Source organism: Oryzisolibacter propanilivorax, from assembly GCF_900103645.1.
Taxonomy (GTDB): domain Bacteria; phylum Pseudomonadota; class Gammaproteobacteria; order Burkholderiales; family Burkholderiaceae_C; genus Melaminivora; species Melaminivora propanilivorax.
The window spans coordinates 1-56,119 of sequence record NZ_FNHP01000012.1; the positions used below are offsets into that span (position 1 = coordinate 1).

A 56,119-nucleotide genomic window follows, 5' to 3' on the forward strand; every position below is an offset into this window, starting at 1 on the left:
TCCTGCTTGAACTCCAGCGTGTAGCGCGCCAGCACTGTCTTCGTCATGTCCGTCTTCCTCGCTTGTATTGAAACACCCAGCAAGGGGTACGTTTTTCGAGGGCAAGGTCAGGCTCGCACAGCACTCCAGCATTAGGTGGCGATAACCAATGGCTACACGTGTGACTGCTTGGTGATCTCCAGCGAGCGCAGGCGCAGCTCTGCGTCGTACACGTCGGACACCAGCATGAACTCGTCGGCCCGGGTGCTGCTGGCCAGCGCGCGCAGGCCGGCGCGCACCGTCTCCGGCCCGCCGACCACGCCCACGGCGAGGAAGTCGGCGATCGCCTGGCGCTCTTGGTAGCCCAGGCCCTCCAGGTAGCCCGGCACGGGCGGCGCCAGCAGGCCGCGCTGGCCGGTCAGGATGCCCAGCACGCGCTGGTAAGTGCTGCTGGCCAGCAGCCGCGCCTCCTCGTCGGTGGGCGCGGCGATGACCGGCACGCCGATCACCACGTAGGGTCGGGCCAGCACCTGGGAGGGGCGAAACAGCCGGCGGTACATCTCGATGGCCGCGTGCAGCATGCGCGGCGCGAAGTGCGAGGCAAACGCATACGGCAGGCCGAGGTGCGCCGCCAGCTGCGCGGAAAACAGGCTGGAGCCGAGCAGCCAGATCGGCACCTCGGTGCCGGCGCCGGGCACGGCGACGAGCTTCTGGCCGGGTTCGGCCGGCGCCAGCAGGCGTTGTAGCTCGGCCACGTCGCGCGGGAAGTCGGCCTCGGTCTCTACCCGGTCGCGGCGCAGCGCACGCATGGTCGCCGGGTCGGTACCGGGGGCGCGGCCCAGCCCCAGGTCGATGCGGCCGGGGTAGAGCGTGGCCAGCGTGCCGAAGGCCTCGGCCACCACCAGCGGCGCATGGTTGGGCAGCATGATGCCGCCCGAGCCGACGCGGATGCGCTGCGTGGCGCCGGCGATGTGCCCGATCAGCACCGCGGTGGCCGAGCTGGCAATGCCCGGCATGTTGTGGTGCTCGGCCAGCCAGTAGCGGGCAAAGCCCAGGCTTTCGGCGCGCTGCGCGGTGCGCACCGACAGCTGCAGCGCCTGGGCGACGCTGCCGCCTTCGCGCACGGCGACCAGGTCGAGAAAGGACAGCAGGGGAAGGGAAGGATGGGCGGTCATGGCGCCGATTGTGGGCGCATCGGCCAAGGAGTGCCTGTCAGGCAGAGGCGATGGTGGACGTTGGTGCTGGACGCTCAGCCCCGGGTAAGGCGGGGTGCGGATAATGCCTCGCCCATCCGGCACAGACCGGGGGAGGGAGGGATGCCATGGGATTTTTCAGCCGACTGTTCGCCCCGGCGGCGGACGCCAGCCCGGCCCCTTCGGGCTGGACCGACCTGCCGGAAGGCGAGGCCAGCGCGCTGGTGCTGCCGGACCCGGAGGCGGCGCATCTGCTGGCGCAGTTCGACATCGAGGCAGCCATCGTCGGCCACAAGCGTTGGCTGCCATGGCTGGGCACGCTGCTGCAGGGCCAGCGCGACGAGCGCCTGCGGGCCGAGGTGGTGGACGATGCCGGCTCATCCGAACTCGGCCACTGGCTGCAGGGCGCCGGTCGCGCCGCGCTGGGCCACTTCCCAGCGTTCGAGATGCTGCTGCGCCGCCACGGCTTCTTTCACCAGCAGGCGGCGGCGTTCATCCGCCACATCGAGGCCGGCGAACGCGCGCAGGCCGAGCAGGCCTACAAGGCCTGCCAGCACGCCTCGCGCCAGGTGGTGCTGCTGCTGCGCGAGCTGCAGAAGGGCCTGAAAACCCCTGTTGTGCTATCAAAAAAATAGCTCCAGGCCGTTGTCTTCAAAGGGCTGATGGCCCAAAACCCTTGAAACCCGTCAGTCGCGCGTCACGCGCAGCACTTCCTCGGCGCTGGTAATGCCGGCCTCGACCAGGCGCTGGCCATCCTGCTTCATCAGCTGCATGCCGCCGGCCAGGGCCTGGGCGCGGATCTCGCCCTCCGGCGCGCCGGCGTGGATCTGCGCGCGGATGGCGTCGTCCACCAGCAGCAGCTCGAACACGCCGGTGCGCCCGGCGTAGCCGGTCTGGCCGCAGGCGTCGCAGCCGGCGCCGGCGCACACGCCGCAGTACTTGCGCACCAGGCGCTGCGCCAGCACGCCCAGCAGCGACGACGACAGCAGGAACGGCTCCACGCCCATGTCGATCAGCCGGGTGACGGCGCTGGCGGCGTCGTTGGTGTGCAGCGTGGCCAGCACCAGGTGGCCGGTCAGGCTGGCCTGGATGGCGATCTGCGCGGTCTCGAAGTCGCGGATCTCGCCGATCATGATCACGTCCGGGTCCTGGCGCAGGATGGCGCGCAGCGCGCGTGCGAAGCTCAGCTCGATGCGGCTGTTGACCTGCGTCTGGCCGACGCCGGGCAGCTCGTACTCGATCGGGTCTTCCACCGTCATGATGTTGCTGCGCGTGGCGTCCAGCCGGGCCAGCGCCGCGTACAGCGTGGTCGTCTTGCCGGATCCGGTCGGGCCGGTGACCAGCACGATGCCGTGCGGCTGGGCGATGAGGCGCTCCATGCGCGCCAGCACCTGGCCCTGCATGCCCACGGCCTCCAGCTGCAGGCGCGACTCGCTCTTGTCCAGCAGGCGCAGCACGGCGCGCTCGCCGTGGGCGTTGGGCAGCGTGGATACGCGCACGTCGATAGCTCTGGTCCCTAAGCGCAGGCTGATGCGCCCGTCCTGCGGCAGGCGCTTTTCCGAAATATCGAGGTCGGCCATGATCTTCAGCCGGCTGATCAGCGCGGCGTGCAGCGCGCGGTTCGGCTGCACCACCTCGCGCAACTGACCGTCCACGCGAAAGCGCACGCTGGAATGGCGCTCGTAGGGCTCGATGTGGATGTCGCTGGCGCCGTCGCGCACCGCCTGGGTCAGCAGCGCGTTGAGCATGCGGATGATGGGCGCGTCGCCGGCGCTCTCCAGCAGGTCTTCCACCGCGGGCAGTTCCTGCATCATGCGTGACAGGTCGGCGCCTTCCTCGACCTCGCTGACCACCATCGCGGCGCTCGACTCGGACTGCGAATAGGCTTGGCTGATGCGCTGGGCCAGCTGCGGCGCGTCCAGCGCCTGCAGCTGCTGCACCGGGTGCTTGCGCAGCACCTCCGACAGCGCCGTGGGCGCGGGCTGCGGGCCGTGCCACAGCAGCAGCTGGTGGCCGTCGTCCTCCAGCAGCAGCTGGTGCGTGCGCGCGAAGGCGTAGGGCAGGGGATGGCGCATGCGCGAAGGTCCTCGCCGCCGTCAGGGCGACTGGTAGGCGGGGTCGGCCACAGGCGCGGGCGCCGGCCGGGGCGCGGGCGCTGCCGGCCGCACCGGCGCCAGTGGCGCGGGGGCGGGCAGACCAGCGCCGGGCGCCGCGGGCAGCGGCGGCAGCACCGGCGCGTCGGGCACGGCGCGCAGCAGGCTGCTCGGTGCGGGCTGGCTGGTCTGCTGCAGCGCGCGGATGGCGTCGTAGCGGTCCATCATCAGCGCGTCGCTGGTGGCGCTGTCGCGGATCACCATCGGGCGCAGGAAGACCATCAGGTTGGTCTTCTCGCGCGTGCGCTTTTCGCTCCTGAACAGCCCGCCGACCACCGGCAGGTCGCCGGCCAGCGGCACCTTGTCCTGGGCCAGACCGTAGCTGTCCTCCAGCAGGCCGCCGATGACGATCACGCTGCCGTCGTCCACCAGCACCGTGGACTCGATCGAGCGCTTGCTGGTGGTGGGCCCATTGACGTTGTTCAGCGTGTTGGCGGCGACCTTGGAGACCTCCTGGTACAGCGTCAGCTTGACGGTGCCGTTCTCGTTGATCTGCGGGCGCACGCGCAGCATCAGGCCTACGTCCTTGCGCTCCACGGTGGTGAAAGGGTTCACCGCGCCGCCGACGCCGCCGGTGTTGGCATAAGAGCCGGTGGGGAAGGGCACGTTGTCGCCGATGACGATCTGCGCCTCCTCGTTGTCCAGCGTCATCAGGTTGGGCGTGGACAGCACGTTGGCGTCGCCGGTGTTTTCCAGGAACGTGGCCAGCGCGCCCAGGTAGTACTTGCCGTTGATGCGCGGCGCCACGGCAAGGTTCATGCCCGGCGCCGGCTTGGCGGCGGCCAGCGCCGACAGGTTGCCGTTGGCGGCATTGGCCGCGGCGATCGCCAGGTCCAGGATGTTGGTGCCAGCCACACCCGAGTTAGTACCCAGCACGCCCAGCGTGCCGCCCATGTGGCCCAGCACCCCCTGCCACTGGATGCCGAACTCGGCCACCTTGCTGGCGCGCACCTCGACGATCAGGCTCTCCACCAGCACCTGCGCGCGGCGCCCGTCCAGCTTGTCGATCACGGCGCGGATCTGCCGGTACAGGGGGTCGGGCGCGGTGATGATCAGCGAGTTGGTGGTCGGGTCAGCCTGGATATAGCCGCCGGTGGAGGGCTGATTGGCGTTGCCGCCGTTGTTGCCCGACAGCGACGGGGCGCCGGCGCCCAGGCCACCGGCGTTCAGCCCGCTCGCGCTCTGGCCCAGGCCGCTGGCCTGGTTGCCCATGCCGCCGGACAGACCACCCACGCCGCGCGCGCCCCCACTAGCGGGGCTGGTGGCGGCGCCCGCGCTGGCGGTGTCGCTGCCGCCCGCGCCCAGGGCCGCGCGCAGCGTGGTCGCCAGCTTCACGGCGTCGGCGTTCTTCAGGTACACCACATGGATGTTGCCCGCCGCGCCACCGGCGCCAGGCGCCGCCGGCTGGTCCAGCCGCGCCACCAGCGAGCGCACCAACGCCACCCGCGCCGGGTTGGCCGCGCGCACGATCAGCGCGTTGCTGCGCGGCTCGGCCAGCAGCGTGGTCCTGAACGAGGTATCGCTCTGGCCCGGCGTGGCCGCGGCCACCGCGCCGCCCGTGGCCCCGCCGCTGCCACCGCCCTCGATCAGCCGCGCCACCAGCGGCGCCAGCTCGCTGGCGATGGCGTGCTGCAGCGGGATGACCTCGACGTCGCTGGCGTTGGACACGTCCATCGCCGCGATGATGCGCGCCAGGCGCTGCAGGTTGTCGGCGTAGTCGGTGATGACCAGGCTGTTGTTGCCCGGGTTGACGTTGATGGTGTTGTTCGGGCTGATGAGCGGGCGCAGCACCGGCACCAGGTTGGCCGCGTTCTCGAAGTTCAGCTTGAAGATCTGCGTGACGATCTGCCCGCCCGTGGGCGCGCGCCCCGACGGGCCCTGCGTCACCGCCACGCTGCCGGTCTGCAGCTTGGCGTCGGCCTCGGGCACGACCTTGTACAGCCCGGCCGACTCGACCACCGTGAAGCCCTGCAGGCGCAGCGCCGCCAGGAACTGGTCGAAGGCGCGCGCCGGCGAAACGGCGCGTTCGGTCACCAGCGTCATCTGGCCCTTGACGCGCGGGTCCACCACCACGTTGCGCCCGGTGATGGTGGCCAGGGTGCGCGCCACGGCCTCGATGTCGGCACCGTTGAAGTTCAGCGTCACCGGCTCGTTGGCGCGCACGCTGCCGGTCTGCGCCTGGGCAGGCAAGGTGCTGCAGGCGCCGGCCAGCAAAGCGCTGGCCGCTATCGAATGCAGAGCGTGGCGCAGGCGGCGGCGGTTCAGGGGGTTCATAAGCATCGCAAGGCGGGGCTGCAACAAGGTCAGCCCAGGGTGATGAGCGAGCGTGCGCCGCTGCGTCGCCCGATGATATTCAACAGATTCGCCAGCGCCCCTTCGCGCCCCGGCGCGGCGCGCGCCTCGCCGGAAAAACGCAGGCGCTGGCCGACCCAGTGACCGCTGCCCGACAGCAGCAGCGCGCCGTCCAGCGTGGACAGCTGCAGCTGCGGCGCCTCGCCGCCGTGCAGCGCCAGCCGGTAGCTGCCCATGGGTCGCAGCGTGGACAGGCGCGAGGACATGGCCAGCGCGTCCAGCCGGGCGCTGCCCGCCAGCTGCAGCCGGCCGTCGGCCCAAGCCAGACGCAGGCCCTTGGTGGCCAGCTGCAGCTGGCCCTGCGGCTGCAGCGTGTTCCACGGCGTGCCCAGGCCGGCCAGCACGGCGGCGGGCCACTGGCTGCGGCCGTCCTCCAGGCGCAACTGCAGCGCGCGCCAGCCGGCGCGCAGGTGCAGCGCGAGCGGTTCGGGCGTGCAGCAGGCGGTCTGCAGGCGCACGCGCGCGCCCAGCCATGCCGGGCGCAGCTGCCAGTGCACGCGCGCGGGCAGCGCGGCGCGGTCCTGGCTGCCGGCGCCGCCGGTCAGCACCAGTTGCGCCGAGCCGTCCCAGACCGTGCCGCGCGCATCGTGCAGCTGCACCTGCGCGCCGCTGGCGCGCGCCACGCCGGCCGCCAGCCAGCGCGCCGGTGCCGCGGCCAGCCCCACGGCCAGCACGCCCAGTGCGGCGCCGGCCAGCGCCCAGCCCCACGGCGCGCGGGCCGGGGCAGCGGAGGCAAGGGCGGGGCGGGGGCGGCGCGGCACGGGCTGCAAGCGAAGGGCAGGAAAAAATCAGCCGGGCGGCAGGGCCAGCACCAGCGTGCCGTCCCAGGCGGGCGCGGCGCCGGGAGCGCTGCTGCGCGTCAGGCGCGCCTGCAGCGGCGTGGCGTGCGCCTGCGCGCGCACCTGCGCCAGCCAGCGCGCCAGCGCCTCGGCCGGTACCTGCTGCAGGGTGACGGTGGCCTGCTCGCCGGCGATCACCAGGCGCGCCCCGTCACCTAGCAGCTGGCCGGTGGCGCCGCGCAGCGCCGCCAGCGCATCGACGGCCGGCGCGCGCGGTGCCTGCTGCAGCTGCTGCGCCTCGGCCTGCAGCTGCAGCATCTGCTGCAGCTGGGCGTCCACCTGGGCGTGGCGCGCGGCCGAGGTCTTCCAGGTCAGCAGCGCCGGCGCCAGCAGCAGCCACCACAGCAGCGCCAGCGCCACCAGCGCGCCGGCCAGCAGCACCAGCGTCTGCTCGCGCGCGGCCAGGCGGCGCCACTGCGCCTGCAGCGGCGCCCAGGCCTGGGCCAGAGCGGGAGGGGTTTTCAGGGCGCGGGGGGTCATGGCGTGCCCCCGGCGGCGGCCAGCAGCACCAGCGTGCCGTCGTCCTGCTGGCGCGCGTCGGCCTGATCCCCGGCCAGGCGCTGGCGCAGCGCGGCCAGTTCCTCCGCGCCCAAGGCAATGCCGCGCAGGCGCAGCTCGCCGTCGCCGTATTCGATGGCGCTGGGCAGGCGGCCGGGCGGCAGGGCCGTTGCAGCGGCGGCCAAAAGCGGCTCCAGGTCGCGCGGCGACAGGCCGCCCGCGCCGGCGCGCAATCGCGCCAGCTCGCGCTGCATCTGCAGCGGCGCGTCCACCACCACCTGCACCTGCGGGAAGGTGCCGGTCAGCACGGCGCGCACCTGCGCCTGTTGGGCGGCCAGCTGCTGGCGGTCCTGCAGCGCCCACAGGTTCAGGCCGATGACGTGCACCGCCAGTGCCAGCCCCAGACCCCAGCGCGCGGCGCGCCACTGCGGTGCGCGCAAGAAGGTGTTGGCGCCGCCCGCGGCGCGGCGCAGCGCGCGCCGGCGGCCGCTGCTGGCCAGGTCGAGCTGGGCCAGGTCCCAGGCGCCGCGCGCGGCGGCCAGGGCGCGCTCGGGCGCGGTCTGCAGTTGCACGGGGCGCGTCAGCAGCCGCTCGGCCAGGGCCACCACCGCAGGCTCGGCGCGCACCGGCGGCGCGCCTTCGGCGGCTGGCCCGGGCAGGCCCAGCGCGGGCGCAGCGGCCAGCGGCAGCACGGCCAGCGCCTGCTCGTCGCCCATGCCAGCCAGCACCAGGCGCGCGTCCTCGGGCGGACCGAGCACGGTGGCCTCTGTCTGCCCGCTGGCCGTGGCGCCGGGCGCGAATTCGGGCACCACCCGGTCGGCCGGGTGGCCGGCGGCCTCCAGGGTTTGCAGCGCCGCGCGCAGCCAGGCGCGGTCGCACACCGCGACCCACGCCGGGCTGCCGGCCTGCGCGCCGGGCGCCAGGGCGAAGTGCAGCGCGGCGGGCTCGTCCAGCAGGTGCTCTTCCAGCAGGCCTTCCAGCACCGCGCGCAGCCGCGCCGGCTGGGCCAGCGAGCCGGGCGGCAGCGTCACGCGCTGCCAGGACAGGGCGCGCACCGGCACCAGCGCCACCGTCTCGCCGGTGCGTCCGGCACCGGGCAGCAGCGCGGCCTCGCTACTAGCGTGGCGCGTCACCGCCTGGCCGTCGGCGGACAGGACGTGGTCGTAGCGGTCGGGGGTGGCCGAGCCGGGCTCGGACAGGGTGATGACGAGGGTGCTCATGGGCGGGTCGGCGCGGCATTGTAGGGGCCGGCCTGCGGCGCCCCGGCCGGGGGCAGTGCCCCGCGCTCGCGCCACAGGGTGCGCGCCTGGCCGCCTTCCTTGAGCACCAGCGAACGCTCCTCCACTGTGCTGCCCTCCAGGCGCAGGCGCCCGCGCACCTCGAAGTAGCGTGAGGAGACGGCGTGCGTGGCGGTGGTGATGCCGTTGCTGCCCGCGCGTGGCGTGCCCAGTAGGCGCATGGCGTCGGCCTCGCTCTTGAAATGCTGCGCCTCGCGCGCCTGCACCAGCTGCTGCGCCTGCGCCATGGACAGGCCGTCGGCACTGGCCCACAACACCACCGCGTCGGCGGTGTTCAGGTTGACTGGTGTGCGCGCCGGCAGCAGCGTGACGTAAGGCGTCAGCCGCGCCGCGCTGGCCGGCGGCAGGCCCCACCAGGTCAGCTGCGCGGCGCTTTGCGGCAGCAGCGGGGCGCTGGCGGGCGCGTCGGGCTGCAGGGCCTGCTGCAGCTGGCGCGCGAGTGCGTCCAGCTCGGCGCCGGACAGGCCGAGGTAGTCGAACAGGCGGGCGAACTGTTGGTAGGCGACGGCGTCCACCGCGTCGTCCTGCACCAGGTTGCGCAGGTTCAGCAGCGCCTGCTGGTCGCTGATCTGGCCGGACAAGAAGGCGTCGGCGGTGTCGGTGCTGGCGTCCTGCACCTGCGCCACGCCGCGCTGCGCGGCCAGGAACGTGGACAGGCGCGCCTCGGCCAGCGGCACCGACCAGGGCTCGGTCAGGTTGTCGGTGCCGTCGCCCGAGCGCGCCAGCGCGTCCTCGCGCAGGATCAGGCGCGACCAGTCCAGCGCGCCGACCAGGATCCACGCCGACTGGATGCGAGCGCGCTCGGCCGCCTCGACCTCGGTGGCGCGCCACTGCTGCCACAGCGCGGCGGCGGCGAAGCTGGCGACCAGGGTCACGGTCAGCATGGCGGCCAGCAGCGCGGCGCCGGCCTGGCGCCACATTGGCCGCCCGGCTCCGCGCACGGCGGGGCGCTGGCACGCGCGCACGCGTAGGCCCCTGGCATGGCAGGGGAAGCAGGGGAGCGCGCCAGCCCGGAAACGACCGTCAGGTATAAAAAGTGCCTCCAGCCCTTTGTTTGTCACGGCGCGCAGCTATCAAAACAGGAGTTCACGACTTGCCCCCACCCAGCAGCGGATTGACCCAGTCACGCGTCAGGCTGCCCGCCAGCGCCCCGCCGGCGGGCAGGGTGAGCTGCAGGCGCACACCCTCGGGCAGGCGCGCGGCGGCGTCGCTGGCGGCGCCGATGGCGCGCGGCAGGCCGGTCGCAGCGCCGCTGGACAGCGCGTTCGCCCAGGCGCCGCCGCGGTAGTAGAACAGCCGCCAGTCGGCCACGGGCAGCAGCACCGTCTCGGCGCGGCGCTCGGCATCGCCCGGCGTGCGCGCCCACAGCGCGGCCTGCTGCCAGGCCTGCGTCCATTCGGCGCGGGTACGTACGGTCGGCGACTGCCAGCGCAGCCACTGCCCGCCGCGCAGCGCCCAGGCCACCACCAGCGCGCCTTCCTCGGGCGTGCGCGTGCTGCGCCGCGTCAGGCGCAGCGCCTGGCCGTCCCAGGCGATGGGCTCGGTGTGCTCGATGGCCTGCAGCGCGTCCAGATCGGCATTCCACTGCGCCAGCACGGTCTGCAGCACCAGCAGCTCGTCGGCGCGCGCGCGCGTCAGCTGCTGCGAGCGCACCATGCCGTCCAGCCCGCGCCAGCTGACCAGCGCCAGCAGCGCCATCACGGACAGCGCGACCAGCAGCTCGACCAGGGTGAAGCCGCGCGCTGTGCGGCTGGTCGGGCGGTTGGACGGTTGATGCCGGCCCGCGCGCGTCACGCCGCGCCACGGGGCGCGTGCACATTCCCATCTTGTTCGTGCGCAACCCGACCGCGTCGTTGCTTCTCCGGTCAACGCAGGTGGCGCCGGCTCGACCTCTCCCCGCCGGCTCTCATTCGAAGGACCGCGGAGCAGGCCATGCCAGCGGACGCCGTGGATCTGGCTTTGCCAGTCCACCAGCGTCGTCCCCCCTCGGGGGGATGGCGCGAAGCGCCTCAGGGGGGGCATCAATACCTCCCGACGATGGTCGACACCCGCAGCACCGGCTGGGCGCGCGCGTCCAGCACCTGCGCGTCGACGCGGCGGAACTGCGGGTTGGGCGTGGGCGTGGTGGCCAGGGTGACCTGATAGCGCCGTCCGGCCTGCTCGCAACTGCTCTGCGCGTCGCCGATGGACGGCATCTGCTGCGCCAGGCGCACGGCAACCAAGGCGTTCTCGGCGCACAGGTGGCCCAGCACCACGTCGGTCTCGCGCTCGGCGTTGCGCACCAGCGCCGAGGTCGCCTGGGCGCCGGCCAGCAGCGCGATGGCGACGATGGCCAGCGCCACCAGCACCTCCACCAGGGTAAAGCCACGCTGCGCAGCGACAGAGGGGCGCCGCCCCCGCCCGCGCGCCGGTCCGCGCGGCGCGTGCGCGTGGCGCACGACCGTCACGGCAGCGCCTGCACGGCAAACGGCCGCAGCCCGTCGCTGGCCACGGCCACGGCGCGCCCGGGTTGGGCGCGGTTGACCAGCACCACCTGCTGCGCGCCGATGATCGGCTCCGGCCCCAGCCACAGGCTGGCCGTGCCGCCGCGCACGCCGGTGGCGGCATCCAGCCAAGGGCGCTGGCCCTGGGGGCCGGGCAGGCCGTCGAAGGCGAAGCCGCCCGACCCGGGCAGCGCGCGCCAGCGCACCGCCACGCCGCTGGCGCGCGACTGGGCGCGCGCCGCCTCCAGCTGGGCGGCCAGGCGCTCGCCCTCGCGCTGCAGCAGCACGGCCCCGCCATCGCGCAATGCCAAGCCGACGCCGGCGGTGGCGATCGCCATGATGGCCAGCACCACTAACAGCTCCAGCAGGGTGAAACCGAGAACACCCCCCCGAGCCGCTGCGCGTCGCCCCCCCTCTCTCGCTGCGCGGGAGGGGGGGCGACGCCAGCGGCCTGGCAAAGCCAGATCCGCGGCGTCAGCTGGCCTGGCGGGTCGGTAGGTCACGACGAGGCTGAAAAGGAATGCGGTAGAACGACAGCACGACATACCCTATGCCCCGTCGGCGGCGGCAGTGCGCGACCGTGGGGGCGCACAGGTTTCGCCGCCGGGCCGCCCCAAGGCGAAACGCGGCCCCCTGGGGGGCAGGAAGCACACGCAGTGCGCGACCGTAGGGGCACCCCTACCCTCACTGCCAGCTGCCGATATCGGCGTCCTTGCCCTCGCCACCCGACTGCCCGTCGGCGCCGAAGGACATGACATCGACCTCGCCCTTGATTCCCGGATTCAGGTACTGGTAGGGGCGGCCCCAGGGGTCGGTGGGCAGCTTTTCCAGGTACGGGCGCCAGTTGCCGGGCACCGGGCCGGCGCTGGGCTTGGTGATCAGCGCCTGCAGGCCCTGCTCGGGCGTGGGGTAGCGCTGGTTGTCCAGGCGATAGAGCTTGAGCGCCTGCATGATGTTGGTCACGTCGGTGCGCGCCGCGGTGCCGCGTGCATCGTCGGCGCGGTCCAGCACGTTGGGCACGATCAGCGCGGCCAGCACGCCGATGATGACCAGCACCACCATCAGCTCGATCAGGGTGAAGCCGGCGGCGAGGCGGCGGCGCAGTGCGCGCGCGGGAAGGCGGACGAAGGTCGAAGAGGGCATCGGGCAATGATAAATAATCGGGCGATGGCCATGACTGCTCCTGCCCCTTCGCGCCGCACCGCGTCCCCGTGGGGCGTGCGCCTGGCCACCCTGGCGCTGTGGGCGCTGGCCGGCGCCGGCGCGCTGTACTGGGCGCTGGCGCTGGCGCGGCCGGCCGCCGGGCCGGTGCCTGCGCCGGCCGCGCCATCGCTGCGCGCCGATCCGCAGGCGGTGGCACGCCTGCTGGGTGCGGGGGCGGCGGCTGAGGCGCCGCTGGTGACCGGCGCGCCCGCGGCACCGGCGCGTTTCGTGCTGCAGGGCATCCTGGCGGGCACCGCCAGCGGCGGCGGCGCGGCGCTGATCGCCGTGGACGGGCTGGCGCCGCGGCCCTATCGCGTGGGCGCGGCGTTGGAGCCGGGGCTGGTGGTGCAGTCGCTGTCGCGCCGTGAGGTGCATCTGGGGCCGTCCTTGGGAGCGGCTTCCACGCTCACTCTGCAGATGCCGCTGCCGAGCCCGTGAGCGCAGGCGGCGGCAGCGCCTGCGTGGTCCAGGCGCCGCAGGCCGGTGCCTCGACGGGCCACTGCGCCGCTGTCGGCACCGCGTCCGGGCCGTGCGTGCACAGCCAGTGCACGCAGCGCGCCACGCCGGCATGGGTGATCCAGACGACGTCGCGCGCCGGCGCGTACGCGCCCGCATCGGCATGCGCCAGCCGGGCGGCCTCTTGCAGCGCCTGGGCCACGCGCGCCAGCATGCGCGCCAGGCTCTCGCCGCCGCCGGGGGCATGCTCGTGCAGCCGGGCCGACCAGGCGTCGATCTCCGCGTGTGGCAGCGCGTCCCAGGCGCGGCCTTCCCAGGTGCCGAAGTCCAGTTCGGCGATGCGCGGCTCTGGAATACTGGTCAAATCCGGCCTCAGTCGTTGCAGATGAACGGCCAGCTGCTCACATCTTCGTAGCGGCGAGTGGCGCACTGCGGCCACCCGCGCGGGCAGCGCATGCGCCAGCGCCATGGCTGCGTTGCGGCTGGCGTCCGGGTCGGCGGATACGTCCAGCCGGCCGTAGCAGAGGCCTGGATCGATCTGCGGCCGCGCATGGCGTACCAGCCACAGGCGCGGCAGGGCGTCCTGCGTGCTTGGCATTAGCTGCGCCACGGGGCCTGGCATCGTTCGTCGACCGGACCGCTCCTGCTGTGGCCAGTGGCCTGTGCGCGGGACAGGTTTCCCTCGGACGAGTTCTGTGGGCGTGCCTCGCCGCTGCCAGCGGACGTCTGAAGTGGCGTGCTGCGGTTCACGCGGCCCGCTGCGCCAATGCCAGCGCCGCGCCCAGGTAAAAGCCCAGCTCGGCCACCTGCTGCGTGGCGCCCAGGCAGTCGCCGGTGAAGCCCTGCAGTCGGCGCGCGTAGCGCCAGTGCATCCACGCCGCGCCGGCGCCGCTGGCCAGCAGCGCGGCGGCCAGCACGCCCGCGCCCAGCAGCCCGCCCAGCAGCAGCGCCGGCGGCACGCACCACAGCGCGGCGCAGGCCAGCGCGCGCCTCGAGATGCGGTCGGCTAGCGGCTTGCTCTTGGACGTGGCGCTGTCGCCGACGTGTGGCAGCAGGCGCACGGTGACCAGCGGCCACAGGCGCGACAGCGGGTGCGCCGCCGCCAGCACGGCCAGCGCAGCGGCCAGCCCGGCGCTGGACAGCTGCGCCAGCAGTGCCACCTTGGTCAGCAGCGCCAGCACCAGCGCCATGGCGCCGAAGGCGCCGATGCGCGAGTCCTTCATGATCTCCAGCGCGCGCTCAGCGGTGTAGGCGCCGCCCAGGCCGTCGGCCACGTCGGCCAGGCCATCCTCGTGAAAGCCGCCGGTGGCCAGCACCGTGGCGGCGGTGGACAGCGCCGCCGCCACCGCGCCGGCCAGCGGCCCGGCCCGCAGGCCGGCAAAGACGGCCGCGTACACCGCCGCCGCCAGCAGCGCCACCAGCCAGCCGACCCCGGGAAAGTGCCCGCTGGCCGCGCGCAGCATGGCCGGGCTGTAGCCGACCCAGGCGGCCAGGCGGCCGGTGACCGGCAGGCGCGTGAAGAACTGCACCGCCAGCAGGTAGTGGCGCACGGCCTGCATGGGGGTTTGCTATCTAAAGAATAGCTCGAAGCCCATGCAATACATGGGCTCAGGGGCGATTTGACTTGAAATCATGCGTCCTGCGCCTGCAGGAACATGCGGTACGCCGGGTTGTCCGTTTCCTCGGCGTAGGGGTAGCCCAGCGTCTGCAGGAAGGCGTCGAATGCCGCTGCGTCGCCCGGCGGCACCTGCATGCCGACCAGGATGCGGCCGTAGTCCGCTCCCTGGTTGCGGTAGTGGAACAGCGAGATGTTCCAGGTCGGCTGCATCAGACTCAGGAACTTGAAGAGCGCGCCCGGCCGCTCGGGGAAGGTGAAGCGCAGCAGCCGCTCGTCGCGCGCCAGCGGCGAGTGCCCGCCGACCAGGTGGCGCAGGTGCTCCTTGGCCAGTTCATCGTGCGTCAGGTCGAGCGCGGCAAAACCCGCCTTCTGAAAGCTGCGCGCGATCTTTTCCGACTCGCCCCGGCCGTGCGTGGACAGGCCGACGAAGACGTGCGCGCGCTGGCCGTGGCTGATGCGGTAGTTGAACTCGGTCACACTGCGCGGCCCGCCGGGCAGCGCGCCGACCACCTCGCAAAAGCGCCGGAAACTGCCGCGCTCCTCGGGGATGGTCACGGCGAACAGCGCCTCGCGCTCCTCACCCATCTCGGCGCGCTCGGCCACGAAGCGCAGCCGGTCGAAGTTCATGTTGGCGCCCGAGAGGATGGCGGCGTAGGTCTCGCCGCGCGTCTTCTTCTCGGCCACGTACTGCTTGATGGCCGCCACCGCCAGCGCGCCGGCCGGCTCGACGATGCTGCGCGTGTCCACGAAGATGTCCTTGATGGCGGCGCAGACGGCGTCGGTGTCGACCAGCACGTATTCGTCCACCAGCTCGTGCGCCACGCGGAAGGTCTCCTCGCCGACCAGCTTCACGGCGGTGCCGTCGGAGAACAGCCCCACGTCGGGCAGCTGCACGCGCTGGTGCGCCTGCGCCGAGCGCGCCATGGCGTCCGAGTCGCGCGTCTGCACGCCGATCACGCGGATCTCCGGGCGCACCGCCTTGATGTAGCTGGCCACGCCGGCGATCATGCCGCCGCCGCCGATGCCGACGAACACCGCGTCCAGCCCGCTGCCCAGCTGCTGCACCTGGCGCAGGATCTCCATGGCGATGGTGCCCTGGCCGGCGATGACCAGCGGATCGTCGAACGGGTGCACGAAGGTCAGCCCGTCGCGCGCCTGCAGGGCGGCGGCGTGCTCATAGGCGTCCGAGTAGCTCTCGCCGTGCAGCAGCACCTCGCCGCCGAGCGTGCGCACGGCATCGACCTTGACCTGCGGCGTGGTCGTCGGCATGACCACCACCGCGCGCGTGCCCAGCTTGGCCGCGCTCATCGCCACGCCCTGTGCGTGGTTGCCGGCCGAGGCGCAGATCACGCCGCGCGCCAGCTGCTCGGGCGACAGGTGCGCCATCTTGTTGTAGGCGCCGCGCAGCTTGAAGCTGAACACCGGCTGCTGGTCCTCGCGCTTGAGCAGCACCTTGTTGTGCAGGCGGCGCGACAGACTGCGCGCGGGCTGCAGGTCGGACTCCACCGCCACGTCATAGACGCGCGCGGTCAGGATCTTCTTCAGGTAGTCGACGGGGGTGAGGGAAGGGGAGGCAGGAGAAGTCATGGCGCTGGCCCGGTCGAGGGCCGATGCTGCGCCGCAACAGCCGCGGCGCGAGGACGCCCATCATAGTGGCCGCCCGCAGGCGAAAAAAAGCCCCGGGCGGTAAGGCCCGGGGCCAATCCATCCTTTGAGGAGATGGAGGAGACAATCGTCGGACGCCAGCGTAGCTGGCGGGCTGCAGGCCCGTGCTGGCCGTCGATGTCCGCCATGGTAGCGCAACCTGTGCTGCATTGCAGCAAAATTCCCTGGATGCGACAGGCCCTCTGTGCCAGTGGTCGATCTGCGTCAACCCTTCTCCTCCAACCAACCCTCAAGGAAATCCTCATGGAATGCACCGTGAGCTGGACCGGTGCCGCAGGCACGCGCTCCGGCATGGGCTTCGTTGCCGAGACCGGCAGCGGCCACGTCCTGGCCATGGACGGCGCCATCGACACCACCCGCCCCGCCAACGGCGGCCAGAACCTGGCGCCGCGGCCCATGGAGACCGTGCTGGCCGGCACCGGCGGCTGCACCGCCTACGACGTGGTGCTGATCCTCAAGCGCGGGCGCCACGATGTGCGCGGCTGCAGCGTGCGCCTGACGGCCGAGCGTGCCGAGGTCGAGCCCAAGGTCTTCACGCGCATCCACATGCACTTCACCGTGACCGGCCGCAACCTGCCGCGCGAGGCGGTGGAACGCGCCGTCGCCCTGAGCCACGAGAAATACTGCTCGGCCAGCATCATGCTGGGCAAGACGGCGCAGATCACTACCGGAGTGGAGGTGGTCGAGGGCTGAGCCAGCCCAGGCTCAGGGTCAGATGCGGTGCGCGACGGTGGTCATCACCTTGGCCGCGGCGCGCATCAGCCAGCGCGCCGGGGCCGGCAGCTCGGCCGCGCCAGCGGCGCGGGCCTGCGCGGCGTGGCGCGCCTCGTCGCCCTGCATGCGCGCCACCACGGCGCGCGAGGCCAGGTCCTGCGCGGGCAGGCGCTGCAGGTGGTCCTGCAGGTGCTTTGATACTTGGCGCTCGGTCTCGGCCACGAAGCCCAGGCTGACGGCATCGCTCACCCGTGCCGCTCCCAACCCGATGGCAAAGGCGCCGCCGAACCACAGCGGGTTGAGCAGGCTGGGGCGGCCGCGCAGCTGGTCCAGCCGCTCGCGCGTCCAGGCCAGGTGGTCGGTCTCCTCGTGCGCGGCCTGCAGCAGGCCTTGGCGCAGCGACTCGTCGCGGGTGACGCAGGCCTGCGCCATGTACAGCGCCTGCGCGCACACTTCGCCGACATGGTTGACGCGCATCAAGGCGGCCGACAGGCGTGCCTGCTCTGCCGTCAACGTCTGGAGGGGCAGGCCGCGCGCTGGCGACGGCTGGCTCGCGCTGGACCGCGCCAGCAGCGTGCGCAGTGCCGTGTCGGCCGCAATCAGCAAGAATTCGCTGCGTGCGGTTGCAGTGAGAAGGCGCCCGTTGGTCATTATTTGATGAATGAAACCTTGTGTTGCAGATGAACTCGTGGCAGGCGATACGTCTTTTCCACAATTCGGCGGGCCTGTTGTGGAACGGCAACGGATTGCCTGATGCGCAGTTCATTGTGCGGGAATTTCTTTGCTTATCACGGCCCGGTCTGTTGCAATAGAAGCAACTTCCCCACCAGGAGGTTGGCCCGGGGAGCCGGCGGGGTCGTGCGCCAGCTTCGCGCCCGTGCCATATGCCCTACCACCCGGGGCCCTCTGTTTAACCTTGGAGTAACACGCAATGAAAAAATCCCTGATTGCTCTGGCAGTGCTGGCCGCTTCCGGCACGGCAATGGCTCAGTCGTCCGTGACCCTGTTCGGTATCGTGGATACCAACTTCACCTACATCGACAATGCCAATACCGCCGGCGACAACAAGTACGGCCTGGGCACCAGCGGTAACGCGACCAGCCGTCTGGGCTTCCGCGGCGTGGAAGACCTGGGTGGCGGCCTGAAGGCCGGCTTCTGGCTGGAAGGCGAGATCTTCGGTGACGACGGCAATGCCGCCGGCTTCAACTTCAAGCGTCGCTCCACGCTGAGCCTGATGGGCGGCTTCGGTGAAGTGCGCCTGGGTCGCGACCTGGTGCCTTCCTACACCAAGGTCAGCTCGTACGACGTGTTCGGCCAGGTCGGTATCGGCCAGTTCATGGGCTGGAGCACCTGGGGCCAGAGCACCAGCACGCCTGACGCCAACGGCTATCGCCAAGACAACATGCTGGCGTACTACACGCCTAACTTCGGTGGCTTCACCGCTGGCCTGGGCTATGGCTTCGATGAAAAGGCTTCCGGCCACGACGGTCGTTACATGGGCGGCTTTGCAGCCTATGACAACGGTCCTCTGAGCGTGACCGTGGCACTGGACCGCCGCGACATCGGCTACAACGTGGCTCCGCTGGTCTATGACGGCAAGAAGGACATGCTGTCCATCGGCGCTTCCTACGACGTCGGCATGGCAAAGATTAGCGCCCTGGCTCAGCAAAGCCGCTTCAAGGACGTGCCCGCTTCCAGCGACCGTAAGGTCAACTCCTACATGATCGGCGCCGCCGCTCCCGTGGGTGCTGGTCAGGTCCGTCTGCAGTACGCCCTGTATGACCAGAAGGCCATCGATTCCAAGGCTCACCAGCTGAGCCTGGGCTATGTGCACAACCTGTCCAAGCGCACTGCTCTGTACGGTACCGTGGCCCACATGAAGAACAAGGATGCTTCCAACCTGGCACTGGCCGCCAAGGGTCTGAGCACCACTGGCGCTGGCGCTGGCGAGAGCCAGACGGGCGTGCAGCTGGGTATCCGCCACTCCTTCTGATGACATTGCTGGCCTTCATGGCCAGCTTGCACGGAAGACAAACGCCACCTTCGGGTGGCGTTTTTTTATGTCGCCCATGTAACAAAAGCCTAGGGTAAATGCCTGTGGCTGGCATGCCATAGCGCCTTGTTCCCATACGGTGCTATCTGAAGAATAGGGTTTCGCCGAGCAACCCATCATTCCTTGGATAGAAAGACCCGGAACATGCAATCGTCGTACAAGAATACGTTGGCGCTGGCAGCCCTGATGGTGACCACCCCGTTGCTGCATGCCCAGGCCCCTGGAACCAGCAAGGTGCAGCTGTGGGGCATCGTGGACGCGGCCGTGCGGCATACCAACAATGAGGGGCCGGGGCAGGACGGCAAGACACAGATGCTGGGTGGCGGCATGTCGCAAAGCCGCTGGGGCATCAACGTAGAGGAAGACCTGGGCGGCGGTAGCAAGGCGCTGGTAGTACTGGAAAACCGCTTTAATGCCGATGACGGCACTGTCTCCACGCCCTTTTTCCAGCTGGCGCACGTGGGGCTGCAGGGCCCATACGGCCGTATCACGGCAGGTCGGCAGTGGAACGTACTGTTCGACGTGGTGACCAGCACCTATGCGTCCTTCCCCTACTCGCCCTACATGGAGGCATACAAGCCAGAGCTCGGCCTGGCCATGGGCGCGCGCACCAGCAATATGCTGAAGTACGCCATCGCCACGCCCGACCGGACCTGGGCGGGTGCTCTGCAGTATTCTTTCGATGAAAACAATTCCACCAGCGCGCTGGAAGGCGGCCTGCCCGGCTCGGCGGCCCAGGTGCCGGACTACGTCCGCAGCACCCTCGGGGGTGGTGCCTGGAAGACCGCGGGTGGCTATCTGCGCTACGCCGCCAACGGATTGGCGGTGGGTGGAGGCTTCATGCGCACCACCCTGCCGGGGGGCACGGACGTGGACGCCTGGACCGTTGGCGGCTCGTACCGCACCGGACCCTGGTATTTCAATATGGGCTATGGCCTGAACAAGGCCAAATACGCCGCGGTGACCAGTCCGCTGGTGGGTTTTCGCAATACTGTGGACCGCGCCATCCTGGGCCAGTTCTGGTCAGGCCAGACCAACGGCGGCTTCCTGCCAGGCGACGCCGACAAGCGCCATCTGATCAAGGTGGGAGTGGGGTACCAGCTCACCCCGCAGCTCAATCTGGGTATGCATTACTTCCGAGGCAAGCAGTCGGGCTCCACCAGCGGAGCCTTCAACGGCAACACGAACTTCTACGTCGCAGTGGCGGACTATGCCTTCAGCAAGCGCACCGATGCCTATTTCGGCGTCGACCACACCAGCATCAGCGGTGGCAGTGCCATCACGCTCGATGCAGTGAGCCAGGCCCGCAGCCGCACCGGCATCACGGTCGGCATTCGCCATCGCTTCTGAGGGGTGGCAGTTCCGGCAGCGCAACCTTTTTCTCGGCACTGCGCTGCCGCACTGTCCAGGCCGGGGCCTCCCATGGGAGGCCCCGGCGCTTTCTGCGGCTCTGAAGCAGCGCGGCCAGCACAGATCAGGGCTGCTGTCTCCGGGGCTTTCCCTTGCCGTACCCAGCGGTTGGCTGCGGCATATTCCCCACTTTCCCCGCCTGAGCCGCCGGCGCTCACAAGGAATCCTCATGCAACTCACAAGGCTGCTGCTTTCCCTCGTCGCCGCATCCGCCTGCGCGGCCGTGCCCGCCGTGCACGCCAAAACCTTCAAGTGGGCCAGCCAGGGCGAGATCGCCACCTGGGACATCCATTCGCAGAACAACGCACTGCAAAACGGCATCCATGCGTATGTCTACGAGAGCCTGGTGTACTACGACAGCAAGACCTTTCAGGTCGAGCCGCAGCTGGCCACCGCCTGGAGCAACGTCAGCCCGACGCAGGTGCGCTTCACCCTGCGCCAGGGCGTGAAGTTCCATGACGGATCGGCCTTCACGGCGGACGACGCGGTGTATTCCATCCAGCGCGCCATGGCCAAGACCTCCAACTACGGCCCCTTCGTGCAGGGCATCGAGCGCGTGGCCAAGGTCGATGCGAACACCATCGACGTGTTCCTGAAAGGCCCCAACCCGGTGCTGCTGCGCCAGATGACCGAGCTGCGCATGATGAGCAAGGCCTGGGCCGAGAAGAACCGTTCGGTCGAGCCCAAGGACATCAAGGGCAGCGACGAGAACTACGCGCACCGCAACGCCGTGGGCACCGGTCCCTTCACGCTGCAATCCTGGCAGCCCGATGTGCGCATGGTCTTCAAGCGCAACCCCGACTGGTGGGGGAAGGCGGACAGCAACGTCACCGAGATCGTCTACACCCCGATCAAGTCGGGCGCCACGCGCATCGCGGCGCTGCTGTCGGGCGAGGTGGACATGGTGCTGGACCCGGCGCCGCAGGACCTGCCGCGCCTGCGCAGCAACGCCGAGCTGAAGGTCATCGACGGGCTGGAAAACCGCACCATCTTCCTCGGCATGGACCAGTTCCGCGACGAGCTGTCGGGATCCAGCGTCAAGGGCAAGAACCCGCTCAAGGACGTGCGCGTGCGCCGCGCGCTGTACCAGGCCATCGACGCCAACACCCTCACGCGCAACATCCTGCGCGGCCTGGGCAAGCCCACCGGCACGCTGGTGGCGCCGCAGGTGGCTGGCTGGACCGAGGGTGTGGGCAAGCGCCTGCCGTACGACGTGGAAGCGTCCAAGAAGCTGCTGGCCGAGGCCGGCTATGCCGATGGCTTCGAGGTCGATTTCGCCTGCCCGAACAACCGCTACATCAACGACGAGGCCATCTGCCAGGCCATCACGGCGATGTGGGCGCGCATCGGCGTCAAGGCCCGGCTGCGCACGCTGCCGCTGGTGACCTATTTCCCGATGATCCAGCGCAGCGAGGCCAGCATCTACATGCTGGGCTGGGGCGTGCCGACCTTCGACGGCCTGTACAGCCTGCAGTCGCTGGTGCGCAGCGTGGGCACGGGCGGCGACGGCAACTACAACGTCGGCAAGTACAGCAACGAGCGCATGGACTACCTGGTGGATCGCATCAAGGTCGAGACCGACGCCCCGGTGCGCGCGCGCATGATGACCGAAGCGCTGCAGCTGTCGAACGACACCGTTTCGCACCTGCCGCTGTACGACCAGGTCATCCCCTGGGCGATGAAGAAGAACGTCGAGCTGGTGCACCGCGCGGACAACCGCGTGGACATCCGCACCGTGAAGATCAACTGAAGGCACGACGAGGGCGCGCGGCGCCTTCGGCCTTTGGTTCACACGCGGCCGGTGCGCCACATGCACCCGTCGCGCACCGCATGCCGTGCCGGGCCCACCCGCCTGCTAGCATGCGTCCACCCCCTTCAGCCAACCCATCTGCATGCTGGCTTTCATCCTTCGGCGCCTCGCCCAGGCCGTGCTCGTCATGGTCGCCGTGGCCTTCATTTCCTTCATGCTGTTCCAGTTCGTGGGCGACCCGGTGGTGTTCCTGCTGGGCCAGGACGCCACGCCCGAGCAGATCACCGAGATGCGCGCCGCGCTCGGGCTGGATCAGCCGTTCATCGTGCAGTTCTGGCACTTCCTGGTGAATGCCGCGCAGGGCGAGTTCGGCCTGTCGCTGCGCCAGGGCGCCAAGGTCTCGCGGCTGATCGCAGAGCGCTTCCCGGCGACGCTGGAACTCGCCCTGGTGGCCGCCGCCATCGCGCTGCTGGTGGGCGTGCCGATGGGCGTGTACGCGGCGCTCAGGCGCGGCACCTTCCTGAGCCAGACGTTCATGACCCTGTCGCTGCTGGGCGTGTCGCTGCCCACCTTCCTGATCGGCATCCTGCTGATCCTGGTGTTTTCGGTGACGCTGGGCTGGTTCCCCAGCTACGGGCGCGGGCCGACGACACAGATCGGCTGGTGGAGCACCGGGCTGTTGAGCCTCAAGGGCTGGCACCACTTGGTGCTGCCGGCGGTGACGCTGGCGATCTTCCAGCTCACGCTGATCATGCGGCTGGTGCGCGCCGAGATGCTGGAGGTACTGCGCACCGACTACATCAAGTTCGCCCGCGCGCGCGGCCTGTCCGACCGCGCGATCCACTTCGGCCATGCGCTGAAGAACACGCTGGTGCCGGTCATGACCATCACCGGGCTGCAGATCGGCGGGCTGATCGCCTTCGCCATCATCACCGAGACGGTGTTCCAGTGGCCCGGCATGGGCCTGCTGTTCATCCAGGCGGTCACCTTCGCGGACATCCCGGTCATGGCCGCCTACCTGTGCCTGATCGCGCTGATCTTCGTGGTCATCAACCTGGTGGTGGACCTGCTGTACTTCGCCGTCGATCCGCGCCTGCGCGTCTCCGGCAAGGGTGGGGGGCATTAATGCACACGACAACCCCACGCTATCAGGCCAGCGGCCGCGCCTTCGCGCAGATCGCGCAGTTCCACCCCGAGCTCACCGCGCTGCGCCGCGACCTGCACGCCCACCCGGAACTCGGCTTCGAGGAGGTCTACACCGTCGCGCGCGTGCGGGAAGCGCTGCGCGCCTGCGGCGTGGACGAGATCCACGAGGGCATCGGCAAGACCGGCCTGGTGGCGCTGATCCACGGCCGCGGACGCGGCAGCAAGGCCATGCTCGGCCTGCGCGCCGACATGGATGCGCTGCCCATGGCCGAGCACAACGAGTTCCCCTGGCGCTCGACCAAGTCCGGACTCATGCACGGCTGCGGCCACGACGGGCACACGGCGATGCTGGTGGGCGCGGCGCGCTACCTGGCCGCCACGCGCGACTTCGACGGCACGGCGGTGCTGATCTTCCAGCCGGGCGAGGAGGGACTGGGCGGCGCGCGGGTGATGATCGAGGACGGCCTGTTCGAGCGCTGGCCCGTGCAGGCGGTGTACGCCATGCACAACTGGCCGGCCATGAAGCCCGGCACGGTAGGCCTGAACGACGGCGCCATGATGGCCGCCGCCGACCGCATCACCATCGACATCACCGGCCGCGGTGGGCATGGCGCGCATCCCTACCAGACGGTGGACGTGGTGCTGGTGGCGGCGCACATCGTCACCGCGCTGCAGAGCATCGTGGCGCGCAACGTGAGGCCGATCGACAGTGCCGTGGTCAGCGTCTGCGCGCTGCAGGCCGGCGACCTGGGCGCGTTCAGCGTGCTGCCGGGCACGGCCACGCTGGTCGGCACGGTGCGCGCGTTCGATCCAGCGGTGCAGAACCTGGTGGCGCAGCGCATCCAGGAGCTCTGCAGCGCCGTGGCGTTGGGCTTTGGCGCGACGGCCAGCGTGCGCTACGAGCGCATCTACCCGGCCACCATCAACACCCCGGCCGAGGCGCGCTTCGCCGGCGATGTGGCCGCCAGCCTGGTGGGCGAGCACCAGGTGGTGCGGGACCTCGAGCCGAGCATGGGCGCGGAGGATTTCTCCTTCATGCTGCAGGCCCGGCCCGGCGCCTACCTGCGCCTGGGCCAGGGCATGGGCGCGGGTCATTGCACGCTGCACAACAGCCGCTACGACTTCAACGATGAAGTGCTGCCGCTGGGCGCGGCGCTGCTGGCCGGGCTGGTGGAACAGGGCATGCCGCTGGCAACCGGGTTGTAGGGTGGGGCGACTCTTTACTCTCATTCCCATAGCTGCAGGCCCTTTATTCAAAAGGGCTGGCGGCCTGTTTCGCATGAAAATCACTCCACGCCGACCATGATGCACACCCTCTCGCGCTGGTGGGACAGCGACGTTTTTCACAGCTTCCGCAGCTCCCCCGTGGCCATGCTGGCGGCGCTGATCGCGCTCATCTGCGCGGTCTGCGCGCTGTTCGCCGGCTGGGTGGCGCCGCACAACCCTTTCGACCTGGCGACGCTGGAGCTGGGCGACGCGCGCCTGCCGCCCGCCTGGCTGGAGGGCGGCACGACGAAATACCCGCTGGGCACCGACGACCAGGGCCGCGACATCCTCTCCGCGCTGATCTACGGCGCGCGCATCTCGCTGGTCGTCGGCCTGGCGTCGGTGGCGATCTCGGTAGTGCTGGGCGTGGGGCTGGGCCTGTGGGCGGGTTTCGCCGGCGGCTGGGTGGACGCGGTGCTGATGCGCCTGTGCGACGTGATGCTGTCCTTCCCCGCCATCCTGATCGCGCTGCTGATCGCCGGCGTGGGCCGGGCGGTGTTCCCGAACGCGCCGGACTCGCTGGCCTTCGGCGTGCTGATCGTGTCGATCTCGCTCACCGGCTGGGTGCAGTACGCGCGCACCGTGCGCGGCAGCACTTTGGTCGAGCGCAGCAAGGAATACGTGCAGGCTGCGCGCGTGACCGGCGTGCCGCCCCTGCGCATCATGCGCCGGCACGTGCTGCCCAACGTGCTCGGCCCGGTCATGGTGCTGGCCACCATCCAGGTGGCCACGGCCATCATCACCGAGGCCACACTGTCATTCCTGGGCGTGGGCGCGCCACCGACCTCGCCGTCGCTGGGCACGCTGATCCGCGTGGGCAACGATTATTTGTTCTCGGGCGAGTGGTGGATCACCGTCTTCCCCGGCGCCATGCTGGTGCTGATCGCGCTGTCGGTGAACCTGCTGGGCGACTGGCTGCGCGATGCGCTCAACCCCAGATTGAGGTGAACAACCCCCTGAGCCGCTGCGCGGCTTCCCCCTTCTCTCGAACGGCTGCGCCCTTCGGGAAGGGGGACGACGCCAGTGGCCTGGCACAGCCAGATCCACGGCGTCCGCTGGCCTGGAACGCGCCTGTTTTCACCGTTTTGGCCCGTATTGACGGGCCGGAATTCCGCCATGTCCTTGCTTGAAGTCCAGAACCTGATCGTCGAATTCCCGAACCGGCGCGGCACGTTGCGCGCGCTGGACGACGTGAGCTTTTCCATCGCGCCGGGCGAGATCCTGGGCGTGGTGGGCGAATCCGGCGCCGGCAAGTCGCTCACCGGCGCGTCCATCATCGGCTTGCTCGAGCCACCCGGGCGCGTGGCCGGCGGGCGTATCGTGCTGGAGGGCCAGCGCATCGACGACCTGCCGCACGCGCAGATGCGCCACATCCGCGGGCGGCGCATCGGCGCCATCTTCCAGGACCCGCTGACCTCGCTTAATCCGCTCTACACGGTGGGCCAGCAGCTCGTCGAGACCATCCACACGCACCTGCCGCTGGACGCGGCGCAGGCACGCGCTCGCGCCATCGAACTGCTGCAGGACACCGGCATCCCGGCCGCCGAGCAGCGCATTGACCACTACCCGCATCAGTTCTCCGGCGGCATGCGCCAGCGCGTGGTCATCGCCCTGGCGCTGGCGGCCGAGCCGCAGCTGATCGTCGCCGACGAGCCGACCACGGCGCTGGACGTGTCGATCCAGGCACAGATCATCCAGCTGCTGAAATCCATCTGCAAAAGCCGCGGCGCCGCGGTCATGCTCATCACCCACGACATGGGCGTGATCGCCGAGACCTGCGACCGCGTGGCCGTGATGTACGCCGGGCGCATCGCCGAGATCGGCCCGGTGCACGAGGTCATCAACCACCCGGCGCACCCCTACACCGCCGGCCTGATGGCCTCCATCCCCGACATGGACAGCGAGCGCGAGCGCCTGGCCCAGATCGACGGCGCCATGCCGCGGCTGAACGCCATTCCGCCGGGCTGCGCCTTCAACCCGCGCTGCCCGCACGCCTTCGAGCGTTGCCGCGTCGAGCGCCCGGACCTGATGCCGGCAGGCGCCACGCGCGCCGCATGCTGGCTGCACGCTGCCGATGCCCAGGAGGCCGCATGAACGATCACGCACCCCACTCTCCCGGCCTTCCCTCCCTCTCCCTCTGGGAGACGGCCGGGGTGAGGGCAGGCCTCGTCGCGGGCGGCAATGGCGGATCGGGTGGCGCAGGCCCTCACCCCGACCCTCTCCCGCCAGCGGGAGAGGGCGCAAAACCGCTGGTGCAGGCGCACGACCTGGCGATGGCCTTCGACGTGTCGGCGCCCTGGCTGAACCGGGTGCTCGAGCGCAAGCCGCGCACCCTGCTGCATGCGGTGGACGGCGTGAGCTTCGACATCGAGCGCGGCACCACGCTGGCGCTGGTGGGCGAATCGGGCTGCGGCAAGAGCACCGTGGCGCGGCTGCTGGTCGGGCTGTACGCGCCCACGCGCGGCAGCTTCGCCTTCGACGGCCAAGACGCGCACGCGGCCTTCAAGGGGCGCGACGCCAAGGCCATGCGCCGGCGCATCCAGATGATCTTCCAGGACCCCTACGCCAGCCTGAACCCGCGCTGGAAGGTCGAGGACATCATCGCCGAGCCGCTGCGCGAGCACGGCATCCTGAGCGACAAGGCACAGCTCAGCGCCCGCGTGGGCGAGCTGCTCACGCGCGTCGGCCTGTCGCCGCAGGACATGGCCAAGTTCCCGCACCAGTTCTCCGGCGGGCAGCGCCAGCGCATCTCGATTGCCCGGGCGCTGGCCACCGAGCCGGAGTTCCTGGTCTGCGACGAGCCGACCAGCGCGCTGGACGTGTCGGTGCAGGCGCAGGTGCTGAACATCATGAAGGACCTGCAGCGCCAGCAGGGCCTGACCTATCTGTTCATCAGCCACAACCTGGCGGTGGTGCGCCACGTCAGCGACCGGGTCGGCGTGATGTACCTGGGCCGGCTGGTCGAACTGGCCGACAAGGTGCAGCTGTTCGCCGCGCCGCGCCACCCCTACACGCGCATGCTGCTGGACGCCATCCCGAAGATGCACGACACCGGTCGGGCGCGCACGCCGGTGCAGGGCGAGGTGCCCAACCCGCTCAACCCGCCCAGCGGCTGCGCCTTCAACCCGCGCTGCCCCTGGGCCAACGAGCGCTGCCGCGCCGAGCGCCCGCAACTGCTGGACGACGGCCACGGCACGCGCGTGGCCTGCCATGCAGTGCAGGAAGGGCGGATCGACATCCCGGCCGTGCCGGTTTGAGCAAAAAATGGCCTCGGCCCTGGTCAGGCAAAGAGAGTTTGCTATGCAATCAGGAGCTCTGACGGGACTGGCGCACCGGCCGCGCGGGCTTTTCTGCCTCTCCCGCTGGCGCGAGAGGGCCAGGGCGAGGGTGCAGGCCCTGGCGCTGGCCCTGCTGCTGTCCGGCTGTGGCGGCTCGCACCCCGTGCAGACGCCGGCCGCCGGCCCAAGCGCCTACCAGCTCACCATCCTGCACTTGAACGACCACCACTCGCACCTGCAGCCGCGCAGCGCCACGCTGCAGCTGGACGACAGCAGCGGACGGCGCGTGCCGGTGGCGGTGCAGGTCGGCGGCTTCGCGCGCGTGGTCGGCGCGCTCGACGCACTGGCCGCCGGCAAGCCCAACGTGCTCAGGCTGCACGCCGGCGACGCGCTCACCGGCACGCTGTACTTCGACCGTGCCGGCGCGCCCGGAGCGGCCGACGCAGCGCTGATGGACGTGGCCTGCTTCGACGCTTTCGCCGTGGGCAACCACGAGTTCGACAAGGGCGACACCGTGCTCAGGGGCTTCCTGGACCAGTTGGCCACGGGACGCTGCCCGACTCCGATCCTGAGCGCCAACGTGCGCTTCGGCGCTTCCTCGGCACTGCACCCCAGCCGTGCGCCGGGCCTGGTGCAGCCCTCGGTGGTGCTGCGCCGCGGCGGGCAGGACATCGGCATTGTCGGCCTGACCGTGGCCTACAAGACCCGGGTGTCGTCCTCGCCCGACCCGGACACGCAGTTTGAGGACGAGGCCGAGGCCGCGCAGCGCGAGATCGACCGGCTCACCGCGCGCGGCATCGACAAGATCGTCGTGCTCAGCCACATCGGCCACGCGGCCGAGCGGCGCTTGGCCGAGCGCCTGCGCGGCGTGGACGTGATCGTCGGCGGCGACTCGCACACCCTGCTGGGTCCGCCGGGGCTGGCGCGGGCCGGCATCGGCACGCCGGTGGCCGACTATCCAGTGCGCACGCGCAACGCCGATGGTCAGCCGGTGTGTCTGGTGCAGGCCGGCGAATACGCCCAGGTGCTGGGCGAACTGCGCGTGGACTTCGACGCGCGCGGCCAGGTGCTGGAGTGCAGCGGCACGCCGCATGTGCTGGTCGGCGACGACATGCAGGTGGACGGCCAGCCGCCCGCGCCGGCGCTGCGGCAGTCGCTGGAGGCCAGCCGCACGGCGCTGGGCTTCCTGCGCGTCACCGAACCGTCCGCCGCCGCCCTGGCGGCGCTGGCGCCGTTCGAGGCGCGCGTGGCCGCGTTCGCCCGCACCCCGGTGGCGCACGCGCCCGAGGAGCTGTGTGCGCGCCGCGTGCCTGGCGGGCCGGGCAGCCGCGACCACGGCCGCTCCAGCGCCGCGTGCAACGCCGAGGGCCGGGTGGACCGGCACGGCGGCGACATCCAGCAACTGGTGGCCCAGGCTTACCTGGACATGGCGCGCCTGCGCTACGGCGGCGCCGACTTGGCCATGCAGCACGGCGGCGGCGTGCGCACCCCGCTGCTGGGCACGGTGACGGGCGAGCAGCTCATCGGCGTGCTGCCGTTCGGCAACACGCTGTGGCGCCTGCAGGTCAGCGGCGCCGAGCTGCGCGGCATGCTGGAGGACGGCATCGAGGCCGTGTGGGGCCCGCGCGGCTCCACCGGGCCGTACCCCTACGTCGCCGGACTGCGTTTCACCGTGGACGTGACGCGCCCGCGCGGCGAGCGCATTGCGCAGCTGCAGTTCCATGACGTGGCCAGGGACGTCTGGGTTCCGCTGGAGCCGCCGCGCACATACCGCCTGTTCGTGCCTGAGTACACCGCGCGCGGCGGCGACCGGCACCTGACCCTGGCCGGCGTGCCGCCCGAGCGCCGGCTGGACATCGGCGTGCTGGACGCCGATCTGCTGCTGGACTGGATCGAGCGCCAGCCGCGCGATACTGCCACCGGCCTGCCGCTGCTGCGCCGCCTGGACGAGGGGCGCTACAGCACCTGGCATTTCACCGATGAAAGGACTTCCCGATGAGCCAACACGGTTTCACCCTGACCAGCCCCGACATCGTCGCGGGCGCCAGCATCGACGCGCGCTTCGAGTTCGACGACTTCGGCTGCGGTGGCGAGAACCGCTCTCCCGTCCTGCGCTGGAGCGGCGCGCCCGAGGGCACGAAGAGCTTCGCCGTCACCTGCTACGACCCGGACGCGCCCACCGGCTCGGGCTTCTGGCACTGGTACGTGATCGACCTGCCGCCCGGCACCGCCGAACTGGCCGCCGACGCCGGCGCCCGCGGCGGCGCCAACCTGCCCCAGGGCGCGCGCCACATCCGCAACGACTACGGCCAGTACGCCTGGGGCGGCATGTGCCCGCCGCCGGGTGACAAGCCGCACCGCTACGTCTTCACCGTGCATGCGCTATCCGTACCGCGCATCGACGTGCCCGACGATGCGCCAGCGGCGCTGGCCGGCTTCAACGTCAACGCGCACACGCTGACCAAGGCCAGCTTCACTGCGACCTACGGCCGTTGATATGAAAAAGTGAGCTGTCCGCGCAGGCTGTGTCTGAGTTTTCGCATGAAAATGCGCTGAAAACCAGTGCTGACAAGCGTAAGCAGATCTCTATTTGATAGCGCCGTCCCCACGGCGCTTCGGCCGCGGCGCCGTGAGGTGCGCGCGTACCGTCGCCAATATCTCGTCCGACAGCGCAGCGTCCGCCGGTGCGGTTGCACGCGCCAGCACCAGCGCGCCCACCAGCGTGGCCAGCGTGACCACCGCATCGGTTCGCTGCGCCGCGCTCGGCTCTTGGCCCGGCGCCAGGCCGTGCGCCAGGGTGGCAAAACGGCTGATGTTGCCCTTCACGCCCTGTGTGAAGGCCTCTGCCACGGCGCCGCCTGCGCGCCCCACATCCACCGCCAGCGCAGCCACCGGGCAGCCTTCCCCCGGCTGGTCGCGGTGTGCGGCAGACAGATAGGCCTGCACGAACGCCGGCCGCGCGTGGTCTGGCGAGGCATGCTGCAGCGCGTCCTGCAGCACGGCCTTGGGCAGCTCGAACGCGCGTGCGCAGGCCTCACGCACCAGCGCATCCTTGGACTCGAAATGCCGATACAGCCCGCCGTGCGTCAACCCCGCGCCGCGCGTCACCTCGGCCACGCCCACGCCAGCCAGCCCGTGCTCACGGTACAGCCGGGCGGCGGCCTCCAGGATGTCCTGCCGGTTCTGCGCGGTCTGCGCCTTGGACACTTTCATGCAGCGACTCCATTGATTGCTTCCATCATCAAAACCTATTTATGATGATGTGCGTCATCATAAACGCCGGAAGCGGCAGGGATTCGCCATGGACAACAGCACGAGCGCAGGCGCCAGCCGCCGCGTGGTCATCACCGGCATGGGACTGGTTTCGCCGCTGGGGCGCGGCGTGGAGCGCTGCTGGCAGCGGCTGCGCGCCGGCGCCTCGGGCCTGGTGCGGCTGCCGCCGGAGCTGGCGCCCGACGTGCCGGGCCAGGTCGCCGGCCTGGTCCCCAGCCTGGCGCAGGACGCCGAGGGCGGCTGGGACGAGGGCGCCGTGGCGCCGCCCAAGGAGCTGCGCAAGATGGACCGCTTCATCCCTCTGGCGCTGGACGCGGCCGCGCAGGCACTGGCCCAGGCCGGCTGGCCGCCCGCGGACGAGCGCGCAAGAGAGCGCACGGCCTGCGTCATCGGCTCAGGCATCGGCGGCTTCGGCGCCATCGTCCAGGCCGTGCGCACCACCGACAGCCGGGGCGCAGGGCGCCTGTCGCCCTTCACCGTGCCGTCGTTCCTGGCCAACCTGGCGGCCGGGCACGTGTCGATCCGCCATGGCCTGAAAGGGCCGCTGGGCGCGCCCGTCACGGCCTGCGCGGCCAGCGTGCAGGCGCTGGGCGATGGGCTGCGGCTGATCCGCTCGGGCGAGGCCGACGTGGCCCTGTGCGGCGGCACCGAGGCGGCCATCGACCGCGTGAGCCTGGGCGCCTTCGCCGCGGCCAAGGCGCTGTCCACCGGCTACAACGACCGCCCGCGCGAGGCCTCGCGCCCGTTCGACGCCGGCCGCGACGGTTTCGTGATGGGCGAGGGCGCGGGCGCGCTGGTGCTCGAATCGCTGCAGCACGCCCTGGCGCGCGGCGCCGTGCCGCTGGCCGAGGTGGCGGGCTACGGCACCTCGGCCGATGCCTTTCACATCACCGCCGGCCCCGAGGACGGCGACGGCGCGCGCCGCAGCATGGCACAGGCGCTGGCCATGGCGGGCGTGCAGCCGCACGAGGTGCAGTACCTGAACGCGCACGCCACCTCCACACCCGTGGGCGACCGGGGCGAGTTGGCCGCCATCCGCCGCCTGTTCGGCACGGGCGGCGCCCTGGCCGTCAGCTCCACCAAGTCCGCCACCGGCCACCTGCTGGGCGCGGCCGGCGCCGTGGCCGCCATCTTCACGGTGTTGGCGCTGCGCGACCAAATAGCGCCGGCCACGCTCAATCTGCTCGACCCCGACCCGCTGGCGGACGGCCTGGACTTGGTGGCCGGCAGCGCGCGGCCCATGGCCATCGAACACGCACTGGTCAACGGCTTTGGCTTTGGCGGCGTGAACGCGTCGCTGCTGCTGCGGCGCTGGCAGGGGTAGGCGCGGGCTGTGCCGCTCAGGTATAGCGCTTGGCGCGCAGGTTGTTCTTCATCTGCTGCAGCACCGGCTGCAAGGGCTCGCCGATGGACAGCGCCACGCGCGTGGCCAGCACGTCGATGATGAGCAGGTGCAGCAGGCGCGAGACCATCGGGCTGTAGCGGTCGTAGCCCTCGGGGTGGTCGGCGGCCAGGTGGATCTGGCAGCTGTGCGCCAGGGGCGAGCCGCTGGCGGTGATGGCGATGGTGGTGGCGCCGCGCTTGCGCGCGATGTCGGCCGCGTCCATCAGGTCGCGCGTGCGGCCCGAATTGCTGATGATCACCGCGCAGTCGCCGGCCGCCAGCAGCGTCGCGCTCATCACCTGCATGTGCCCGTCGCTGGTGGACAGGCTGGTGATGCCCAAGCGAAAGAACTTGTGCTGCGCGTCCTGCGCCACGATGCCGGAGTTGCCCGCGCCGTAGAACTCGATGCGCCGGCCGGTCTGCCAGGTCGCGGCGATGGCCTCGGCGGCGCGGTCCAGCGCCTGCACGCTGGCGGCGTTGCGGTACTGCAAAAAGGCCGCCACGGCGTTGTCCACCACCTTGACCAGCACCTCGGGCGTGCCGTCGTCGGCATCCACGCTGCGGTGGATGAAAGGCACGCCCTCGCTGACGCTGCCGGCCAGCTTGAGCTTGAAGTCGGCCAACCCGTCGTAGCCCATGCTGCGGCAAAAGCGCACCACCGTGGGCTTGCTGACCTGGGCGCGCGCCGCCAGTTCGCGCACCGGCAGGCGGGCAAAGGCGCGCGGGTCCTCCAGCACCAGCCGCGCCACGCGCTGCTCGGCCGGGGCCAGGGAGGGGAGGGAGGCGGTGATGCGTTCCAGCACGTTATGCCTCCATCGCCAGCCACCTGTGACACTGGCGCTCACCAGGCCAGGGCCACCGCGCAAGGGCTGCCCCGCCGCGCTGCGCCTCAGAGGGGTGTTTCAACATTCCTCTACCCAGGTATTGCCGTCGCGCGCCACCAGCGCGCTGGCCGCGCCCGGGCCCCAGGTGCCGGCGGCATACGGGCGCGGGCCCTCGCCGCGCGCGTTCTGCTCGTCCCAGGCCTGCATGATGGGCTCGACCCATTGCCAGGCGGCCTCCTGCTCGTCGGCGCGCACGAACAGGTTCAGCCGCCCGGCGATCACGTCCAGCAACAGTCGCTCGTAGGCGCCCACGCGCTCGGCGCCGAAGCGCTGCTCGAAGTCCAGGTCCAGCTGCACCGGCGTCAGCGCCGGGGCGGCACCGGCGGCGGCGTGCGCCGCCTGGGCGCTGCTGCTGCGCGTTTCGCTGGCCGAGGCGAACAGGTGCAGCGTCAGGCCGTCGCGCGGCTGCAGGTGGATGTCCAGGCGGTTGGTGCCGCACAGCGGCGTGCGGTAGATGGCATGCGGCGCCGCGCGCAGGTGGATGGCGATGTGCGCCTCGTGCGCCGCCAGCCGCTTGCCGGTGCGGATGTAGAACGGCACGCCGGCCCAGCGCCAGTTGGCGATGCTGGCGCGCAGCGCGACAAAGGTCTCGGTGCGGCTGTCCGGTGCCACGCCGTCCTCGTCGCGGTAGCCGCGCACGCGCTGGCCGGCCAGCATGCCGGCGGCGTACTGGCCGCGCACCACGTCCTGCGCCAGCGTGGCCTGGGTCCAGGGCACGAGCGAGCGCAGCACCTTCAGCTTCTCGTCGCGGATGGCGTCGGCATGCGCGTTGATCGGCGGCTCCATGGCGATGGCGCACAGCAGCTGCAGCGCGTGGTTCTGCACCATGTCGCGCAGCGCGCCGGTCTGGTCGTAGAAGGCGCCGCGGCCCTCCACGCCCAGCTGCTCGGCGATGGTGATCTCGATGCTGGCGATGGTCTCGCGCCGCCACAGCGGCTCGAACAGCGCGTTGCCGAAGCGCAGCGCCAGCAGGTTCTGCACCGACGGCTTGCCCAGGTAGTGGTCGATGCGGAACACCTGGCGCTCGCTGAACACGCCGCGCACGGCGGCGTTGATGGCGCGGTTCGACTCCAGGTCGTGGCCCAGGGGCTTTTCCAGCACCACGCGGGTGTTGGGCGTCGCCAGGCCGGCGGCGCCCAGCTGCTCGCAGGCCACGGTGAACAGCTGGGGCGCGGTGGCCAGGTACATCACCACCACGTCGGCGTTGCGCTCGGCCAGGCGGCCCTTCAGCTGCGCGTAGTCCTCGGGGCGGGTCAGGTCCATGCGCTGGTAGTGCAGCAGCTGCGCGAAGCGCTCGAACTCCTCGGCGCTGGGGCGCTTGTCGCTGTCCACGGCGGCCAGGCGCTCGCCGATCAGCGCGCGCCAGGCCGCGTCGGACAGCTCGTCGCGCGCCACGCCGATGATGCGGCCCTGCGGCGGCAGCGTGCCGTGGCGGTGCGCCTGCAGCAGCGCGGGCAGCAGCTTGCGCCAGGCCAGGTCGCCGGTGCCGCCGAAAATCACGAGGTCGAAACTCATGCCAGCCATGTTATCGAGTTTCATACGCGCTACCGGCCGACATCGGCGTGTCCGGCGGGCGCATACACTGCTGGCGCCGTTTCGAACGGGCCGCTTCTACGGCCCAGGCCCCTTTTGTCGAACGAGGTATCGCCTTGAACCAGCTTGAAGCCCTCCGCCAGTACACCACCGTGGTCGCCGATACCGGCGACTTCCGCCAGTTGGCCCAGTTCCAGCCGCAGGACGCGACCACCAACCCCTCGCTGATCCTGAAGGCCGTGCAGAAGGCCGAGTACGCGCCGCTGCTGCAGCAGTGCGTGGCCCAGGGCAGCGGCCAGCACATCGACGCGCTGATGGACCGGCTGATCGTGCGTTTCGGCTGCGAGATCCTGCAACTGATCCCGGGGCGTGTATCCACCGAGGTAGACGCCCGCCTGTCGTTCGACACCGCCGCCAGCGTGGCGCGCGCCGAGCGCCTGGTGGCGCTGTACCGCGCCGAAGGCGTCGATCCGGCGCGGGTGCTGATCAAGGTGGCCGCCACCTGGGAGGGCATCCAGGCGGCACGCCAGCTGGAGGAGAAGGGCATCCGCACCAACCTGACGCTGCTGTTCTCCTTCGCCCAGGCGGTGGCCTGCGGGCAGGCCCGGGTGCAGCTGATCTCGCCCTTCGTCGGGCGCATCTACGACTGGTACAAGAAGCAGGGCGGCAGCAGCTGGGACGAGGCCGCCATGGCCGGCGCCCACGACCCCGGCGTGCAGAGCGTGCGCGCCATTTACCAGTACTACAAGCACTTCGGCATCGCCACCGAAGTCATGGGGGCGAGTTTTCGCAACGTCGGCCAGATCCTGGCGCTGGCCGGCTGCGACCTGCTGACCATCTCGCCCGAGTTGATGGCGCAGCTGCAGGCCAGCGAGGGGGCCGTGGAGCGCGCGCTCGACCCGGCAGCCGCACGCGGCCTGCCAATCGAGCGCGTCGAGTACGACGAGCCGGCGTTCCGCTATGCGCTGAACCAGGACGCCATGGCCACCGACAAGCTGGCCGAGGGCATCCGCGCCTTCGCCGCCGACGCGGCCAAGCTGGAACAGCTGCTGCAGGCAGCCGCGGCAGCATGAGCGCAGCGCCCCCTGCGTACCACGACCCGCGCACGCGCTGCGACCGCACGCCGGCCTGGGGCGCGCTGCAGCAGCACTTCCAGCAGTCCGGGCGGCACTTCGACCTGCGCGCGGCGCTGGAGGGCGGCGGCGGCGCGGCGCGCGTGGCGCATTTCAGCCAGCAGGCGCCGCACGTGTATGCCGACCTGTCGAAGAACCTGATCGACGCGCGCACCGAGGCATTGCTGCTGCAGCTGGCGCGCGAGTGCGGCGTCGAGGCCTACCGCGACGCCATGTTCGCCGGCTGCCCGATCAACCACACCGAGGGGCGGGCGGTGATGCACTGGTTGTTGCGAAATCCGCCGCCAGACCATATGAATCAAGGGGCTGCAGCTATCGAAAACGCAGCAAGCGGATTCGTCGCCGAGGCCGCGCGCGAGGTGCAAGCCACGCTGGAGCAGATGCTGGCGCTGGCCGAGCAGGTGCGCGCCGACGACGCCATCACCGACATCGTGAACATTGGCATCGGCGGCTCCGATCTGGGGCCGTCGATGGCGGTCAAGGCGCTGGACGACCTGCGCCCTGCGCCCAAGCGCCTGCACTTCATCAGCAACGTCGATGGCATGGAGCTGGGCAGCCTGCTGCGCACCCTGCAGCCCGAGCGCACGCTGTTCCTGATCGCCTCCAAGACCTTCACCACCGCTGAAACCATGACCAACGCGCGCGCGGCGCGCGCCTGGTTCCTGGCGCAGGGCGGCAGCGAGCAGCAACTGGCGCGGCACTTCTGGGCGCTGACGACCAACCTGGAGGCGGCGGCGCAGTTCGGCATCCACACCACGCTGGGCTTCTGGGACTGGGTCGGCGGGCGCTACTCGCTGTGGTCGGCCATCGGGCTGCCGATCGCCATCGCCGTCGGCGCCGACGCCTTCCGCCGCCTGCTGGCCGGCGCGCACGCCATGGACCAGCACTTCCGCCGCGCGCCGCTGGAGCAGAACCTGCCGGTGCGCCTGGCGCTGCTGGACGTGTGGTACCGCAACTTCCACGGCTTCGGCAGCCGCTGCGTCGCGCCCTACAGCCACGGCCTGCGCCGGCTGCCGGCGTACCTGCAGCAGCTGGAGATGGAGAGCAACGGCAAGGGCGTGGACGCCGCCGGCGACCCGCTGCCCTACGCCACCTCGCCGGTGGTCTGGGGCGAGCCCGGCACCAACGGCCAGCATGCTTTCTTCCAGATGCTGCACCAGGGCCCGAACGTGATCCCGGTCGAGTTCATCGCCCTGGCGCGCCCAGGGCGCGATCTGCCGGGGCAACATGCACGGCTGGTGGCCAACGCGCTGGCGCAGGCCAAGGCGCTGATGCGCGGCCGCCCGTCGCCGGACAACCCGCACCGGCATTTCGGCGGCAACCGGCCCAGCACCTTTTTCGTGCTGGAGCAGCTGACGCCCGAGGCGCTGGGCGCGCTGATCGCGCTGTACGAGCACCGGGTGTTCGTCGCCGGCGCCGTCTGGGGCATCAACAGCTTCGACCAGTGGGGCGTGGAGCTGGGCAAAGTGCTGGCCCAGGGCCTGGAGCCGCGCCTGGCCAGCGGCGACACCGAGGGGCTGGACGCCTCGACCGCCGCGCTGCTCGGCAGGTTTCAGGTCGAATAGGCCTCCAGCCCTTGTTCTGTATGGGCTTATAGCTATTTTTTCGGAAGCAAAAAGGCCGGTCGCAGGACCGGCCTTTTTTCCATGATGGGCGCGCGGCCCGCGGGGTCAGAACGACACGGTGGCCGAGACCTTGAAGGTGCGCGGCGCGCCGGCCATCGCGAAGCCGTCGCCGAAGGTGCCGATCCAGTACTTCTTGTCGGTCACGTTCTCCACGCTAGCGTTGAAGCGCACCGGCGTGGCGGCGAACTGGGTGCTGTAGCCGGCGTTCAGGTCCAGGCGGTTCCACGACGGCATGCGGATGCGGTTGCCCGAGTCCAGCCACTGCGAGCCGGTATAGATGAAGCGCCCGCCCACCTTCAGGCCCCGCACCGGCGTCTGCCAGTCGGCGCCGATGCGCACGCGCCACTTGGGCGTGCCGTAGGTGTCGCGGCCGGTGTTGCGCTGCTCGGACTTCAGGTAGGTCACGCCGCCCAGCACCGACAGCGTCTGCAGGGCCTGGCCGTACAGGCTCCACTCCAACCCGCGCAGGCGCTGCTCGCCGTCCTCGACCAGCGCGGCCGGGGCGGTGCCGAGGAAGGACGGCCGGCGGATCTGGTAAGTGCTGAAGGTGTGCGTCAGCGCGCCGGTCTGCACCTTGGCGCCCAGTTCGAACTGCTGGGTCACCTTGGGCGCCAGCGCCTCGCCCTCGTTGGCGAAGCCGACGCCGACGATCTGCCCCGGCTCCAGGCCTTCGGTGTAGTTGCCGAACAGCGAGACGTTGTCGCCCCAGGGCCGTACCACGGCGGCGACCATGGGCGAGAAGCGGCTTTCTTCGTAGCCCTGCAGCGGCATCTTCACCGTCTGGTGGCGCCCGCCCAGCGTCAGCAGCACCGCGTCGCCTGCGAACGCCAGGGTGTCGGCCACGGCCAGCGAGCGGTAGTGGTTCTCGGTGTTGTAGCCCTTCCACACAGGCGCCGCCGGGAAGTTGGGCACCACCGGGTCGTACAGGTGGGTGGTGTAGCAGTAGTTGCACGCCGTGTTGGCCGTGCCTTCTTGGTGCTTGAGGATGTTGGCCGACAGCTGCAGGCGGTGGCGCAGCGCTCCGGTGTCGAACTTGCCGATCACACCCGCCTCGGCGGTGCGGCGCTCGGACTCGGTGTGCACGTGGTAGATGGCGCCGCGCGTGGTGCCGTCGGCGCCGGTGACGAAGGCGCGCGTGCCGAACAGCAGGCCCTGGCCCTTGGCCTCGGAGCCGCCCAGCGCCAGGTAACCCTGCCAGTCCTGCGAGAAGTCGAACTCGGCGCGCGCCAGGGCGCCGCTGTTGTCGTACTCGCCATGCGTGCCGCGGAACATGTTGGTGTCGCCCCTGGGCGGCGCCAGCAGGCGGCCCACGCCGGGGATGGCGGCATTGCCCAGGAAGTTGAACATGCCCGGGCTGCCGTTGTCGATCTGGTTGACGCTGCTGTAGAGGTCGAAGGAAACGCGCGCGCGGTCGCCCACGTAGTCCAGTGCCAGCGCGCCGACGCGGCGCTTTTGCTCCTCGTCCCTGGCGCCCATGTCGCCGGCACCGTACACGCCGTTGAAGCGGATGCCCAGGCGCTTTTCCTCGCCAAAGCGCCGGCCCACGTCGGCATGCGCCTGGAAGTAGGACTTGGACGCGTAGGTCAGCGTCAGGTCGGCGATCGGCTGGGGCAGCGCGCGCTTGGTCACCATGTTCACCGTGCCGGCAACGCTGTTGTTCGGCGGCATGCCCGACAGCAGCACATTGGGGCCGCGCAGCACCTCAATGCGCTCGAACATCTCCACCGGCACCGAGTTGGCCGGCGCGATGCCGTACAGGCCGTTGGTGGCGATGTCCATGGCGCCCATGTCCAGGCCGCGCAGGTTGAAGTTCTGCAGCAGGTGGTTCTTGTTGGTCGTGAAGACCACCGCCGAGTCGTTCTCCAGCACGTCCTGCAGCGTCAGCGCCGACCAGTCCTCGGCCAGCTCGCGGGTGTAGGCGTTGACGTGTACAGGCGCTTCCATGATCGAGGTCGCGCCCAGGATACCCAGGCGCGCGCCCGAGGCGGCCTTGTGGCCCGGCGCGCGCACCGGCAGGTCCTCGCGTTCGTACTTGCTGCGCACGGTCACGGTGGGCAGCGCGGCGGTGCCTGCGTCCGGGCCCGGGACAGGCTGCTGCTGGGCGGCGGCGCCCAGGCCGAGCAGCGCCAGGGCGATGGGGGACAGCCGCAGCGCGCGGCGGGTGGTAGTGGACATGGAGTCAGGTTTCGGGGGCAAGGGGTGGAAGGGAAGGGTGAACTTGGCGCTGGCGCCAGCCCAGCCAGGCGAAGAACAGCGCCAGCAGTGCGCAGGTAGCGCCCAGCAGCACGCCGTCGGCGCCGGGCCGCAGCAGGGCGGCCAGCGGCACCAGCGCATTGCCGGCGGCGGCCAGCCACAAGAGCGGCCGCGCCGCGCGCTCGGTGCCGCGCCACAGCGCCCAGGCGACGCAGGCGCCGAACAGGCCGAAGTACGCGCCCTGGTGCAGCGCGTCCAGGTCGGGCAGCCACGGCGCCAGCCAGCGCGCCAGCGCCAGCGTGGCCGGCAGCGCGGCGGCGCAGCCCAGGCACACGCCCAGGGTCAGCGCCGAGACCACGCGCACATGGCGGGGGCGCTGCGCCGGTGCCGTCTCCTGGCCGCGGCGCGCGTGCCGGGTGCGCGATTCGATCCACAGCAGGTTGCCGGTGTAGAACAGCAGCGCGCCCGACAGGCCCAGCAGCACATACACCACGCGCACCGTGTCGCCGCCGAAGCTGCCGAAGTGCAGCGCGAACAGGCTGCTGATCAGGGCCGTGGAGGCGTGGCTGCTGGCGCCGGGCAGGTAGCTGCGGTCGTAGATCTCGCCGCTGCCTGGGTTGACGAAGGCCAAGCCGTAGCGCGAGGCGCGCTGGAAGTGCCGCTCGTCGCTGCCGGTGACCACGGCGATGGCGCCGCCGGGCTGCAGCCGCAGGTCCAGCGCCAGCGGCACGAACTGCGGCGCCTGCTCCTGCACGCGCGCGCGCAGCGCGCTCGGCGTCAGCCAGTCGGCGCGCGCCACCTGGGGGCGCGGGGCGCTGTCGCGCGCCACGGTGGCCCGCAGGCCGTCCTGGTAGATGAAGAGGTCCTGCGCGTCATAGACGAAGTCGTGCAGGCCGAAGACCGCGGCGGTGAAGGCGATGACCAGGTGGAACGGTAGGCTGGCCACGCCCAGCAGGTTGTGCACGTCCAGCCACATGCGCTTGAGGTTGGCGCCCAGGCGCAGGTGGAACAGGTCCTTGACCAGCGACGGCAGCAGCACCACGATGCCCGAGACCAGCGCCAGCCCATAGGCCAGCGACACCATGCCGATCAGCGGTTCGGCCACCTCCAGCGGGATCGGCAGGCCGCCCTTGCGGTGCAGGTGGTCGACGAAGTTGCCGCTTGTGTGCGCCTCGTCGGCGCGGCTGGCGCGGCGCAGCTGGCCGTCGCGGGCGAGCTGCCACCAGGTGGCCGCGGCGCCGCCGGGCGGCTGGTGCAGCAGCGCCGGCTGGGCGTGGTCCGGGCCGGGCCAGAACAGGCGCACGCGCCCCCGGGCCTCCGGATGGGTGGCGAAGAAGGCGGCGGCCAGCGCATCGCCATCGTCGCTGATAGCGCTAGATGCGGGCGCCGGCGGCTGCGTCCAGCGGGTGATGTCGGACTCCAGCATGGAGAACGCGCCGGCGTAGAAGGCCACGAACAGCACCAGCCCGCACAGGATGCCGACCCAGGTATGCACCGCCAGATAGTCCTTGACGGTCTGCGCCTTGAGGCTCATTGCAGCACCTTCCAGGCGGCGCAGGCCGCCGCGTTGGCCAGCAGAAAGACGCCGGCGCACTGCGCACGACTGCGCGCCAGGAAGGCCGCGCACGGCGCCGCCGCCCACAGCAGCGTCGCCAGCCACATGGCGACCTGGTCGCGTACCGGCACGAAGTCCGGCAGCAGCCCGCCGTAGGTCAGCAGCCAGCTGAGCCACAAGGCCAGCGGAAACCCAAGCACGAGGCCGGCGCAGCCCTTGAACAGCAGGTGGCGCGGTGCGGCCGAAGCAGCGTCGCTCACCGCGCTGCCTTCCGGGGCAGGCGATGGACATCAGCCGCCGCGCTGGCGTGGCGTTGGCGCGCGGCATGCGCCCAGCTCAGGCCCGGCACGGCCAGCATGGCCACGCCCAGCGCCAGGGCGACGGACGCGGCCAAGCCCAGGCCGGTGCCGGCCTGCAGGCGGTGCACCGCCAGCGCCGCCGCCAGCAGCCCCAGCGCCGTGCCGCGCCAGCCGCGCAGCGGCCCGTCCACGCGCGGCGTGGCGCACAAAAAAAGCCAGCCGCACAGGGCGGCCAGCAGGATGCCGATCCACATTGAGTGTCCCAGTTGAAAATGAGAATGAATCTCAATTTTACAACCAGACGCGGGCGCATCCGATAAAGGCAGGCCAGAAAAACCGCGTGCCGTCCCGGTGCGAGGGCTTCTGGCTCGCCAAAAGGAAAAAGCCCCGCAGGCGCGATGCCTGCGGGGCTTTCATTTCCGGAGGGCCGGAAGGCTTACATGCCCATGCCGCCCATGCCACCCATGCCGCCCATGTCGGGCATGCCGCCGCCAGCGGCTTCTTCCTTCGGCGCCTCGGCGACCATGGCCTCGGTCGTCAGCAGCAGCGACGCGACGGACGCGGCGTTCTGCAGCGCGGTGCGGGTCACCTTGGTCGGGTCCAGAATGCCCATCTCCAGCATGTCGCCGTAGGTGTCGTTGGAGGCGTTGTAGCCGTAGTTGCCCGTGCCTTCCAGCACCTTGTTCACGACCACCGAAGGCTCGCCGCCGCCGTTGGCAACGATCTCGCGCAGAGGCGACTCGATGGCCTTGAGCACCAGCTTGATGCCGGCTTCCTGTTCGGCGTTGTCGCCCTTCAGGTGGCCGATGGCCTGGCGTGCGCGCAGCAGGGCCACGCCGCCGCCAGCGACGATGCCTTCTTCCACGGCAGCGCGGGTGGCGTGCAGGGCGTCTTCCACGCGCGCCTTCTTTTCCTTCATCTCGACCTCGGTGGCAGCGCCGACCTTGATCACGGCCACGCCGCCGGCCAGCTTGGCCACGCGCTCTTGCAGCTTCTCGCGGTCGTAGTCGCTGGTGGCTTCCTCGATCTGCACGCGGATCTGCTTGACGCGCGCCTGGATGTCATCGGCGTTGCCGGCACCGTCGATGATGATGGTGTTTTCCTTGCCCACCTCGATGGTCTTGGCCTGGCCCAGGTCGGCCAGCGTCACCTTCTCCAGCGACAGGCCCACTTCCTCGGCGATCACCTTGCCGCCCGTCAGGATGGCGATGTCTTCCAGCATGGCCTTGCGGCGGTCACCGAAGCCAGGAGCCTTGACAGCCACCACCTTCAGGATGCCGCGGATGGTGTTCACCACCAGCGTCGCCAGGGCTTCGCCCTCGACTTCCTCGGCGATGATCAAGAGCGGACGGCCGGCCTTGGCGACCTGCTCCAGCGTGGGCAGCAGGTCACGGATGTTGCTGATCTTCTTGTCGAACAGCAGCACGAAGGGGTTGTCCAGCAGCGCAGCCTGCTTCTCGGGGTTGTTGATGAAGTAGGGCGACAGGTAGCCGCGGTCGAACTGCATGCCTTCCACGACGTCCAGCTCGTTGTCCAGGCTCTTGCCGTCCTCGACGGTGATCACGCCTTCCTTGCCGACCTTGTCCATCGCGTCGGCAATGATCTTGCCCACCGACTCGTCGGCGTTGGCGGAGATCGAGCCCACCTGGGCGATTTCCTTAGAGGTCGTGGTGGCCTTGGACTGGGCCTTGAGCTGCTCGACCAGGGCGACGACCGCCTTGTCGATGCCGCGCTTGAGGTCCATCGGGTTCAGGCCGGCGGCCACGTACTTGGTGCCTTCGCGCACGATGGCCTGGGCCAGCACGGTGGCGGTGGTGGTGCCGTCACCGGCGATGTCGTTGGTCTTGGAGGCCACTTCCTTCACGAGCTGGGCGCCCATGTTCTGCAGCTTGTCCTTGAGCTCGATTTCCTTGGCCACGGACACGCCGTCCTTGGTCACGGTGGGGGCGCCGAACGAGCGCTCGAGCACCACGTTGCGGCCCTTGGGGCCCAGGGTGACCTTCACAGCATTGGCCAGGATGTTCACACCCTCGACCATGCGGGCGCGGGCTTCGCCGCCGAAAACTACGTCTTTTGCTGCCATTGCTGACTCCGTATATGTGGTTCAAATATGCCGCAAGCCCATATGGATGAAGGGCTTGCAGCTATGAAAAAGTGAGTATCGGGAAGGGCCGGGTTACTTCTCGACGACCGCGAACAGGTCGTCTTCCTTCATCACCAGTAGCTCCTCGCCGTGGAGCTTGACGGTCTGGCCGCTGTACTTGCCGAACAGCACGCGGTCGCCGACCTTCACGTTCAGGGCGGAGACTTCGCCCTTGTCGTTCTTCTTGCCGGGGCCCACGGCCAGCACTTCACCCTGATCGGGCTTCTCGGCAGCGTTGTCGGGGATCACGATGCCCGAAGCGGTGGTGGTCTCGCTCTCGATACGCTTGACGATCACGCGATCGTGCAGGGGGCGAAGGTTCATGGCTCTCTCTCCTGTGAACTAGGGGTAGTGACGTTCAAACAGCGCGCCCGCTGGTTCAGGGCGGGCGCTCGGGATGTCAGCCGACAGTGTTGTTAGCACTCGTCTGCTTCGAGTGCTAATGATAGGGCCATTTCGCTGCATTTCAAGAGGCAGATGCGGCGCCGTGCGACATGGCGCGCAGCACCGCACCTGTCAGCGCACCAGCCTTCCGGTGCTGCCGATCACGGTGACCTCGACTGCGCGCGAGCCGATGCGGTTGCGTGGCCCGTAGTCCACGCGCAGGCCACCCAGGTCGAAATCCTGCAGCGACTCCAGGGCTTGCAGGACCTTGGCGCGCGTGGGCTGCGGGCCGGCGCGGCGCAGGCCCTCGACCAGCACCTTGGCGCCGAGGAATTCCTCGAAGCTGGTGTAGCTGACCTCCGTATCCGGCGCCTGCGTTTTCAGCAGCCGTTGGTACTCACGCACCACTGGTAGCGCAGAACGAAACGGGTAGGGCACGACCTGGCTGATGCGCACGCCATGGGCGTTCTTGAGCCCGGCCAGCTGCACGATCTCGTTCGGGTCGACCACCGAGATGCTGTACAGCTGTGCACCCCCGCCGAGCTCGCGGTAGCGCCGGATGAAGGCGGATGCCGGTCGGTTGATGGCCACCATGATGACGGCCTGCGCATCCGACTGCCGGATGGCCTGCACTGCGGCCTCGACCTGGTCGGTGTTGCGTTCGTAGCCGGCCTCGGCCACGGGCTGTAGCTTGCGCCGGGCCAATGCCGCGCGCACGCCCGCCAGGCCAGCCTGGCCGAAGCCGTCGTCCTGGTAGAGCACCGCCACGCGCTCCACGCCGATGGTGGTCAGGTGCTGCACCATGTGTTCGGCCTCGTCGGCGTAGCCGGCGCGCACGTGGAAGATCCACGGGTTGAAGGGTGTGCGCAGCGCCTCGCCCCCGGTGTAGGGCGCGACCAGGGCCGCGCCGCCCTCGGCCAGCACGCCGTCCTGCAGCAGCTGCGTGATGTTGGCCGTGCCGGCAAAGCCGAACAACGCCACCACTTCCGGCCGCGCCAGCAGCGCGCGGGTGGCGCGCACCGTGTCTTCCACGCGGTAGCCGTCGTCCACCACCTCGTGGCGGATGGCGGCGCCGTGCACGCCGCCGTTGGCATTGACCCAGTCGAAGTACAGGCGGCCGCCCAGCACCATTTGCCGCCCGGTCGAGGCCAGCACCCCCGACAGCGGCGCGACCTGGCCGATGACGATCTCGCCGGCGCGCGGGGCCGCATGCGCCGCCCATGGCACTAGCGCCGAGGCGAGCGCGCCCTGCAGCCAGCGGCGCCGGCTGGCGCCTGCGGCCCCGTCAGACGGGCCGCAGGCGCCCCGGTGCGCCGGGGGCTTGGCAGGTTGTGTTGCGCCTGCCATCTCAGCGCGGCACGGCGATGGCGTTGCCGGCGAAGCCGATCTGGTCGCCCGCCGCCGGCGCGGCGACGAAGGGCGGCAGCTGCGCGGCGGTGATCGCCGGCGCCGCGCCCGGCATGCCGCCGCGCGGCGTGGTGCGCACGACCTGGCTGGGCGGCAGCGCCGCGCCGGAGGTGAGCGTGGCCCACATCGCGTCCAGCGCCTGGTTGAAGTACGGGTGCAGCGGCACGAAGCGCGTGTCGAAGCCCGCCAGTGGCAGGAAGGCGTCGAAGTGCTGGCCGTTGGTCACCTCGATGTAGCGCAGCCGGCTGCTGCCGCCTTCCACAGCGTGGTTCAGCGCGGTGTAGGCGCGTGCGTTGTCGTTCACCGGGATCAGCGCGTCGCTGCGGCCGGCGACGATGATGGTCGGCTTGCTGCGCAGGTTGCCGTTCAGCAGCACTTCCTGGATGCCGGCGCGCACGGCGTCGCTCTGGGCCTTGGTGGGCGTGCTGGCGGCCGTCAGCGGCGCGCCCGTGACCGGGTCCTGGCCGGTGACCAGCGCGTGCTGGCACAGCGCCTGGTCCAGGCCCAGGTCGGCCTTGCCCGTCGAGGGCGACACCGCGAACTGCCAGGCGCGGGCGCCGCCGACCGAGTCGTTGTAGATGACCGTGGCCGGCACGCCGTTGGAGGTGCCGTTGGCCAGCGCCGCGCTTTGCGCCAGCACCGCGGGCGCGGCGGGGACCACCTCGCCAGTGGCGCTGGCAGCGGCGAAGCTGGTGCCGCAGACATTGGCGTCGGCGGCGAAGCGGCCGTACGACCAAGGGTACATGGCCGACAGAATGGGGCCGTTGCCCAGCGCGTAGTGCGCGTTGTGCATGGTGTCGTTGTCCGCCGTCCAACCCCAGGCGCGCAGGCGTGCCAGCGCATCCGAAGCGCGTTCGGCGGTGGTGGCGCCGCGCACCAGCCCCTTGGCGGCCAGGCCGTCGCAGCGCGCGGTGGCGCGCTCGGTCATGTTGGTCAGGGCGATGTAGTTGTAGGCCGAGGTCTCGGTCAGCTGCGCCTCGGGCGCCAGCGCCGCGCAGGGCTGGTAGAGGTTGCCGAAGGTGGTGTATTCGGCCAGCGTCTTGCCGTAGCCGGCCACCGGGCGGCCGTCGAACTGCACGCCGTAGTTGCCGGCTGTGCCCACATCGGTCTTGGGCTCGGAGGCGACCACGCCGTCGATCAGCCCGCCACTGTCCTGCTCAGCCGCGCGCAGCACCGCCGCGCCGCCGTTGGAGACCGAGGCGGCGATCACCGTGGTGTTGTCGCTGGTGAACGGCACGCGGTTGTCCGGCGAGCCGAACTGCTGGTTCAGCACATACAGTGCATAGCGTGCGGACACCAGGGTGTCACGGCCCCACTCCTTCTCGGGGTTTTGCTGCGACTGCGCCTGCTTGATGGCGATGCGGTTCGGAAACGCCGCGTTGTAGGCGGCGCGCGCCGCGTCGCTCAGGGCGGCGGCGAAGTACGCCATGGAGCCGGCGGCGCTGCGCGTGGCGCGCGTACCGTCGAGCTGGTTCACGGTGTCATCCATCAGGTTGTGCAGGCCCACGCCCTTGCCGGCATCGGTCAGCGCCACGGCGCAGCCCTTTTTCAGGCCCCACTCGCTGGCAGTGCCGATGGCGCCATACACGCCGCGCGAACCCGACGACGGGCCCAGGATGACGCAGGGCCGCGCCGAGTTGAAGCTGTCCGGCACCTGTACGGCCATCACCACCTGCTGGCGGCCGCTGCCTTCGTCGTACACCGCCAGGTATTCCCGCCCGGGGATCAGGCCTTCACCGGTTGTCACCTGGCCGGCGGCAGTCACGTTGGGGCCGTACAGCCGGCCATAGCCGCCATTGGCGCTGGGGTCGAGGATGCCGCGGTAGTTGGAGTACAGAGCGTTGCGCCGCAGCTCGGCCGCCGTGGGTTTGGCCGGGTCGGCGTAGGCCGGCGCGGCGGCGGCGCCCAGGCCAGTCTTGCCGATGCCGCCGGTGAGCAAGTCCTGGCTGGCGGCGGTGCTGCCGCTGCCCACGCTGGTGGCGGAGTACGTGGTGGCGCTGATCTCGCGCACCCCGGCGGGCAGGCTGTTGTCGGGGCCGGACGAGCTGCCGCCACAGGCGGCGAGCACGGCGCTGGCCAGGGCGGTGAAGGTCCACCGCAGCGCGGTGTGGGACTTTGCGGGCATGTTGTCTCCTGGAACGGTGTTGTCGAATGCATGCACACGCCAGCAGCCGCGGGCTGGGGGTGTGCGCTGCTTCGCATCGACCCACCGTCCGACCCGCTGCACTGGCGCGGGCAGTATTGCATCGAAGGCGCGCAAAAGCGCACCGTCAGTGGAACTGCGTAAGCCCGAGGAAATGGTCCAGGATGTGGAAGTGGTCGTCGTGGAAGCGCGCCTCCAGCGCTGGCAGCTGCGCGATGGGCGTCCACTGGGCCTCGCTGGCATCGTCGCCGCCGCGCACCTCGGGCAGGGGCGCATCGCCCAGGTCGAAATGGTGCACGTGGCCGATGATGCGCCCGCGCTGGCTGCGGTCCGGGTGGTCGAACACCGCCACGCCGCGCAGCGCGGCACGCAGCCGGGCCTGGGGCAGGGCGCAGTGAGTTTCCTCGGCCAGCTCGCGCAGGCAGGACTGCCACAGCGTCTCGCGCTGCTCGATGAAGCCGCCGGGCAGCGCCAGCAGGCCCTGTCCCGGCGCGTGCGCGCGGCGGATCAGCAGCACCTGGCCGCGGCACTGCAGCAGCGCATCGACGGTGACGAAAACCGGCGGGTAAGGCGCGCCTGCCCAGGCGGCGCGGTACTCGCGCAGCGCGCGCCACTCGTGCTGCAGCGCCGGGAAGGCGGGCGTGGCGGCCAGCGCCCGCAGCTGTGCCAGCGTGGCCGGCGGGATCTCGTCCGCCAGCGGCGCCAGCGCCGCGTCCAGCGCGCCGGGCGCCGCGCCTAGCCAGGCATCGCGGATGCGCGTGGCGTCCATGCCGCCTTGGCGCGGCAGCTCCAGCAGTTGCCAGCCGGGGAACCAGGTCAGGTACTGGCTGGTGGCGTCCTTGAAGTGGCCGACCAGCGCCACGCGCGCGCCGTCCTGGACATGGGGGGCGACCGCGTACTGCACCGCCGCGACCCAGCGCGCCTCGTCGTAATAGTCGCGCACCGGCAGCACCTGCAGGCGCGCGGCGTCGGCCGGGGGCACGGCGCCCTGCAGCATGGCCGCGCGCTCTTCCCAGGTGAAGGGATTCTTGGGCGTGCGCGCCTGGTAGGCCGAGCCGGCTACCACCAGCACCCGCCGCGCCTGCGCCAGCGCATGCCGCAGCAGCGCCACGTGGCCGGCATGCACGGGCTGGAAGCGACCGATCAGAAGGGCAACGTCATACATGCAAAAATGCTATTGATATGAGAGCTGGAGGCCCATGTATTCATTGGGCTAAAGGCCGATTTGGCTATGAATCGGCGGCGGCGGATGCGTTCACCCCTGGCGCGCGGCGATCGGCAGCTGCCAGCCGCCGCTGCCAAATGGCCGCGGCCGCACGCGCAGCATGGGTGCGGACTGGTGGCGCTTGTACTCGCTGCGCGCCATCAGGCCGCGCACGCGCTGCACCAGCGCGCGGCCGTCGTCGCGGCCGAGCAGCTCCTCGACGAAAGCGCGCGCGGCATCGAACTGCTCCGGCGGCAGCAGCGGTCCCTCGACGAAGAACTTCAGGATTTCGTCGAGCACCGGGTACGGCGGCAGGCTGTCGTCGTCGCGCTGGCCCGGCGCCAGCTCGGCCGACGGCGGCTTGTCGATCACCGCCTGCGGCACCAGCTCGCGCCCGGCCTCGCGGTTCAGGTGGCGCGCCAGCTCGAAGATCTCGGTCTTGTACAGGTCGCCCACCAGGCCCAGGCCGCCGTTGGTGTCGCCGTACAGCGTGCAGTAGCCGACGGCGCTCTCGGACTTGTTGCCGGTGGTCAGCAGCAGGTGGCCGAAGGCGTTGGAGTACTCCATCAGCACCGTGCCGCGCAGGCGTGCCTGCACGTTCTCCAGCGCCAGCCCGGCCAGCGGCTGGCCGAAGCTGGCCTCGAACTGCTGCGCGCAGGCGCCCACCAGATCGACGATGGGGTGGCTGAGCAGCTCGATGCCGAGATTGCGGCACAGCGCCACCGAATCGTCCACGGAGCCGCTGGTGGAAAAGCGCGAGGGCATGGTGATGCCGACGACCTGGTCAGCGCCCAGCGCCTCGGCGGCCAGCGCCAGCGTCAGCGCGCTGTCCAGCCCGCCCGAGCTGCCCACCACCACCTTATCGAAGCCGCAGCGGCGCGCATAGTCGCGCAGGCCCAGCACCAGCTGGCGGCGATAGAACTCCAGGGTCGGCAGGCCGGCCGGGTCGATGGCAGCCAGCGGCTCGCCCTGCCGGCCGCGCAGGCCGCCGTCCTCTGCCAGCACCAGCGTCGGGGTGTCCACCTCGAAGCGCCGCGCCTCGAAGACCACGCCCGCGCCGGGCAGCGCCGCCAGCGAGCCGCCGTCATACACCAGGGCGTCGTGCCCCCCGATCTGGTTCACGCTGACCAGCGCCGCGCCGCAGCGCGTGGCCGCCTGCGCCAGCGCCGCGTGCACCTGGGCGCGCCGGCCCAGGTAGCTGCTGTGCGCGTCGATGTGCAGCACCAGGTCGGGCGCGGCGGCGGCCACGCCGGCCAGGACGGCGTCGTCGGCGCCTGCCTCGGCCAGCGCCTCCGCGCCGATCAGCAAGGCCACGCGCGTGCGGCCCATGCGCAGCAGGCGCGGCGCGGCGGGCGCAGCGTCGAAGTGCCGGTGCTCGTCGAAGTCGCCGCGCGTGGCCAGCAGCTGGCGGCCGCATTGCAGGCGCAGCTCGCCGCCGTGCAGCACCAGCAGGCTGTCGTGCAGCCGGCCCGGCCGGCCTTCGACACGCGTCGGCGCGCCCAGCACCCAGTGCAGGTCGGGCAGCGCGACGCTTTCCTGGCGCAGCTGCTCCAGGGCGGCATCCACCCGGTCCATGAAGCCCGGCAGGTCCAGCAGGTCGCCGGGGTGCCAGCCGGTGACGGCCAGCTGCGGGAACACCACGAGGTCCGCGCCCTGCGCCGCCGCCTGCCGGGCGGTGGCCAGCATGCGCTGGGTGTTGCGTTCGATGTCGCCCAGGGTGGGGTTGAGCTGGGCCAGGGTGATGCGGAGCATGGCGGTTCGGCGTCTGGAAAACGGCAGGCCAGGTGCATCCGGCTGCCGACGGGTTGACAGGGAAGCGCATCGTCGCACAACAGCCGCGCACGGCCGGTCGCGGTGCGCGGGATGACCAGCGGCAAGGCAGGAGCCAGCTGCTTTGTCAACGAACTTCAACACAGTGACAAAGCTGGGGTTGCAGGGGCAATGGCCTACAGAAACCCGATTGACACAAGCTAACAAGCGCCTCTACTATCCGCAGCGTTTCAAACAATCTGTTTCACCTGACTGAGGAGCATAGCTATGAAGCTGCGGAGAGTCTTGATGGGTACGGTCGCGGCAGCCGCGGCCATGGCGGCGCAGGTCCCTGCGCATGCGTGGACACAGAACGCGCATTTCTGGATGAGCGTTGGCGTGTTCAGTCGTTTCAACGTGGTGACGCGTAATGATTTCACTGCCAAGCAGTCCGACATGCAGTGCGGTTTCGCGGCCGGTGGCAATGCCTACCTGAGCAGCGGCTACACCGTGGGCAAGGCCGACATCGTCCATCAGAATGCTCCAGACAAGCCGCAAATCGGCATGCTGGTGTCGGGCAAGCTGGACTGGCAGGACCACCCCAGTGGCACTATCGACGGCGCCGTGATCCTGGGGCAAGGTAGCAACGTCACGCTGGCCCCTGACTCCAGCGTGACCCTGCTGCCCGGTAGTTCGGTGTTCGCGGCCACAGGCAATGACCTGTTCACGGCGATTGCGCCCGAGCTGTGGGTGGGCTGGGGAAACGACACGGACAATTGGGGCTACAACAGTCTGCAACCCAATAACAAGACGCCCGGGGCCCATGGCTGGACTGGCTACTCCCAGATTCCCCTGGGCAGTGCGGTCCAGACCTTCTTCGATTCCTACCTGAGCAACATGTACGGCGGCATTTGGATGACGCCGGCCAATGGCACTACGACGGTGCGCAGCTACAACGCACCACGCACCAACATCACGCTGGACGGCAAGAACCTGGGCCGCTGCGAGATGTCTGGCAACGACGCCAGCAACTGCTCCTCCACGGGCGGCACCAACACCCAGCCGGGCGGCCGCCGCGCGGTCTATCTGTTCGATGTCAATGCCAAGGATCTGTCCAACGCCGATGTCGTGACCCTGACCAATACCCGCTGGACGGATGAGTTCGGCTCGCGTACCTGGACCGTGGTCAAGGTCAAGGCCGATGGCCAAACCTCGGTAAAGATGGAGAACCTGGGCCTGCAGAGTTTCGCGCCGAACAACGATCACACGATCTGGGTGTTCGACGATGCCATCAGCAAGATCGAGCTGGGCGGCGTGGCCATCGAGGGCACGATCTTCGCGCCCCAGGCCGATGTCGTCGCCAACAATGGCCACATCAACGGCACCATCATCGCCAAGAGCTTCAATGGCACGATGGAAGGCCATTGCAAGCCGTTCGTGAACTACATCGACCCATGATGGTCTGCAACGCATGGCGTGCTCCGCGCCTTGCGTAAATGACGAACAAAAAAGGCAGGTGATGCGTCACCTGCCTTTTTTGTTTGGGCACCAGCTTATAAAAGCCAGTATCAAGGAGCAGCCAATTGCTACCTGAGCGCCTTGCGCGCCGCCCCCACGCCCAGCAGCGCCAGCACCACGAACAGCACAGCGAGCGCCACGAAGACGAAGAACAGCAGCTTGGCGATGCCCGCCGAGCCGGCGGCGATGCCGGTGAAGCCAAGTGCACCGGCGATGAGCGAGATGATGGCGAAGATGAGAGCGTATTTCAGCATGGCGAGACTCCTTGCGACGCGGTTGCGGTGGGGACCGGGGAAGGCCCGAAAGCCTGGAGTGCAGCCTAGCAAGTGGGGCCGGGGGTGGTGCGTCGGCGCAGTAAGCGGCGCGGCGTAGGATGCCGCCGGCGCACCGTCCCCGTGGTGCCGCTTCAGCCCGCGGGCGCCAACTCGGCCGGGGGCAGGGTGGCGGGCTTGCGGCGCAGGCGGGAATACGCCACGCCCACCAGCAGCAGCACGCACAGCGCCATGAAGGTGCCGCTGATCGGGCGGGTGACGAACACGTTCATGTTGCCGCGCGACAGCAGCAGGGCGCGGCGGAAGTTCTCCTCGACCATGGGCCCCAGCACGAAGCCCAGCAGCAGCGGGGCGGGCTCGAAGCCCAGCCGCGCGAAGATGAAGCCGGCAATGCCGATGGCCAGCACGGCGCCCACGTCGAAGAAATTGTTGTTGGTGCTGTACACGCCGATGCAGATGAAGAACAGCACGGCGGGGTAGATGATGCGGTAGGGCACGCTCAGCAGTTTGACCCACATGCCAATCAGCGGGATGTTGAGCACCAGCAGCAGCAGGTTGCCGATCCAAAAGCTGGCGATCAGGCCCCAGAAGATGGTCGGGTGCTCGGAGATGATCTGCGGGCCGGGCTGGATGTTGTGGATCATCAGCGCGCCCAGCATCAGCGCCATCACGGCGTCTCCGGGAATGCCCAGGCTCATGGTCGGGATGAAGGCCGTCTGCGCGGCGGCGTTGTTTGATGCCTCGGGGCCGGCGATGCCCTCGATGGCGCCGCGGCCGAAGCGCTCGGGCGTGCGCGAAAGCTTCTTTTCCGTCGCGTAGGACATGAACGAGGCGATCGTCGAGCCGGTGCCCGGCAGGATGCCGAAGAAGGCCCCGATGCCGGTGCCGCGCACGATCGGCAGCCACGAGCGGCGCATGTCGCCCGGCGGCAGGCGCAACGAGCGCATGGTGATGGGCGTGCTGCGCACCGGGTCGCCGGTGCCGATGCGGTTGGCGTGGCGCAGGATGTCGGCGACGCCGAACAGGCCCATGGCCAGCGCCACCAGCGAGATGCCGTCGGTCAGCTCGGGCACGTCGAAGGAAAAGCGCGCCACGCCCGAGTTCACGTCGGTGCCGACCACGCCCAGGATCAGCCCGACGAACACCATCGCCACGCCCTTCAGGGGCGAGCCCTTGGCCAGCGTCGAGGCCGCCAGCAGGCCCAGCAGCATCATCGCGAAGTACTCCGCCGGGCCGAACTTGAAGGCAATGTCCACCAGCAGTGGCGAGAAGAACATCATCACCACGATGCCCACCGTAGCGCCGATGAACGAGGCGAACATGGCCATGAACAGCGCCGCGCCGCCCTGGCCCTTGCGCGCCATGGGGTGGCCGTCCAGGCAGGTCACGGCGTGCGAGGCCACGCCCGGCAGGTTCAGCAAGATGGAGGTGGTGGCGCCGCCGTACTGCGCGCCGTAGTAGATGCCGGCCAGCATCATCAGCGCCCCGGTCGGCTCCAGCGAATAGGTCACGGGCAGCAGCATGGAGATCGCCGCCAGCGGCCCGATGCCCGGCAGCACGCCGATCAAGTTGCCCATGAAGACCCCGATGAAGGAGTAGAGCAGGTTGTGCGGGGTGAGGGCGACGACGAAGCCGCCCAGCAGGTTGTTCAGGACTTCCATGGCGATTACATCCAGGTGAACAGGGGAATCTGGATCTGCAGCAGCAGACGGAACAGCACCACCGCCAGCACCGTCACGCCGACGGCCACCAGCACGCAGGCGCGCTTGCTGTTGCCCCGGTCACCCATGGCGGCCAGCAGCACCAGGAAGAAGGTGCCGGGCACCAAGCCGGTCATCGAACCCAGCACGATGAAGCTGACCACGCCAGCGGTGATGAAAGCCCAGGCGCGGGTGTTGGCCGGCTCGGCCTCGCCGGCCTCCTCGTCCTCGGCGGACACCGGCGTGAACACCATCAGCAACGCCAGCAGCATCAGCGTGCAGCCCAGCGCCACCGGGAAGAAGCCGGGGCCCATGCGGCCCAGGGTGCCGATGGTGTAGTGGGTGCCGCCCCAGGCGGCCGCGGCACCTATGCTCATCAGGAGCGCCGCGCACAGCAGCTCCTGTCTATTGGTCTTGAAATGCATTGCATACCCCGCAAAGGAAGGACATCAAGACCTGGCGGCGCGACGTTCAGCCGCGCGCAGCCAGGGCCCGCCGGCATGGTAGGAAGGGATGGCGCGGCGTGGCATTGCCGGAACATTGCCGTTCGTCCATGTGCGCCGGCGCGGGCGCGCTGCGCCTTCAGGCGGGGATGGCGTGGCCGGGCAGGTCCAGCAGCGCGCACAGCCCTGGCGTGCCAGGCTGCAGCTGCAGCGTGCCGCCGTGCAGCGCGGCGATGGCGCGCACGCTGGCCAGGCCCAGGCCCTGGCCAGGCACGGCGGCGTTCAGGCGGTGAAAGCGCAGGCCCAGGCGCTGCAGCTCGTGCGCGGGCACGCCCGGCCCGTTGTCGCACACAGCCAGCTGCAGGTGCGTGCCGGCCTGCCTGACGGTAAGCTCGACGCGCGCCCCGGGGCCGCTGTGCTTCAGTGCGTTGTCCACCAGGTTGGCCACCGCGCTGGCCAGCAGGTCGGCATCGCCATGCACCAGCGCCGGCTCTGGCGCCGCCTCGGCATGCGTCTGCACCAGGGCCTGCCCGGCATCCTCGGCCACGGCGTCGTACAGCTCGCAGACGTCGCGGGCGATGGCCTGCAGGTCCACGGCCTCGAACGGCATGCGCCGCGTGCCGGCCTCGGCCTCGGCGATGCGCAGCAGCTTCTCGAAGGTGATGGCCAGCTCCTGCAGGTCGGTGGCGCTGTCGTGCAGCACGGTGCGCAGGGTGACGGCGTCGGCATCGGCGCCAGCGGTGCGCTGCAGGCGCAGCAGCACCCGGGTCAGTGGCGTGCGCAGGTTGTGCGCGATGGTGTCGCTGACGTGGCGCACTCCGTCCATCAGCGCCTGGATGCGGTCCAGCATGCGGTTGATGTCCTGGCCGAGCAGCGCGAACTCGTCGGGTTCGCCCAGCACCGGGATGCGCGCCTGCAACTGCCCGGCGGCGATGCGCCCGGCGGTCTCGCGGATGTCGGCGACGGCGCCCTCCAGCCGCTGGCGAAAGACAAAAGTGCCGCCGGCCAGCAGCAGCGCCGACACGCCCAGCGCGGCCAGGCAGGCCTGCAGCACCAGCGATTCCACGCCGTCCTGGTCGCGCATATCGTGGCCCACCAGCAACAGGGCGCCGCCGTCCAGGTGGCGCAACTGCAGATAGGCGTGCACCGTACGGCCGCGACGCTCGATGCTGCGCTGCAGCGTGGCGTCGGCGCGCGGCAGCTCGGCCGTGTCCAGCTGCATGTTGCCGGCCAGCGGTCGGCGGCCGGCGTCCAGCAGCAGCAACAGCTCGTCCCCGCCGTCCAGACCGCGTGCTTGCTCGGCCTGCAGGGTGCGCACCAGCGCGTCGAGACCGTCCTGGGCAAAGCGCTGCATCAGGCGCTGGCTGTCCAGCGCCACCGCGCGCGCCATGCGCTGCTGCATCACCCCCACCGTCTGCAGATACACCACCGCCAGCGTGGCGGCGATGGTGATGCTGACCAGCAGGCCAACATAAGCCGCCAGCCGGAAGCCCGTGGATGCCCACAGGCCGCGCAGCCCGGCCATCACGCCGGGGTGTCGGGCAGCGCCAGGCGGTAGCCCACGCCGCGCACGGTCTGGATCAGCGCCGGCTCGCCGGCGGCGGTGAGCTTGGCGCGCAGCCGGCTGACCTGCACGTCGATGACATTGGTCTGCGGATCGAACCGGTAGTCCCACACTGCCTCCAGCAGCATGGAGCGGGTCAGGTCCTGCTGCGCATGCAGCAGGAAGAACGCCAGCAGTCGGAACTCGCGCGGCTGCAGCGTCAGCGCCCGGGCGCCGCGCTGCGCCTGGCGCCGCGCCAGGTCCAGGCGCAGGTCGGCGAACTCCAGCACGCGGATCTCGGGACCAGGGCGGGCGCGCCGCACCAGCGCCTCGGCGCGTGCTGCCAGCTCGGTGAAGGCGAAGGGCTTGGTCAGGTAGTCG

Annotated in this window: 50 protein-coding genes (1 of these 50 cut by a window edge); 17 read left to right on the plus strand and 33 right to left on the minus strand. The window is 70.4% G+C overall.

All coding sequences use genetic code 11. From position 1 onward, the window contains the following. Positions 1–152 precede the first annotated feature (152 nt). Positions 153–1,154 carry an LLM class flavin-dependent oxidoreductase gene (locus BLQ61_RS15595; RefSeq protein ID WP_091572595.1) on the minus strand — a complete coding sequence of 334 codons (1,002 nt, stop codon included), beginning with the start codon at positions 1,152–1,154 and terminating at the stop codon, positions 153–155. A 146-nt stretch (positions 1,155–1,300) separates the two neighbouring features. Between BLQ61_RS15595 and BLQ61_RS15600 the strand changes: the two genes are divergently transcribed. Next, positions 1,301–1,807, plus strand: coding sequence for a CZB domain-containing protein (locus BLQ61_RS15600; protein ID WP_091572416.1), 507 nt, complete (start codon positions 1,301–1,303; stop codon positions 1,805–1,807). 51 nt (positions 1,808–1,858) lie between these two features. On the opposite strand, the gene BLQ61_RS15605 is transcribed toward BLQ61_RS15600, so the two are convergent. The 10 genes from BLQ61_RS15605 to gspG all read right to left on the minus strand — a co-directional run bounded on the left by BLQ61_RS15605 (position 1,859) and on the right by gspG (position 11,938). After that, positions 1,859–3,247, minus strand: a complete 1,389-nt coding sequence (locus tag BLQ61_RS15605; RefSeq protein WP_091572418.1) for a GspE/PulE family protein — start codon at positions 3,245–3,247, stop codon at positions 1,859–1,861. Between the two features lie 21 nt (positions 3,248–3,268). Continuing rightward, positions 3,269–5,599, minus strand: a complete 2,331-nt coding sequence (gspD, locus tag BLQ61_RS15610) for a type II secretion system secretin GspD (protein ID WP_091572421.1) — start codon at positions 5,597–5,599, stop codon at positions 3,269–3,271. 29 nt (positions 5,600–5,628) lie between these two features. Beyond that, the gene (gspN, locus tag BLQ61_RS15615) at positions 5,629–6,438 is read right to left on the minus strand and encodes a type II secretion system protein N (protein WP_091572598.1); all 810 of its coding nucleotides are present in this window, start codon (positions 6,436–6,438) and stop codon (positions 5,629–5,631) included. A 27-nt stretch (positions 6,439–6,465) separates the two neighbouring features. Beyond that, a complete protein-coding gene (gspM, locus tag BLQ61_RS15620; RefSeq protein WP_091572424.1) occupies positions 6,466–6,996 on the minus strand; it encodes a type II secretion system protein GspM in 531 nt (176 codons plus the stop codon). Continuing rightward, on the minus strand, positions 6,993–8,234 hold the full coding sequence (gene gspL / locus BLQ61_RS15625; protein ID WP_091572426.1) for a type II secretion system protein GspL: 1,242 nt from the start codon (positions 8,232–8,234) through the stop codon (positions 6,993–6,995). The genes gspM and gspL overlap by 4 nt, the downstream gene beginning before the upstream one ends. After that, complete coding sequence (gene gspK, locus BLQ61_RS15630) at positions 8,231–9,232, minus strand: type II secretion system minor pseudopilin GspK (protein ID WP_175488319.1); 1,002 nt, start codon at positions 9,230–9,232, stop codon at positions 8,231–8,233. Before gspK ends, gspL begins: the two co-directional genes overlap by 4 nt. Positions 9,233–9,398: 166 nt before the next feature. Beyond that, entirely contained in the window at positions 9,399–10,106 is a 708-nt protein-coding gene (locus BLQ61_RS15635) for a PulJ/GspJ family protein (protein ID WP_342672247.1), read from the minus strand. A 227-nt stretch (positions 10,107–10,333) separates the two neighbouring features. Continuing rightward, a complete protein-coding gene (gspI, locus tag BLQ61_RS15640) occupies positions 10,334–10,750 on the minus strand; it encodes a type II secretion system minor pseudopilin GspI (RefSeq protein ID WP_091572603.1) in 417 nt (138 codons plus the stop codon). 5 nt (positions 10,751–10,755) lie between these two features. Next, positions 10,756–11,253 carry a pilus assembly FimT family protein gene (locus BLQ61_RS17665; RefSeq protein ID WP_425415628.1) on the minus strand — a complete coding sequence of 166 codons (498 nt, stop codon included), beginning with the start codon at positions 11,251–11,253 and terminating at the stop codon, positions 10,756–10,758. A 226-nt stretch (positions 11,254–11,479) separates the two neighbouring features. After that, positions 11,480–11,938, minus strand: a complete 459-nt coding sequence (gene gspG / locus BLQ61_RS15650) for a type II secretion system major pseudopilin GspG (protein ID WP_091572434.1) — start codon at positions 11,936–11,938, stop codon at positions 11,480–11,482. 30 nt (positions 11,939–11,968) lie between these two features. Between gspG and BLQ61_RS15655 the strand changes: the two genes are divergently transcribed. Beyond that, on the plus strand, positions 11,969–12,436 hold the full coding sequence (locus tag BLQ61_RS15655; protein WP_091572606.1) for a type II secretion system protein N: 468 nt from the start codon (positions 11,969–11,971) through the stop codon (positions 12,434–12,436). Here BLQ61_RS15655 and BLQ61_RS15660 read toward each other — a convergent pair. From BLQ61_RS15660 to ilvA, 3 genes are all read right to left on the minus strand, one after another. Beyond that, positions 12,405–13,052, minus strand: a complete 648-nt coding sequence (locus BLQ61_RS15660) for a histidine phosphatase family protein (protein WP_091572436.1) — start codon at positions 13,050–13,052, stop codon at positions 12,405–12,407. The genes BLQ61_RS15655 and BLQ61_RS15660 overlap by 32 nt on opposite strands. 148 nt (positions 13,053–13,200) lie before the next feature. Then, positions 13,201–14,013 carry an adenosylcobinamide-GDP ribazoletransferase gene (locus tag BLQ61_RS15665; protein ID WP_091572439.1) on the minus strand — a complete coding sequence of 271 codons (813 nt, stop codon included), beginning with the start codon at positions 14,011–14,013 and terminating at the stop codon, positions 13,201–13,203. A 71-nt stretch (positions 14,014–14,084) separates the two neighbouring features. After that, positions 14,085–15,659: a threonine ammonia-lyase, biosynthetic gene (ilvA, locus tag BLQ61_RS15670; RefSeq protein ID WP_091572442.1), complete on the minus strand. Its 1,575-nt coding sequence runs from the start codon at positions 15,657–15,659 to the stop codon at positions 14,085–14,087. Positions 15,660–15,980: 321 nt separating this feature from the next. Here ilvA and BLQ61_RS15675 point away from each other — a divergent pair, with 321 nt between their 5' ends. Next, the gene (locus BLQ61_RS15675) at positions 15,981–16,430 is read left to right on the plus strand and encodes an OsmC family protein (RefSeq protein ID WP_091572445.1); all 450 of its coding nucleotides are present in this window, start codon (positions 15,981–15,983) and stop codon (positions 16,428–16,430) included. 18 nt (positions 16,431–16,448) lie between these two features. On the opposite strand, the gene coq7 is transcribed toward BLQ61_RS15675, so the two are convergent. Next, positions 16,449–17,102 (minus strand): 2-polyprenyl-3-methyl-6-methoxy-1,4-benzoquinone monooxygenase, encoded by a 654-nt coding sequence (gene coq7, locus BLQ61_RS15680; protein WP_091572448.1) that lies wholly within the window; start codon positions 17,100–17,102, stop codon positions 16,449–16,451. 280 nt (positions 17,103–17,382) lie between these two features. Between coq7 and BLQ61_RS15685 the strand changes: the two genes are divergently transcribed. The 10 genes from BLQ61_RS15685 (at position 17,383) to BLQ61_RS15730 (ending at position 29,850) form a co-directional block, all read left to right on the plus strand. Further along, positions 17,383–18,444, plus strand: coding sequence for a porin (locus BLQ61_RS15685; RefSeq protein WP_091572450.1), 1,062 nt, complete (start codon positions 17,383–17,385; stop codon positions 18,442–18,444). A 204-nt stretch (positions 18,445–18,648) separates the two neighbouring features. Next, the gene (locus BLQ61_RS15690; RefSeq protein WP_091572453.1) at positions 18,649–19,854 is read left to right on the plus strand and encodes a porin; all 1,206 of its coding nucleotides are present in this window, start codon (positions 18,649–18,651) and stop codon (positions 19,852–19,854) included. A gap of 229 nt (positions 19,855–20,083) precedes the next feature. After that, positions 20,084–21,664 (plus strand): ABC transporter substrate-binding protein, encoded by a 1,581-nt coding sequence (locus BLQ61_RS15695; protein ID WP_091572456.1) that lies wholly within the window; start codon positions 20,084–20,086, stop codon positions 21,662–21,664. A 142-nt stretch (positions 21,665–21,806) separates the two neighbouring features. After that, positions 21,807–22,790, plus strand: a complete 984-nt coding sequence (locus BLQ61_RS15700; RefSeq protein WP_091572458.1) for an ABC transporter permease — start codon at positions 21,807–21,809, stop codon at positions 22,788–22,790. Further along, positions 22,790–24,016 (plus strand): M20 aminoacylase family protein, encoded by a 1,227-nt coding sequence (locus BLQ61_RS15705; protein ID WP_091572461.1) that lies wholly within the window; start codon positions 22,790–22,792, stop codon positions 24,014–24,016. The genes BLQ61_RS15700 and BLQ61_RS15705 overlap by 1 nt, the downstream gene beginning before the upstream one ends. 96 nt (positions 24,017–24,112) lie before the next feature. Then, positions 24,113–25,024 carry an ABC transporter permease gene (locus tag BLQ61_RS15710; RefSeq protein WP_091572464.1) on the plus strand — a complete coding sequence of 304 codons (912 nt, stop codon included), beginning with the start codon at positions 24,113–24,115 and terminating at the stop codon, positions 25,022–25,024. A gap of 168 nt (positions 25,025–25,192) precedes the next feature. Beyond that, positions 25,193–26,170: an ABC transporter ATP-binding protein gene (locus tag BLQ61_RS15715; RefSeq protein ID WP_091572468.1), complete on the plus strand. Its 978-nt coding sequence runs from the start codon at positions 25,193–25,195 to the stop codon at positions 26,168–26,170. 179 nt (positions 26,171–26,349) lie between these two features. Then, positions 26,350–27,333: an ABC transporter ATP-binding protein gene (locus tag BLQ61_RS15720; protein ID WP_091572608.1), complete on the plus strand. Its 984-nt coding sequence runs from the start codon at positions 26,350–26,352 to the stop codon at positions 27,331–27,333. Positions 27,334–27,376: 43 nt separating this feature from the next. Next, entirely contained in the window at positions 27,377–29,353 is a 1,977-nt protein-coding gene (locus BLQ61_RS15725; RefSeq protein ID WP_091572471.1) for a bifunctional metallophosphatase/5'-nucleotidase, read from the plus strand. Beyond that, positions 29,350–29,850, plus strand: a complete 501-nt coding sequence (locus BLQ61_RS15730) for a YbhB/YbcL family Raf kinase inhibitor-like protein (RefSeq protein WP_091572473.1) — start codon at positions 29,350–29,352, stop codon at positions 29,848–29,850. The genes BLQ61_RS15725 and BLQ61_RS15730 overlap by 4 nt, the downstream gene beginning before the upstream one ends. Positions 29,851–29,940: 90 nt before the next feature. Here the strand turns inward: BLQ61_RS15730 and BLQ61_RS15735 are convergent, their stop codons facing one another. Further along, positions 29,941–30,567, minus strand: a complete 627-nt coding sequence (locus BLQ61_RS15735) for a TetR/AcrR family transcriptional regulator (RefSeq protein WP_091572476.1) — start codon at positions 30,565–30,567, stop codon at positions 29,941–29,943. 88 nt (positions 30,568–30,655) lie between these two features. On the opposite strand from BLQ61_RS15735, the gene fabF reads away from it, so the two are divergent. Further along, complete coding sequence (gene fabF / locus BLQ61_RS15740; RefSeq protein ID WP_091572479.1) at positions 30,656–31,951, plus strand: beta-ketoacyl-ACP synthase II; 1,296 nt, start codon at positions 30,656–30,658, stop codon at positions 31,949–31,951. 16 nt (positions 31,952–31,967) lie between these two features. On the opposite strand, the gene BLQ61_RS15745 is transcribed toward fabF, so the two are convergent. Both BLQ61_RS15745 and zwf read right to left on the minus strand, forming a co-directional pair. Beyond that, positions 31,968–32,813 (minus strand): MurR/RpiR family transcriptional regulator, encoded by an 846-nt coding sequence (locus BLQ61_RS15745; RefSeq protein WP_091572481.1) that lies wholly within the window; start codon positions 32,811–32,813, stop codon positions 31,968–31,970. Positions 32,814–32,912: 99 nt separating this feature from the next. After that, positions 32,913–34,409 (minus strand): glucose-6-phosphate dehydrogenase, encoded by a 1,497-nt coding sequence (gene zwf / locus BLQ61_RS15750; protein ID WP_091572611.1) that lies wholly within the window; start codon positions 34,407–34,409, stop codon positions 32,913–32,915. Positions 34,410–34,543: 134 nt separating this feature from the next. Here zwf and tal point away from each other — a divergent pair, with 134 nt between their 5' ends. After that, on the plus strand, positions 34,544–35,500 hold the full coding sequence (gene tal / locus BLQ61_RS15755) for a transaldolase (RefSeq protein WP_091572484.1): 957 nt from the start codon (positions 34,544–34,546) through the stop codon (positions 35,498–35,500). Next, positions 35,497–37,125, plus strand: coding sequence for a glucose-6-phosphate isomerase (pgi, locus tag BLQ61_RS15760; RefSeq protein WP_091572487.1), 1,629 nt, complete (start codon positions 35,497–35,499; stop codon positions 37,123–37,125). Before tal ends, pgi begins: the two co-directional genes overlap by 4 nt. A 105-nt stretch (positions 37,126–37,230) precedes the next feature. Here pgi and BLQ61_RS15765 read toward each other — a convergent pair whose 3' ends face one another. The 10 genes from BLQ61_RS15765 to nadE form a co-directional block, all read right to left on the minus strand. Continuing rightward, complete coding sequence (locus BLQ61_RS15765; protein ID WP_091572490.1) at positions 37,231–39,360, minus strand: TonB-dependent receptor; 2,130 nt, start codon at positions 39,358–39,360, stop codon at positions 37,231–37,233. Between the two features lie 4 nt (positions 39,361–39,364). Further along, on the minus strand, positions 39,365–40,912 hold the full coding sequence (locus tag BLQ61_RS15770; RefSeq protein WP_175488320.1) for a PepSY-associated TM helix domain-containing protein: 1,548 nt from the start codon (positions 40,910–40,912) through the stop codon (positions 39,365–39,367). Beyond that, positions 40,909–41,193: a hypothetical protein gene (locus tag BLQ61_RS17425; RefSeq protein ID WP_175488321.1), complete on the minus strand. Its 285-nt coding sequence runs from the start codon at positions 41,191–41,193 to the stop codon at positions 40,909–40,911. Before BLQ61_RS17425 ends, BLQ61_RS15770 begins: the two co-directional genes overlap by 4 nt. After that, positions 41,190–41,486 carry a hypothetical protein gene (locus tag BLQ61_RS15775; protein WP_091572496.1) on the minus strand — a complete coding sequence of 99 codons (297 nt, stop codon included), beginning with the start codon at positions 41,484–41,486 and terminating at the stop codon, positions 41,190–41,192. Before BLQ61_RS15775 ends, BLQ61_RS17425 begins: the two co-directional genes overlap by 4 nt. A 182-nt stretch (positions 41,487–41,668) precedes the next feature. Continuing rightward, a complete protein-coding gene (gene groL, locus BLQ61_RS15780; RefSeq protein ID WP_091572499.1) occupies positions 41,669–43,315 on the minus strand; it encodes a chaperonin GroEL in 1,647 nt (548 codons plus the stop codon). A gap of 93 nt (positions 43,316–43,408) precedes the next feature. Next, positions 43,409–43,699, minus strand: a complete 291-nt coding sequence (locus tag BLQ61_RS15785) for a co-chaperone GroES (protein ID WP_091572501.1) — start codon at positions 43,697–43,699, stop codon at positions 43,409–43,411. A 192-nt stretch (positions 43,700–43,891) separates the two neighbouring features. Next, positions 43,892–45,106, minus strand: coding sequence for an ABC transporter substrate-binding protein (locus BLQ61_RS15790; RefSeq protein WP_091572504.1), 1,215 nt, complete (start codon positions 45,104–45,106; stop codon positions 43,892–43,894). A gap of 1 nt (position 45,107) precedes the next feature. Further along, positions 45,108–47,291 (minus strand): 3-hydroxybutyrate oligomer hydrolase family protein, encoded by a 2,184-nt coding sequence (locus BLQ61_RS15795; protein WP_091572507.1) that lies wholly within the window; start codon positions 47,289–47,291, stop codon positions 45,108–45,110. 145 nt (positions 47,292–47,436) lie between these two features. Further along, positions 47,437–48,474: a bifunctional nicotinamide-nucleotide adenylyltransferase/Nudix hydroxylase gene (locus BLQ61_RS15800; protein ID WP_091572510.1), complete on the minus strand. Its 1,038-nt coding sequence runs from the start codon at positions 48,472–48,474 to the stop codon at positions 47,437–47,439. Between the two features lie 90 nt (positions 48,475–48,564). Further along, positions 48,565–50,265 (minus strand): NAD(+) synthase, encoded by a 1,701-nt coding sequence (gene nadE, locus BLQ61_RS15805; protein WP_091572512.1) that lies wholly within the window; start codon positions 50,263–50,265, stop codon positions 48,565–48,567. A gap of 396 nt (positions 50,266–50,661) precedes the next feature. Here nadE and BLQ61_RS15810 point away from each other — a divergent pair, with 396 nt between their 5' ends. Then, entirely contained in the window at positions 50,662–51,720 is a 1,059-nt protein-coding gene (locus BLQ61_RS15810; RefSeq protein ID WP_175488322.1) for a collagen-binding domain-containing protein, read from the plus strand. 128 nt (positions 51,721–51,848) lie between these two features. Here BLQ61_RS15810 and BLQ61_RS15815 read toward each other — a convergent pair whose 3' ends face one another. From BLQ61_RS15815 to BLQ61_RS15835, 5 genes are all read right to left on the minus strand, one after another. After that, on the minus strand, positions 51,849–52,034 hold the full coding sequence (locus BLQ61_RS15815; RefSeq protein ID WP_091572517.1) for a DUF1328 domain-containing protein: 186 nt from the start codon (positions 52,032–52,034) through the stop codon (positions 51,849–51,851). A gap of 152 nt (positions 52,035–52,186) precedes the next feature. Further along, positions 52,187–53,713, minus strand: a complete 1,527-nt coding sequence (locus tag BLQ61_RS15820) for a tripartite tricarboxylate transporter permease (protein WP_091572520.1) — start codon at positions 53,711–53,713, stop codon at positions 52,187–52,189. A gap of 5 nt (positions 53,714–53,718) precedes the next feature. Further along, on the minus strand, positions 53,719–54,177 hold the full coding sequence (locus tag BLQ61_RS15825) for a tripartite tricarboxylate transporter TctB family protein (RefSeq protein WP_091572522.1): 459 nt from the start codon (positions 54,175–54,177) through the stop codon (positions 53,719–53,721). 157 nt (positions 54,178–54,334) lie between these two features. Next, positions 54,335–55,720, minus strand: a complete 1,386-nt coding sequence (locus BLQ61_RS15830; RefSeq protein WP_091572525.1) for a sensor histidine kinase — start codon at positions 55,718–55,720, stop codon at positions 54,335–54,337. Beyond that, on the minus strand, positions 55,720–56,119 hold the 3' portion of the coding sequence (locus BLQ61_RS15835; protein WP_091572614.1) for a response regulator transcription factor. The gene runs 293 nt beyond the window's last position; 400 of the gene's 693 nt are visible here — the last part of the coding sequence; the start codon falls outside the window, past its right edge; it ends in the stop codon at positions 55,720–55,722. The genes BLQ61_RS15830 and BLQ61_RS15835 overlap by 1 nt, the downstream gene beginning before the upstream one ends.

Bases quoted from the DNA above. Each gene is read 5' to 3' on its own strand.
- gspD (WP_091572421.1), bottom strand. From the start codon at position 5,599: ATGAACCCCCTGAACCGCCGCCGCCTGCGCCACGCTCTGCATTCGATA.
- BLQ61_RS15685 (WP_091572450.1), top strand. From the start codon at position 17,383: ATGAAAAAATCCCTGATTGCTCTGGCAGTGCTGGCCGCTTCCGGCACG.
- BLQ61_RS15695 (WP_091572456.1), top strand. From the start codon at position 20,084: ATGCAACTCACAAGGCTGCTGCTTTCCCTCGTCGCCGCATCCGCCTGC.
- coq7 (WP_091572448.1), bottom strand. From the start codon at position 17,102: ATGACCAACGGGCGCCTTCTCACTGCAACCGCACGCAGCGAATTCTTG.
- BLQ61_RS15815 (WP_091572517.1), bottom strand. From the start codon at position 52,034: ATGCTGAAATACGCTCTCATCTTCGCCATCATCTCGCTCATCGCCGGT.
- BLQ61_RS15605 (WP_091572418.1), bottom strand. From the start codon at position 3,247: ATGCGCCATCCCCTGCCCTACGCCTTCGCGCGCACGCACCAGCTGCTG.
- BLQ61_RS15800 (WP_091572510.1), bottom strand. From the start codon at position 48,474: ATGTATGACGTTGCCCTTCTGATCGGTCGCTTCCAGCCCGTGCATGCC.
- gspG (WP_091572434.1), bottom strand. From the start codon at position 11,938: ATGCCCTCTTCGACCTTCGTCCGCCTTCCCGCGCGCGCACTGCGCCGC.
- BLQ61_RS15735 (WP_091572476.1), bottom strand. From the start codon at position 30,567: ATGAAAGTGTCCAAGGCGCAGACCGCGCAGAACCGGCAGGACATCCTG.
- BLQ61_RS15715 (WP_091572468.1), top strand. From the start codon at position 25,193: ATGTCCTTGCTTGAAGTCCAGAACCTGATCGTCGAATTCCCGAACCGG.
- nadE (WP_091572512.1), bottom strand. From the start codon at position 50,265: ATGCTCCGCATCACCCTGGCCCAGCTCAACCCCACCCTGGGCGACATC.
- BLQ61_RS15595 (WP_091572595.1), bottom strand. From the start codon at position 1,154: ATGACCGCCCATCCTTCCCTTCCCCTGCTGTCCTTTCTCGACCTGGTC.
- zwf (WP_091572611.1), bottom strand. From the start codon at position 34,409: ATGAGTTTCGACCTCGTGATTTTCGGCGGCACCGGCGACCTGGCCTGG.
- groL (WP_091572499.1), bottom strand. From the start codon at position 43,315: ATGGCAGCAAAAGACGTAGTTTTCGGCGGCGAAGCCCGCGCCCGCATG.
- BLQ61_RS15600 (WP_091572416.1), top strand. From the start codon at position 1,301: ATGGGATTTTTCAGCCGACTGTTCGCCCCGGCGGCGGACGCCAGCCCG.
- BLQ61_RS15705 (WP_091572461.1), top strand. From the start codon at position 22,790: ATGCACACGACAACCCCACGCTATCAGGCCAGCGGCCGCGCCTTCGCG.
- BLQ61_RS15730 (WP_091572473.1), top strand. From the start codon at position 29,350: ATGAGCCAACACGGTTTCACCCTGACCAGCCCCGACATCGTCGCGGGC.
- BLQ61_RS15795 (WP_091572507.1), bottom strand. From the start codon at position 47,291: ATGCCCGCAAAGTCCCACACCGCGCTGCGGTGGACCTTCACCGCCCTG.
- BLQ61_RS15660 (WP_091572436.1), bottom strand. From the start codon at position 13,052: ATGCCAAGCACGCAGGACGCCCTGCCGCGCCTGTGGCTGGTACGCCAT.
- gspM (WP_091572424.1), bottom strand. From the start codon at position 6,996: ATGACCCCCCGCGCCCTGAAAACCCCTCCCGCTCTGGCCCAGGCCTGG.
- BLQ61_RS15655 (WP_091572606.1), top strand. From the start codon at position 11,969: ATGACTGCTCCTGCCCCTTCGCGCCGCACCGCGTCCCCGTGGGGCGTG.
- gspL (WP_091572426.1), bottom strand. From the start codon at position 8,234: ATGAGCACCCTCGTCATCACCCTGTCCGAGCCCGGCTCGGCCACCCCC.
- pgi (WP_091572487.1), top strand. From the start codon at position 35,497: ATGAGCGCAGCGCCCCCTGCGTACCACGACCCGCGCACGCGCTGCGAC.
- BLQ61_RS15790 (WP_091572504.1), bottom strand. From the start codon at position 45,106: ATGGCAGGCGCAACACAACCTGCCAAGCCCCCGGCGCACCGGGGCGCC.
- BLQ61_RS15825 (WP_091572522.1), bottom strand. From the start codon at position 54,177: ATGCATTTCAAGACCAATAGACAGGAGCTGCTGTGCGCGGCGCTCCTG.
- BLQ61_RS15720 (WP_091572608.1), top strand. From the start codon at position 26,350: ATGGCCTTCGACGTGTCGGCGCCCTGGCTGAACCGGGTGCTCGAGCGC.
- fabF (WP_091572479.1), top strand. From the start codon at position 30,656: ATGGACAACAGCACGAGCGCAGGCGCCAGCCGCCGCGTGGTCATCACC.
- BLQ61_RS15665 (WP_091572439.1), bottom strand. From the start codon at position 14,013: ATGCAGGCCGTGCGCCACTACCTGCTGGCGGTGCAGTTCTTCACGCGC.
- BLQ61_RS15710 (WP_091572464.1), top strand. From the start codon at position 24,113: ATGATGCACACCCTCTCGCGCTGGTGGGACAGCGACGTTTTTCACAGC.
- BLQ61_RS15765 (WP_091572490.1), bottom strand. From the start codon at position 39,360: ATGTCCACTACCACCCGCCGCGCGCTGCGGCTGTCCCCCATCGCCCTG.
- BLQ61_RS15675 (WP_091572445.1), top strand. From the start codon at position 15,981: ATGGAATGCACCGTGAGCTGGACCGGTGCCGCAGGCACGCGCTCCGGC.
- BLQ61_RS15820 (WP_091572520.1), bottom strand. From the start codon at position 53,713: ATGGAAGTCCTGAACAACCTGCTGGGCGGCTTCGTCGTCGCCCTCACC.
- BLQ61_RS15700 (WP_091572458.1), top strand. From the start codon at position 21,807: ATGCTGGCTTTCATCCTTCGGCGCCTCGCCCAGGCCGTGCTCGTCATG.
- BLQ61_RS15690 (WP_091572453.1), top strand. From the start codon at position 18,649: ATGCAATCGTCGTACAAGAATACGTTGGCGCTGGCAGCCCTGATGGTG.
- ilvA (WP_091572442.1), bottom strand. From the start codon at position 15,659: ATGACTTCTCCTGCCTCCCCTTCCCTCACCCCCGTCGACTACCTGAAG.
- BLQ61_RS15830 (WP_091572525.1), bottom strand. From the start codon at position 55,720: ATGGCCGGGCTGCGCGGCCTGTGGGCATCCACGGGCTTCCGGCTGGCG.
- BLQ61_RS15775 (WP_091572496.1), bottom strand. From the start codon at position 41,486: ATGTGGATCGGCATCCTGCTGGCCGCCCTGTGCGGCTGGCTTTTTTTG.
- BLQ61_RS15770 (WP_175488320.1), bottom strand. From the start codon at position 40,912: ATGAGCCTCAAGGCGCAGACCGTCAAGGACTATCTGGCGGTGCATACC.
- BLQ61_RS15785 (WP_091572501.1), bottom strand. From the start codon at position 43,699: ATGAACCTTCGCCCCCTGCACGATCGCGTGATCGTCAAGCGTATCGAG.
- gspK (WP_175488319.1), bottom strand. From the start codon at position 9,232: ATGTGGCGCCAGGCCGGCGCCGCGCTGCTGGCCGCCATGCTGACCGTG.
- BLQ61_RS15725 (WP_091572471.1), top strand. From the start codon at position 27,377: ATGCAATCAGGAGCTCTGACGGGACTGGCGCACCGGCCGCGCGGGCTT.